Below are 56786 nucleotides of genomic sequence, written 5' to 3' on the forward strand. Positions count from 1 at the left end.
CGGTCTGCTGCTGGACGAGGGTTCGTTCGTGGAGCTGGACGAGTTCGCCCGGCACCGCTCCACCAGCTTCGGCCTGGAGAAGACCCGTCCGTACGGGGACGGCGTGGTCACCGGCTACGGCACGGTCGACGGCCGTCCGGTCGCGGTCTTCTCGCAGGACTTCACCGTTTTCGGCGGGGCGCTCGGCGAGGTCTTCGGCCAGAAGATCATCAAGGTGATGGACTTCGCGCTGAAGACCGGCTGTCCCGTCATCGGCATCAACGACTCCGGCGGCGCGCGCATCCAGGAGGGTGTCAGCGCGCTCGGGATGTACGGCGAGATCTTCCGCCGCAACACCCACGCCTCCGGTGTCATCCCGCAGATCTCGCTGGTCGTCGGCCCCTGCGCGGGCGGCGCGGTCTACTCCCCCGCGATCACCGACTTCACGGTGATGGTCGACCAGACCTCGCACATGTTCATCACCGGGCCCGACGTCATCAAGACGGTCACCGGCGAGGACGTCGGTTTCGAGGCGCTGGGCGGGGCCCGTACGCACAACACCACCTCGGGCGTCGCGCACCACATGGCGGGCGACGAGAAGGACGCCATCGAGTACGTCAAGTCCCTGCTCTCCTATCTTCCCTCGAACAATCTGTCGGAGCCGCCCGCCTTCCCCGAGGAGGCCGACCTCGCGACGGGCGACGAGGACCGCGAGCTCGACGTCCTCATCCCGGACAGCGCCAACCAGCCGTACGACATGCACACGGTCATCGAGCATGTGCTGGACGACGGCGAGTTCCTGGAGACGCAGGCGCTGTTCGCGCCGAACATCCTCACCGGCTTCGGGCGGGTCGAGGGCTTCCCGGTCGGTGTCGTCGCCAACCAGCCGATGCAGTTCGCGGGCTGTCTCGACATCAACGCCTCCGAGAAGGCGGCGCGGTTCGTCCGTACCTGCGACGCCTTCAACGTCCCGGTGCTCACCTTCGTCGACGTGCCGGGCTTCCTGCCGGGTGTCGACCAGGAGTACGGCGGCATCATCCGCCGGGGCGCGAAGCTGATCTACGCGTACGCCGAGGCGACGGTCCCGCTGATCACGGTCATCACCCGCAAGGCGTTCGGCGGCGCGTACGACGTCATGGGCTCCAAGCACCTGGGCGCGGACCTCAATCTCGCCTGGCCGACCGCGCAGATCGCGGTCATGGGCGCGCAGGGCGCGGTGAACATCCTGCACCGGCGCACGATCGCGGCGGCCGGTGACGCGGCGGCCGAGGAGGCGACGCGCGCCCGGCTCATCGAGGAGTACGAGGACGCGCTGCTCAACCCGTACACGGCGGCCGAACGCGGTTACATCGACGCCGTGATCATGCCGTCGGACACCCGGGCCCAGGTCGTGCGCGGGCTGCGCCAGCTGCGGACCAAGCGGGAGAGCCTGCCGCCGAAGAAGCACGGCAACATCCCCCTGTAGACCTCCAGGAAGGGCGTCACGATGATCAGGATCGTACGGGGCAACCCCACCCCGGAGGAGCTGGCCGCCGCTCTGGCGGTGGTCCGGGCGCGGGCCGCGGCGACGGCCTCGGCGATGGAGGGCGCGGCACCGCCTCCCGAGCAGTGGGCGGACCCGGCGCGGATCGCGCGCAGCACCAGGCCCCTGCCGGGACCGCGGGCGTGGGCGCGCACCTACTGGCCGGTGTAGCCGGGGCGCCGCCCGTCCCTGGCGGGGCCCACGGCGGCCCGCCGGGCGACTGAGGCACATGTCACCGGCTCCGGAACCGTGCTTGAGTACCCGTACTCAGGCGCGGATCCGTCCCCCGGAGCAGGATCGGGGCATGCTGTGGTCGGACCCCGAGAACGAGCCCCCGAAGGAACTGCGCGAGACGCAGGCGATGATGCGCCGTGCCGGTCTGGTGCTGGCGATGGCGATGGTGCTCGGGATGATTGTGGTGAGCCTGCGCTGACCGGCGCCTACGATGGCGCCATGACCGTCCCAGCCCCTCGCCTCGTTCTCGCCTCCGCTTCCCCTGCCCGTCTGCGCCTGCTGCGCGAGGCCGGGTTCGAGCCCGAGGTGATCGTCAGCGGCGTCGACGAGGACGCCCTGAGCGCCCCGACCCCCGCCGAACTCGCCCTGGTGCTCGCCGAGGCCAAGGCGGCGGTCGTCGCCGCGCGCCCCGAGGTGACGGGCGCGCTGGTGATCGGCTGCGACTCGGTGCTGGACATGGACGGGGACGCGCTGGGCAAACCCGCCGACGCGGAGGAGGCCACGGCCCGCTGGAAGGCGATGCGGGGCCGGGAGGGCGTGCTGCGGACCGGCCACTGCGTCACCGACACCGCCACGGGCCGGATCGCCTCCGCGACCGCGTCCACGACGGTCCGCTTCGGCGAGCCGACGGACGACGAGATCGCGGCGTACGTCGCGACGGGCGAACCCCTTCAGGTCGCGGGCGCGTTCACGCTGAGCGGGCTCTCGGGTCCCTTCATCGAGGGCATCGAGGGCGACCACGGCAATGTCATCGGCATCTCGCTCCCGCTGCTGCGGGCCCTGCTGGCGGAGCTGGGGTACTCGATCACCGACCTCTGGGCCTGACCCGGCCACCACGGTGGGCTCGCGCCCTCGATCGCTCCGGCGGCGCCGGGCCGGACGGGAACGCCCGGCCCCGGCGGGTGCCCCGGTCTAGGCGGGGGCCACCCTGGTGGTTGTTCCCGGCGGTTCGGTCGGGGGCGGCTTCGGGGGAAACGCCGGAGGGGCCGGTTCCACCGGACGGGTGCCGGACGTACGGGTGCCCGGCGCGGGGCCGTTGGGCCGACGGCCGTTCGGGGTAGACACCTCGGGGCGGTGGTCGCCATAGGAGACCAGCACCAGCACGATCAGCCCCAGCACCACCATCATGAACGTGAACGCGGCCCATCCCAGGAGCCCCACGGTCACCGCCCCCAGCACCCCGTGCAGCACCGCCGCCGAGATCAGCAGGATCCGGGCGGCCCGGCCGGGTGCCCGGTCCCGTACGGCCGCCAGCAGACACACCGTCCCGCACCCGGCGAGGAAGAGTCCGGTGACCACGCCCAGGACCCAGGTCCCGACGACCATCGCGTCCGGGTCGAGACCGTCGAGGGACATCGACTGGCCGTCCACGAAGGCGGCGAGGATGCCGTTGACCACGACGAAGCCGACCGCTTCCACCAGCAGAACTGCCGCGGCCACCACGGCCGCCGGTCTGCGCACCACGGCGCCCCCAACCCTGTGTTACCGGAAGTACGTACCTCGGACAGCGCGAACGCTACTAACGGGTAATCGCCACCACAAGGGTCGTGCCGCACTCCCGGCGCGCTCGGAGCGGGGGCAAAGAATCATTCGCCCATTCGTAGGGACTCCACAAAGAAACCGGTTCGGCGGCAGGGCTCTCGGACAGAGACCTGTGCCACATATCAGGACTACTGTGCGGGAGGGAAACCCGTCGTACCGTGGTGCGACAAGGGATTTCGCGTCTCGAGCGAGCCTCGAATCACGCTCCGTGTGGGCAAGCTCACCATAGGGGACGGGTCGAACGGCCGTGTCGGCAGTCCCTAAACTCAGCTTGTTTCAAGGAGGGAGCCATCGTGCGCAAGGTGCTCATCGCCAACCGAGGCGAAATCGCTGTCCGCGTTGCCCGAGCCTGCCGGGACGCCGGGATCGCGAGCGTAGCCGTCTACGCCGATCCGGACCGGGACGCTCTGCACGTCCGCGCGGCCGATGAAGCGTTCGCCCTGGGCGGTGACACTCCGGCGGCCAGCTATCTGGACATGGGCAAGGTGCTCCAGGCGGCGAAGGACGCCGGTGCGGACGCCATCCACCCCGGCTACGGCTTTCTCTCCGAGAACGCGGAGTTCGCCCAGGCCGTCATCGACGCCGGGCTGACCTGGATCGGCCCCCCGCCCTCCGCGATCCGGGACCTCGGTGACAAGGTCGCCGCCCGGCACATCGCCCAGCGCGCGGGCGCCCCCCTGGTCGCGGGCACCCCGGACCCGGTCTCCGGCGCCGACGAGGTCGTCGCCTTCGCCGAGGAGCACGGGCTGCCGATCGCGATCAAGGCGGCCTTCGGCGGCGGCGGACGCGGTCTGAAGGTGGCGCGCACCCTGGAGGAGGTCCCGGAGCTCTACGACTCGGCCGTCCGCGAGGCGGTCGCCGCGTTCGGGCGCGGAGAGTGCTTCGTCGAGCGCTATCTCGACAAGCCCCGGCACGTCGAGACCCAGTGCCTGGCCGACCTGTACGGCAATGTCGTGGTCGTCTCCACCCGCGACTGCTCGCTCCAGCGCCGGCACCAGAAGCTGGTGGAGGAGGCCCCGGCCCCCTTCCTGACGGACGAGCAGAACGCCGAGCTGTACGCCGCGTCCAAGGCCATCCTCAAGGAGGCCGGCTACGTCGGCGCGGGCACGGTCGAGTTCCTCGTCGGCGTCGACGGCACGATCTCCTTCCTGGAGGTCAACACCCGGCTCCAGGTCGAGCACCCGGTCACCGAGGAGGTCACCGGCATCGACCTCGTGCGCGAGATGTTCCGCATCGCGGACGGCGAGGAGCTGGGGTACGGCGACCCGGCGGTGCGCGGCCACTCGTTCGAGTTCCGTATCAACGGCGAGGACCCGGGCCGGGGCTTCCTGCCCGCGCCCGGCACGGTCACCGTCTTCAGCCCGCCGACCGGGCCCGGGGTCCGGCTGGACGCGGGGGTCGAGTCCGGCAGCGTCATCGGCCCGGCGTGGGACTCGCTCCTCGCGAAGCTGATCGTCACGGGAGCGACGCGCGAGCAGGCGCTCCAGCGGGCGGCGCGCGCGCTGGAGGAGTTCACGGTCGAGGGCATGGCGACCGCCATCCCGTTCCACCGCGCGGCCGTCGCGGACCCGGCGTTCACCAGCGACCCGTTCCGGGTGCACACGCGCTGGATCGAGACGGAGTTCGTCAACGAGATCCCGGCGTTCGCCGCTCCCGCCGAGGCGGAGACGGAGGAGGAGCCGGGCCGCGAGACGGTCGTCGTCGAGGTCGGCGGCAAGCGGCTGGAGGTTTCCCTGCCGTCGTCGCTGGGCATGTCCCTGGCCCGTACCGGCCTCGCCGCGGGCGCCAGGCCCAAGCGCCGCGCCGCCAAGAAGTCCGCGTCCGCCGCCTCCGGTGACGCCCTCGCGTCCCCGATGCAGGGCACCATCGTGAAGGTCGCGGTCGAGGAGGGCCAGGAGGTCGCGGAGGGCGACCTGGTCGTCGTTCTGGAGGCCATGAAGATGGAGCAGCCCCTGAACGCGCACCGCTCGGGCACCGTGAAGGGCCTGAGCGCCGAGGTCGGAGCGTCGATCTCGTCGGGCGCGACGATCTGCGAGATCAAGGACTGACGCACCGGCACGCGATCCGCGAGGCTCGTCCACCGCGGCTCGCGTACCGGTTCCTTCCACGGGGACTGACATACTGTCGGGCCGGCGGCCTGTCCGGGCGAGTGGTGAAGCTCGTCCGGGCGGGCCGTTTCCCGTGACCGGTCTCCGCGCACGGGGATGTGCCCCGCCGTCACGATGGCATCCTGGAGTCCGGGCGGACGACGGAGGACGGAGGACGGCGCGATGGCGACGAGCACGGGGGCGGACACGGCACGGCCCAAGCGGGCGGACGCACGCCGCAATTACGAGCGGCTGCTGGCCGAGGCGCGCACGGTCTTCGCGGAGCGCGGCACCGACGCGTCCCTGGAGGAGATCGCCCGCCGCTCGGGCGTCGGCATCGGCACGCTGTACCGCCACTTCCCCAACCGGCACACCATGATGAACGCGGTCTTCCAGGAGGCCCTGACCTCACTGCTCGACCGCGCGCGGGAACTGGCCGGCGCGGAGAGTCCCCGCGAGGCCCTCGCGGAGTGGCTGCGGGCCTTCATCACCTGCGCCGGGGAGTACCGCGGACTGGCCCGCGCGCTCATGTCGGCGTCCCACGACCGCAGTTCGGCACTCTCCCCGTGCTGCGTACCGCTGTACGAGGCGGGTGAGAGCCTGCTCGCGAGGGCGAAGGAGACCGGGGCGGCGCGCGCCGACGCCTCCATCGGCGATCTGCTCCAGCTGACCAACGGCATCGCCCTGGCCGCGGAACAGACCCCGGACGACCCGGAGCTGCCGGACCGCCTGCTCGCCCTGACCCTGCGGGGGCTGCGCCCCGACCCCGGCTGACCGCACCCCGGGCGCCACCGGCTCCCCGGGAGTACGGGGGACGGTGACCGTCAGCGGCGGCGCAGGTCCGCCACCCGGGCGCTGCGTTCCATCGCCCCTCCACCGCCCAGACCGTCCCGGCCGGGCTCCAGCCCGTGGGGGGTCAGGCGCTGGGGGCCGGCGCCACCGCGGGTACGGCGCTGGCCGGGGAGGGGGACCTCACGGCGGGCAGGGCGGCCCGGCGGGGAGTCGGGTTCCGACGAGGCCGGTCCCGTGCCGGCCACCGCGATCTGGACGCCCTGGTCCGCGAGCGCCTGAAGCTCGGTCGCGGCGCGGTCGTCGTGCGGCGGGGGCTCGTCCGTCACCAGGCGGGTGATGACGTCCGTGGGCACGGTCTGGAACATGGTGTCGGCGCCGAGCTTGGTGTGGTCGGCGAGGACCACCACCTCCGCCGCCGCCTGCACCAGCGCCCGGTCCACGCTCGCGGAGAGCATGTTGGAGGTGGACAGCCCGCGCTCGGCGGTGAGCCCGCTCCCGGAGAGGAACGCCCGGGACACCCGCAGCCCCTGGAGGGACTGCTCGGCCCCGCTGCCCACCAGCGCGTAGTTGGAGCCCCGCAGCGTGCCGCCCGTCATGACGACTTCGACGCGGTTGGCATGGGCCAGGGCCTGCGCGACCAGCAGGGAGTTGGTGACGACGGTCAGCCCGGGCACCCGGGCGAGCCTGCGGGCCAGCTCCTGCGTGGTCGTCCCCGCGCCGACGACGATCGCCTCGCCCTCTTCAACGAGGCTCGCGGCGAGATCGGCGATGGCCGTCTTCTCCGCGGTGGCGGACAGGGACTTCTGCGGGAAGCCGGATTCCCGGGTGAAACCACCCGGCAGTACCGCACCGCCGTGACGGCGGTCGAGGAGTCCTTCGGCCTCCAGCGCGCGCACGTCCCGGCGTACGGTCACTTCGGAGGTCTGGACGACGCGGGCGAGCTCCCGGAGCGACACGGCTCCATTGGCGCGCACCATTTCAAGGATCAGTTGGCGACGTTCTGCAGCGAACACGAAACTGACAGTAACCTGACTGGCCGACGGTTTTCAGCTCTATGCACCGATTAACAAGTATTGCGCTCACGAAGGGCCATCAAGTGGTATGGACGCGATCACTGTTGGCTCACCTTTGACCAGTGGTTGACCCAAACCTGATCACTTGCAGGGCGAACTGCCCTGTCCTGCCCGGGTTTTCCCCCTCCCCGGCAGCCGGTGAGCGCCGCTCAGCTCTCGCCCGTCGCCTTACGGGTGTGCAACTGCCGTGCCACCTCCGCGATCGACCCCGACAGAGAGGGGTACACGGTGAAAGCGTTTGCGATCTGTTCGACGGTCAGATTGTTGTCGACCGCGATCGAGATCGGGTGGATCAGCTCGCTCGCGCGGGGGGCGACCACACAGCCGCCGACCACGATCCCGGTGCCCGGACGGCAGAACAGCTTCACGAAGCCGTCCCGGATGCCCTGCATCTTGGCGCGCGGATTGCGCAGCAGCGGCAGCTTGACCACCCGGGCGTCGATCCGGCCCGCGTCCACGTCCGCCTGGGTGTAGCCGACGGTCGCGATCTCGGGGTCGGTGAAGACGTTCGACGAGACGGTCTTGAGGTTCAGCGGCTGCACCGCGTCGCCGAGGAAGTGGTACATCGCGATCCGGCCCTGCATGGCGGCCACGGAGGCCAGCGCGAAGACACCGGTGACGTCGCCCGCCGCGTACACCCCGGGGGCGCTGGTACGGGAGACCTTGTCGGTCCGGATGTGGCCCGAATCATGGAGCCGTACGCCCGCCTCCTCCAGACCCATGCCCGCCGAGTTCGGGATCGCGCCGACCGCCACCAGACAGTGCGTACCGGAGATCACCCGGCCGTCGGTGAGGCTGACCTCCACCCGGTCGCCGACCCGCTTGGCGGACTCGGCGCGGGAGCGGGCCAGGACGTTCATGCCGCGTCGGCGGAAGACGTCCTCCAGCACCGCGGCCGCGTCCGGGTCCTCACCGGGCAGCACCCGGTCCCGGGAGGAGACGAGGGTGACGCGGGAGCCGAGCGCCTGGTAGGCGCCCGCGAACTCGGCGCCGGTGACACCGGAGCCGACCACGATCAGTTCCTCGGGCAGCTCGTCGAGGTCGTAGACCTGCGTCCAGTTCAGGATGCGCTCCCCGTCGGGCAGCGCGTCGGGGACCTCGCGGGGGTGGCCGCCGGTCGCGATCAGGACGGCGTCGGCGGTCAGCCGCTCCTCGCTGCCGTCGGCCGCGCGCACGACCACCGTGCGGGAGCCGTCCATGGCCTGCTGGCCCTCCAGCCGGCCCCGGCCGCGCATCACCCGGGCACCCGCCCGGGTGACCGACGCGGTGATGTCGTGGGACTGGGCGAGGGCGAGCCGCTTCACCCGGCGGTTGACCTTGCCGAGGTCGACGCCGACCACCCGGGCCGCCTGCTCCAGCGGCGGGGTGTCGTCGGCGACGATGATGCCGAGTTCCTCGTACGACGAGTCGAAGGTGGTCATCACCTCGGCCGTCGCGATCAGGGTTTTCGAGGGTACGCAGTCCGTCAGTACGGACGCGCCGCCGAGGCCGTCGCAGTCGACGACGGTCACCTCCGCGCCGAGTTGGGCGCCCACCAGGGCGGCCTCGTATCCGCCGGGTCCGCCGCCGATGATCACGATCCGGGTCACTGGGGTCTACGCCTCGCGCTCTCGTTGCTGCCGGGTGGGCCGGGGTGGGGGTGTCCCGCTGGGCTTGGAGTACGTCCTCCATTGTCCCGCACGCTTCAACCTGTCGGGCCCCGGGTCCGCGGATTGACTCCCCGCGGCTTCCCGGTGGACAGAACCCCTGGCAGCACGTCGGGAAAGGCGACCACCCGCGCCCCTCCCGTACCCTCGATCCCATGTCGCTCTACGCCGCGTACGCCGGCAACCTCGACGCGCGGCTGATGACGCGCCGCGCTCCGCACTCCCCGTTGCGCGGCACCGGCTGGCTGAACGGCTGGCGGCTCACGTTCGGCGGCGAGCAGATGGGCTGGGAGGGCGCGCTGGCCACGATCGTGGAGGCGCCGCGTTCACAGGTCTTCGTCGCCCTGTACGACATCGCGCCCATGGACGAGGACTCGATGGACCGCTGGGAGGGTGTCGGCATGGACATCTACCGGCGGATGCGCCTTCGGGTCCACACCCTGGACGGCGAGGAGCCCGCCTGGGTGTACGTGCTGAACGGTTACGAGGGCGGGCTGCCCTCGGCGCGCTATCTGGGTGAGATCGCCGACGCGGCCGACTCGGCCGGCGCACCCCACGACTATGTGATGGAACTGCGCAAGCGCCCCTGCTAGGGCCGTGGCGGCCGGTCACCCAGGGTGACCGCCGGAAACGACAAGACAACGATCGCGGGCCCGCGGCCTGTTCATCTACGCGCGTAGGGAATCACCGGCTACCCTCATTCGCGTGAACGCACATGTGAATCCGGACCCCGACGGCGCTGCCGCCGCCCCCCAGGAACTGGCGGACGCCGCCGCCGCGCGGCTGCGGGAGCTGACCGGCGCCGAGACCCATGACGTGGCCCTGGTGATGGGCTCCGGCTGGGCTCCGGCCGTGGACGCCCTCGGCGCGCCCGAGGCCGAGTTCCCCGTCACCGAACTGCCCGGCTTCCCGCCACCCGCGGTGGAGGGCCACGGCGGCCGGATCCGCTCGTACCGCGTCGGGGACAAGCGGGCCCTCGTCTTCCTGGGGCGTACGCACTACTACGAGGGCCGGGGCGTCGCCGCCGTCGCCCACGGGGTGCGCACGGCGGTGGCCGCGGGCTGCAAGACCGTGGTCCTGACCAACGGCTGCGGCGGTCTGCGCGAGGGCATGCGGCCGGGTCAGCCGGTGCTGATCAGCGACCACATCAACCTCACCGCGACCTCCCCGATCGTCGGCGCGAACTTCGTGGACCTGACCGATCTGTACTCCCCCCGGCTGCGCGCGCTGTGCAAGGAGATCGACTCCACACTGGAGGAGGGCGTCTACGTGCAGTTCACCGGACCGCACTACGAGACACCCGCGGAGATCAACATGGTCCGTGTGATGGGCGGGGACCTCGTGGGCATGTCCACCGTGCTGGAGGCGATCGCCGCACGTGAGGCGGGCGCCGAGGTACTGGGCATCTCACTGGTCACCAATCTCGCCGCGGGCCTGTCGGGCGAGCCGCTGAACCACGAGGAGGTCCTCCGGGCCGGACGGGACTCGGCCGCCCGGATGGGCGACCTGCTGACGAGGGTCCTGGCCCGTATCTGACCCCCCGCACGGACGTACGGACACGAGAGGCGGAAACACCGTGCAGCAGGACCTCATCGCCCGGGCGCGGGCGTGGCTCGCCGAGGACCCGGACCCCGACACCCGCGCCGAGCTGGCCGGACTGATCGAGGTGGCACAAGCCGGGGACACCGCCGCACTGGCCGCCCGCTTCGGCGGCACGCTCCAGTTCGGCACGGCCGGACTGCGCGGGGAGCTGGGGGCCGGACCCCTGCGGATGAACCGCGCGGTCGTGATCCGCGCGGCGGCCGGGCTCGCCGCGTTCCTGACGGCCCGGGGCAAGCGGGACGGCCTGGTCGTCATCGGCTACGACGCCCGCCACAAGTCCGCCGACTTCGCCCGCGACACCGCGGCCGTGATGGTCGCCGCGGGTCTGCGCGCCGCCGTGCTGCCGCGCCCGCTGCCCACACCGGTGCTCGCGTTCGCGATCAGGCATCTGGGCGCGGTCGCCGGGGTCGAGGTCACCGCCAGCCACAACCCGCCGCGCGACAACGGCTACAAGGTCTACCTCGGCTGGGGGTACCCCGACACCGCGTCCCCGGCGGGCTCCCAGATCGTGCCGCCCGCCGACGCGGAGATCGCCGCCGAGATCGCCGCGATCGGGGGCCTGGACGGCGTCCCGCGTGCCGACTCGGGCTGGGAGACGCTCGGTGACGAGGTCCTGGACGCCTATCTGGCCCGTACGGACGCGGTCCTGACCGACGGCTCACCGCGCACGGCCCGTGTCGTCTACACGGCGATGCACGGTGTGGGCAAGGACGTGGTGACCGCCGCGTTCGCCCGCGCCGGCTTCCCCGCGCCCGTCCTCGTGCCCGAGCAGGCCGAACCCGATCCGGCGTTCCCGACCGTCGCGTTCCCCAATCCGGAGGAACCGGGAGCGATGGATCTCGCGTTCGCGACCGCGCGCGCCGCCCGCCCGGACATCGTCATCGCCAACGACCCCGACGCCGACCGCTGCGCGGTGGCCGTGCCGGGACCGGACGGCGACTGGCGCATGCTCCGCGGCGACGAGGTGGGCGCGCTGCTCGCCGTCCATCTGGTCCGCTCGGGGGCGCGGGGCGCCTTCGCCGAGTCGATCGTGTCCTCGTCCCTGCTCGCCCGTATCGCCGAGGCCGCGGGGCTGCCGTACGCGCAGACGCTGACCGGTTTCAAGTGGATCGCGCGCGTCGAGGGCCTGCGGTACGGATACGAGGAGGCGCTCGGCTACTGCGTCGACCCCGACGGCGTACGCGACAAGGACGGCATCACCGCCGCGCTGCTCGTCGCCGAGCTGGCGTCCGTGCTCAAGGAGCAGGGACGCACCCTCACCGATCTGCTGGACGAGCTCGCGGTGGAGCACGGACTGCACGCCACGGGCCAGCTCTCGGTGCGCGTGGACGACCTGGGGATCATCACGGCCGCCATGGACCGGCTGCGCTCCGCGCCCCCGGCCGCGCTGGCCGGGCTGACGGTGACCCGGGCCGAGGACCTGGCCCGGGGCAGCGGCTCCCTGCCTCCCACGGACGGCCTGCGGTACTTCCTGGACGGCGGGTACCGGGCCCGGGTGATCGTGCGCCCGAGCGGCACCGAACCGAAGCTGAAGTGCTATCTGGAGGTCGTCGTACCGGTGGCCGGCGCGAGCGGGCTGGAGCGGGCGCGGAAACGCGCGGCGGAGGTCCTGACGGCGATCAAGCGCGATCTGTCGGCGGCGGCGGGCCTGCAATAGCCCCGGTGCCCCGAACAGTTGCCCCGCGGCCGGGCGGCCGGACAGCACCCGGAATGGGCCGTCCGGGTGATTCTTGTACGGCATGGCGGCAGCCCGGCCCCCGGCCGGGACGGTCCGGGCAATGGTGGCCCGGTAGCGCCCGCCGAGCCACCAGGAGCAGCCGCCGTTGTCCCCCGCCGCGACCGTTCACGCCTTCGTCCCCGCCTCCCGCCGCCCTCCGGCCCCCGGCCACGGGCGCGCGCCCCGCGCGGGGGACCGGCTGCTGCGCTCCCTGCGGTACGCGGCACCCGCGCTGACCGCGTATCTCGCGGTACGGCTCTGCGGGCTGCTGTTCCTGGCCCGTCTGGCGCACATCAAGGGCCAGGGCGTGTGGACGACCCTGGCGACGTCCTGGGACTCCGACTGGTACCTGGGCATCGCCGACCACGGTTACGCCGACTCCCTCGGCACCGAGGTCAACGCCAACAACCTCGCCTTCTTCCCGCTCTACCCGATGCTGGTGAAGGCGGTCGCGGCGGTCACCCCCGGCTCACGGGCCTCCGTCGGGCTGCTCCTGGCGGTCCTGTGCTCCTTCGTCGCCGCGTGGGGCGTCTTCGCGGTGGGCGACCGCCTCCACGGCCGGCGGGTCGGCACCCTGCTGACCGTGCTGTGGGGGGTGCTGCCGGTCGCGATCGTGCAGTGGATGGGGTACACCGAGTCCCTGTTCACCGCGCTCACCGCGTGGGCGCTGTACGCGGTCCTCACCGGGCACTGGCTGTGGGCGGGCGCGCTGGCCTCGCTCGCGGGCCTCACCCGCCCCACCGGTGTCGCGGTCGCGGCGGCGGTCACGGTCGCCGCCGCCCTGGCCGCCCGGCGCGAACGTCCCGGCCGCCGTGCCCCGGTCCTCACGGCCGGGCTGATCGCCCCGCTGGGCTGGCTGGCGTTCGTGGCCTGGGTGGGCCTGCGGGTGGGCCGGGTGGACGGCTACTTCGCGGTGCAGCGGCTGTGGAAGAACGAGTGGGACGGCGGCAGGGCGACCCTGCTGGAACTGCGCCAGCAGCTCGTCTACGCCACCGAACCACAGCTCTTCCCGCTGACCGTCTCGGCGGTGCTCGTGATCTCGGCGGTGCTGTACGTGCTGGGCTGGACGGACCGCCAGCCGCTGCCGCTGCTGGTCTTCACCGGGGTGCTGCTCCTCGTGGTCCTGGGCAGCGCGGGCGTCTACTTCCCCCGCGCCCGCTTCCTCCTCCCCGGCTTCCCCCTGCTGCTCCCCCTGGCCCTGGCCCTGGCGCGCGCCCGCCGCCCCGCCACGGTGCTCGTGACCCTGGCGTCGGCCACCCTGCTCTCCTCGTGGTCGGGCGCCTACATGCTCCTGGTCTGGCAGGGGCCGCCGTAAGCCTCGGGCCGCGGTGCCGGCCTGCCCGGGGCGCGGGGTTCCCGGCGCGCGGAGGCGCGCCCCGCCGCGCCGAGTCGTCCGCGCCATGCGGAAGCGTCCCCACCCCGGCTATCGAAGATCCTCCGGAGTCCGGCGATCCGACGTGGTCAGGAGTCCGCTTCGGCATGGCCCCGCCGGGTCGCCGGGGCATCGTCCGGCGTGCCCCCGCGGTGGGTGGTGACAGGCCGGTGCCCGGGGCCGTCGTGCGGTGTCGTGCCGTGCCATGTCAGGGCCAGCCACAGCTGGGCGCGGGTGTCCGGGTCGCTCAGGTCGGTGCCGAGCAGGTGCTCCATGCGGGCGACGCGGTGGCGGACGCTGTTGCGGTGGATGCCCACCGTCTTCGCTGTGCGGTCCCAGTTGCCGTGGCAGGCCAGCCAGGTACGCAGCAGGCCGATCAGATCGGTCCCGTCCGCCGAGCGCTCGGCGATCGGGCGCAGGGTCTGTCGTGCCCAGTCCTCGGCCAGCGCCCGGTCGACCAGTTCGCCCACGCCGGGTCCGGCAGCCCGTGCCACGAGCGGTGTGCCGACCGTAACCGCTCGTTCCAGCAGGAGGCGGGCCTCCTGCGCGGCCGTGGTGAGCCGCCCGGGTTCCACGGGACGGCTGAGCGCCCCCAGCCAGCCCGACTCGGCGTGCAGGGCGGTCAGTTGCTCCACGGACGTCCCGGCCGGGGCGATCGCGCACACGTGCCCGTCGCTGATGTCGACGAGCGGGCTGCCGATCGCCCGGACCACCGCCGCCACGTCGTCGGGCGCGGTCCGCGGCCCGGTCGCCGCGCCCCCCGGTTTCCAGACACCGCGCAGCACCCGTACGGGTTCCGGTTCGCCGGTGCCGAACAGCGCGTGCAGCAGACGCCCCGCCCGTGACGGGGCGCCGGAGGCCGTCGGGCCGGGGTCCTCGCCGAGCAGCAGCCGGGTCATCAGGCCGTCCTGCACTCCCGCCGTTCTCTCTGTTTCCGCGAGCAGTCCGAGCAGGCCCACGCACACCGCCGTCACCGCACGGTCGGGCGGGGTGAAGGGCCTCGTCCGTCCGAGGACCAGGACCTGCGTCCGGGCCTGGGCCGAGTCGACGGGGTGCAGGTCCACGTAGACGCCGCCGCTCGCGTCGGCCGCGCTGCGCGGGCCCGAGCCCCGTCCGAGCTGAAGTGCCAGGCGTACGACGTCCGGGCTGGGCTCCGGCGCGCCTCCGGCCGTCCGGACCGGTCGCCCCTCGTGGTCGAGGAGCACCGCCCAGCCGTCCACGGCTTCCGCCACGGCCGCGAGGACCGCGGGCACGCGTGGCCTGCCGTGCAGGGCGGCCCGTGTGACCTGGCCCTGCGCCTCCGCCAGCCCGCGCTGCCTGGCCGCCCTGCGGTCTTCGAGCGCGTGGCCGACGGCCCGGCTCACCGCCAGGAAGGGGGTGCCCCGGGGGACGGCGAGCAGTGGCAGGCGGTATTTCTCACATGCCTCGACGAGGGCCGCCGGCACCTCGGTGTGCACGGGGGCGAGGCCGAAGCCGAGCGCGGTGACGCCGGTGGCGGCGAGAGAGCGGGCGTAGTCGTGGAGCCGGCGCGGTCCGGCCGGGAGATTCAGGCCCGCGGTCAGCAGCAGTTCGCCGCCGTCCAGGTACGGCGCCGGATCGGCCAGTTCGCTGACGTGGGCCCACCGCACCTCGCGGTGGAGCAGCGCGTGTCCCGTCAGCACCCGCAGTCCGAGGTCCGGCAGACCGGTGATCTCGTCCAGCGGGACGGTGTCCTCCGCCTCGGGCGCGGGCATCGCGACCGGCCGGAGCCCTCCGGTGGAATCCGTCGGCGGGCGGGGCCCCGCGGCCGGGCGAAACGCTGCGGCGTCCGCCGTGGCCTCGGTGCTCTTGCTGTCGGTGTCCACGGCGAGACCTCCAGGGCGGTCATCGGTCCACGATGGTGGGGGTTTGGACCTTTCGACCCAAGAATGCCGGAGGATGGGATGGAATATCCAGTGATGTTACCGGCAGACAACTTTAAGGTGAAGGCGTCATCGGCCGACCGGCCCGTCCTCCCGCAGGGTGTGAGCCTGCGATCCGGCGCCCCGGTACCGGCAGCACCACAGTCCGGAAGAGAGCACCCGTATGCCCACCGTCCCTCCGGCCGGTCCCGTCGGCCCCGTGGACAGCGCCCGTGTCCCCCGTTTCGCGGGCCTGGCGACCTTCGCGCGACTGCCGCGCATCGAGGATGTCCCCGCCGCCGATGTCGCGGTCGTCGGGATCCCCTTCGACTCCGGTGTCTCCTACCGGCCCGGCGCCCGCTTCGCCCCCGCGGCCGTCCGCGAGGCCAGCCGCCTGCTGCGCCCGTACAACCCGGCCCTCGACGTCTCCCCGTTCGCGTCCGTGCAGGTCGCCGACGCCGGTGACATCCCGGTCAACCCGTTCAACATCGGCGAAGCCGTGGCCACCGTCGAGGAGCAGGTCGGCGAGCTGATGAACACCGGCGCCTCGGTCGTCACCGTCGGAGGGGATCACACCCTTTCGCTGCCGCTGCTGCGCGCCGCCGCCCGCCGCCACGGCCCTGTGGCCCTGTTGCACTTCGACGCCCACCTCGACACCTGGGACACCTACTTCGGTGAGCCGTACACGCACGGGACACCGTTCCGGCGCGCCGTCGAGGAGGGCATCCTCGACACCGAGGCCCTCTCCCACGTCGGCACCCGCGGCCCCCTGTACGGCAAGGCCGACCTCGACGAGGACCAGCGCCTCGGCTTCGGCATCGTCACCTCCTCCGATGTGATGCGGCGCGGCGTCGACGAGGTCGTCGACCAGCTCCGCGCGCGCATCGGCGACCGGCCGCTGTACGTGTCGATCGACATCGACGTGCTCGACCCGGCCCACGCCCCCGGCACGGGAACTCCGGAGGCCGGCGGCCTCACCTCCCGTGAACTGCTGGAGATCCTGCGCGGGCTGAAGGGCACCCGCCTCATCGGCGGCGACATCGTCGAGGTGGCGCCCGCCTACGACCACGCCGACATCACCGCCACCGCCGCATCGCACGTCGCGTACGACCTGGTCAGCCTGCTGGCCCTGCGCAAAGGAGCCGCCGCATGAGCACCCTCCCCGCCCTGATCGCCGGCGCCCGCGTCCTGCCCGCCGACGGCCGCACCCTGGAGCTGACCGACCCGTCCAGCGAAGAAGTCTCCGGGACGTCCGCGCTGTGCGGCCCCGACGAGGTCGATGCCGCCCTGCGCGCGGCCCGGGACGCCTTCGCCGGCTGGTCCAAGACCACCCCCGGCGAGCGGATGACCGCACTGCTGCGGATCGCGGACGACCTGGAGGCCCGCGCCGAGGAGTTCGCGGACGCCGAGTGCCGTGAGACCGGCAAGCCGCGCCGGATCGTCCTCACCGAGGAAATCCCGCAGAGCGCCGACGCGCTGCGCTTCTTCGCGGGCGCCGCGCGCATGCTGGAGGGCCGTGCGACCGGTGAATACCTGAACGGGCACACCTCCTCCATCCGCCGCGAGCCCGTCGGTGTCTGCGCGCAGATCACCCCCTGGAACTACCCGCTCATGATGGCCGTGTGGAAAATCGGCCCGGCCGTCGCCGCGGGCAACACGACGGTCGTCAAACCCGCCGAGACCACACCGACGACCACCGTCATGCTCGGCGAGATATGCGCCGAGCATCTGCCCGCCGGTGTCGTCAACGTGGTCCCCGGGGACCGTGACACAGGCCGCGCCCTGGTCGGTCACGAGATACCCGCCCTGGTGTCCATCACCGGATCCACCCGGGCCGGTGCCGAGGTCGCACGCGTGGCGGCCGGCGCGCTCAAGCTCACCCATCTGGAACTGGGCGGCAACGCGCCCGTCCTGGTCTTCCCCGACGCCGACCCCGTCGCCGCGGCCGAGGGCATCGCGGGCGCCGCGTACTACAACGCGGGCCAGGACTGCACAGCCGCCACCCGCGTCCTGGTTCACGCCGATGTCCACGACGCGTTCGTCGAGGCCATGGCCGCGCGGGCCGACGCCGCGCGCACCGGCCGGCCGCCGCACGAGGAGGCCGACTTCGGCCCGCTCAACAGTGCCGCGCAGCTGTCCCGGATTCTCGGCCTGCTGGAGCGGCTGCCCGCGCACGCCACCGTACGGGCCGGCGGCGAGCAGTACGGACACCAGGGCTACTACCTGGCCGCGACGGTCGTCGACGGGCTCCGCCAGGACGACGAGATCGTCCAGGAGGAGATCTTCGGCCCCGTGGTGACCGTGCAGACCTTCACCACCGAAGAGGAGGCGATCGCGCTCGCCAACGGTGTACCGCAGGGCCTGGCCTCGTCCGTGTGGACCCAGGACCACGGACGTGCCGTACGCCTGTCCGCCGCTCTCGACTTCGGCTGCGTGTGGATCAACACGCACGGCCTGCTCGCCTCCGAGATGCCGCACGGCGGGTTCAAGCAGTCGGGCCACGGCAAGGACCTCTCCGGCTACGGTCTGGAGGACTACACGCGTGTCAAGCACGTCATGACAGCGCACGGAACCGCCTGACGCCACCGGGTGACTCCTCCCTCCGCCGCACCACGGCCCGGGGAACGAGCACTCCCCGACCCGGGGCCGGGACCACCGCGGAGCCCCCGCTCCCGCCTCCCCCGGCCCCGGCCCCGGGCACACCTCCAGGGCCCCCGCCCCCGGACACAACCCCCCGCCCCGGACATCCCGGTCCCCTGAACACACCGGCCTCGGGCACACCCCGGCCCATCGGGCACATCCTCCCTCCGGGCACGCTTCCCGCGCCCCGCACCGGAAGCACCCCGACCCCGCACCGCCTCCAGAAAGATCAGGACGCCATGACGCAACACGCAGGTCCAGCGGGCCCGCAGCGCTCGACGGGCCCGGGGTCCGCCGCCCACGAGCCCACCGGAACCGACACCGGCTACTCCCAGGAGCTGCACCGCGGACTGAGCCTGTGGTCCACGTTCTCCATCGGCTTCGCCACCGTCTCACCGGTCGTCGGCATCTACGCGGCCGTCTCCCTCGGCTACATCACCGCGGGCCCCTCCTGGGTCTGGCTGATCCCGCTGGTCCTGGTCCTCCAGCTGACCGTCGCCTCCGTCTACGCCGAACTCGCCTCGCAGTGGCCCATCGCGGGCGGCTGCTACCAGTGGGTACGCCGCCTCGCCGGTGACCGGGCCGGCTGGTTCACCGGCTTCCTGTACCTCTCCTCCGCCATCGCGTCCCTGTCCACGGTCGCCTACCTCGGCGGTCCCTGGCTCTTCTCGCTCTTCACCGGATACGCGCCCTCCCCCGGGCAGCAGGTGCTGTGCGGCGTCGTCTTCCTCGTCCTCGCCCTGCTGATCAACCAGCTCGGTGTGAACCCCCTCAAGTGGTTCCTGAACGCCGGCATCATCGCGGAGGCCGTCGCCTCCATCGGCATCTCCCTGGCACTGCTGCTGTTCTTCCGCAACCACGACTTCTCGATCCTCTTCGAGGGACCCGCGAGCGGCAGCGGGACCGCCGGATTCCTCGCCGCGCTCGCCGTCGGCGGCTGGGCCTTCCTCGGCTTCGACGCCTGCTCCCAGGTGTCCGAGGAGACCCTCAACCCGCGCCGCGACGTCCCCCGCGCCATCCTCCGCTCACTGACGGCCGTCGGCCTGGTCGTCCTGCTGACCGCCCTGTCCGTGACCCTCTCCTACAAGGACGTGGCCGCCGCCGAGTCCGGCGCGGTCGCCGACCCGGTCCACGCCTCCGTCGTCGAGGCGTTCGGCCCCTGGGCCAACCGCCCCTTCATCGCCGTCGTCCTGATCGCCTTCATCGCCTGCGCCGTCTCCATCCAGACGTACCTGGGCCGGGCCATCTTCGGCATGGCACGCGACGGCATGCTCCCCGGCTCCCGCCTCCTGAAGAAGGTCAGCCGCCGCCGGGTCCCGCACACCGCCCTGTGGACCGTGACCGTCCTCGCCAGCGCCGGCCTGCTGCTCGGCCTCAACGGCAACGCCGCCGGCACCCTGATGGCCTTCGGCTCCGGCGGCTTCTACATCGTCTTCCTGATCGTCACGAGCACCGCCCTGCGAGCCAGGCTCACCGGCCGCTGGAACCCCGACAAGGGCGCCCTGCGCCTGGGCCGCAAGGGACTGATCCTCAACATCGTCGCCGTCGTCTGGCTGACCTTCGAGGCGATCAACGTGGCCTGGCCGCGTGCCGCCCTCGCCGCACCCGGGGCGCCCTGGATCGTGGTCTGGGCCGTGATCACGGTCTTCTCCGCCCTGTGCGTGATCGGTGCGATCTATCTGTTCACCGCCAAACCCCATCTCCGCATCGCCACTGCCGAGTCCTTCGCGCAGCCCGGCGAGACCCCGCCGGAATCCGACCCCACCGCGACCTCCATCCGGGAGTACCACCGATGAGCACCACGTCCGCCGCTGCCGACGGCCCCCGCACCACCCGGGCCGTCGTCTACGACCCGTCGACCGGCGAAACCCGTCTGCGCACCCTGACCATCGCCGCACCGCGCGCGGATCAGGTTCTCGTCCGGGTGGTCTCCAGCGGTGTCTGCCACTCCGACCTGCACATCGTCGACGGCGACTGGCCCACCGACGCTCCCCTGGTCCTCGGCCACGAGGGCGCGGGCATCGTCGAAGCGGTCGGCCCCGACGTCCGCGATGTGCGGGTCGGCGACCATGTCGTCCTCTCCTGGTTCGCCCCCTGCCGCCGCTGCGAAGCGTGCGCCGCGGGCCGCGCATGGCTGTGCACCAACACCAAGGCCGTCTCCAACACCCTCCCCGACGGCTCCACCCCGCTCAGCGACGAGAACGGCGACCCCGTCCTCCCCTTCCTCGGAGTCGGTGCCTTCTCCGAGTACGCGGTCGTCCCCGAGACCGCCGCGATCCCGGTCGACGCCAACGTGCCCTTCAACGTCGGCGCACTCGTGGGCTGCGCCGTCACCACCGGAGTGGGCGCGGCCGTCCACACCGCCAAGGTCCAGCCCGGCGAGTCGGCCGTGGTCATCGGCTGCGGCGGCGTCGGCCAAGCCGTCGTACTCGGCCTGCGGCTCGTGGGCGCGCACCCGATCATCGCGGTCGACCTCTCCCCCGAACGCCTGGAATCGGCGCGCGAACTCGGTGCGACGCACACGCTGCGCGGTGACGACCCCGAGCTCACGGCGAAGATCCACGAGATCACGGCCGGCGCCCACCACGCCTTCGAGGCCATCGGCCGCCCCGCCACCATCGAGTCCCTGCCGGGCCTGCTGCGCGCCGGCGGCCAGGCCGTCCTCGTCGGGATGACCGCGATCGGCACGAAGGTGTCCATCGACCCCTTCGACCTCGCCGACCAGGGCAAGTCGATCCTCGGCTGCAACTACGGCTCCAGCGTCCCGGCCGTCGACTTCCCGCGCCTGGCGGCGCTGCACCAGTCCGGCCGGCTCCCCCTGGACCGTCTGGTCGGCACCGAGGGCACACTCGCCGACATCCACCGGGCCTTCACCGACCTGCGGACAGGGGTCGGCCTCCGCACGATCCTGCACCCCTAGGGCGCCTCCCCATCCGTCGGCCGGTCTCGGCCGGCCGACGCGCAAGGGCCGCACCCGAGCGCCGCTCTCAGGCGACACGCCCGGAACCACTCCCCCCTCGTCGGCGCTCCGGTGCGGCGGACCGGCCTCCGCGGGCACGGCGGGCCGAGCCCGGGCACCCTCCCGGCCCGAAGGCGGGCGGGCGTACCTACGCGGCACCAGGCCACGCGAGCCGGGCCTGATCCGGACGAGCGGGCCTCGTGTGGTGACCGGAAGCGTTCACCGGCCTGCGACGCCCGGCACGGGCGTCGCGGGGTTGTCGGACCGCGCGAGTACGGCGCGTACGAGCTGCGGACCTCCGCCTCGCGCCGCACCACACCGGACGCCGCAGGCTCACCGGCACACCCTTCCGGTCACCGCCCTACCTGATCGCGAGCAGCACCGCGAGGAGGACGGCGCCCGCCGCCGCGGGGGCGGCGAGTTCATAGGCCCAGCGGACGGCGGGCTCGCCCTGGGCGGCGGGGCGGGCCGCGTTGTGCGCGGCCAGTTCGCGGAGTTCGGCGATCGTGCGGTCGGTCTGCGCCTGCGGGGCGCGGTCGGGGTGGCCGCCCGCGGGGGTCCGGCCGCGCTCCTGGTCCCGGGCGAGCCTCATCTGCTGCCGGTTGGCCCGCTTGCGCGCCCGCAGGGAGACCGGCACGGCCCAGAGCTGGTACTTCGTACCGTCCTTGGTGAAGATCTCGCTGGAGTACCCGGCGCGTACGTCCTCAACGACGGCCCAGGGCAGGGTGATCGTCCGGAACGGGTTCCTGATCCGTACGCGGTCGTCGTTCACGAACACGGCGGGCCGCAGGGTGAACGCCACCACCACCGGCGCCGCGATCAGCACGATCGCGGCGGCGAACCAGGGCGTCAGTCCCTCCCCCCGGATGAGCGCGTCCCCGCCCAGCCAGGCGGCCAGGGCCAGCAGCAGGACCCCGCCGGCCATCCCGGCGGGTGACCGGAACACACGATCGGCGTAGGTGGGTTCCGCGGGCGGGGGCGAGGTGCTCATGCCGTCGATTCTGCCGTACGCGCCGCCGGCCCCGCGTGATCGGCCTCACGGCCCCCTCCGGGCCCGGCCGGGGACTGTTCCGGCTCTGTTCCGGATCCTGTTCCGGGGCCTGCGCCTGCCTTGTTCCGGATGCTGTTCCCGGGCCTGCGCCGACCCTGTTCCCGGGACGGTTCCGGATCCTGCTCCGGGGGCGGATTCCCGGGGCGGTTTCCCGTCCGGTCCGCGGCCCCGCGGGAAGCGCCGGAGGCCCCGCCCGGGAACCCCCCACCCCCTGTACAGGTCGCTACGCGCGTAGATATGCTCTCGTGGTGACCATGTCCAGCATCGCCCCCGCTCTCGCCGACGTAACCGCGTCCGACCAGGCCCTTCGCCGGTTCCTCCACGGGCTGCCCGGTGTCGACCCGGTCGGCCTGGAAGCGCGTGCCGCCTCTCTCGGGACCCGGTCGATCAAGACCACCGCCAAGGCGTACGCCATCGATCTCGCCATCTCGATGATCGACCTGACGACCCTGGAAGGCGCGGACACGCCGGGCAAGGTCCGGGCGCTCGCCGCGAAGGCGCTCCGGCCGGATCCGACCGACCGCACGACCCCCGCGACCGCCGCCGTCTGCGTGTACCCGGACATGGTGGCCACGGCCAGGGAGGCGCTGAACGGCGCGGACGTCAAGGTCGCTTCCGTCGCCACCGCCTTCCCCGCGGGCCGGGCCGCCCTCGGCGTCAAGCTCGCCGACACCCGTGACGCCGTCGCCGCCGGAGCCGACGAGATCGACATGGTCATCGATCGCGGCGCGTTCCTGGCGGGCCGGTATCTGAAGGTGTACGAGGAGATCCTCGCGGTCAAGGAGGCGTCCGGCGCCGCCCGGCTGAAGGTCATCTTCGAGACCGGCGAGCTGTCCACGTACGACAACATCCGCCGCGCCTCCTGGCTCGGGATGCTGGCGGGCGCGGACTTCATCAAGACCTCCACGGGCAAGGTCGCCGTGAACGCGACCCCGGCGAACACCCTGCTCATGCTGGAGGCGGTCCGCGACTTCCGCGAGCAGACCGGTGTCCAGGTGGGGGTGAAGCCCGCGGGCGGCATCCGCACCAGCAAGGACGCCGTCAGGTTCCTGGTCCTGGTCAAGGAGACCGCGGGCGGGGACTGGCTGGACAACCACTGGTTCCGCTTCGGCGCGTCGAGCCTGCTCAACGATCTGCTGATGCAGCGCCAGAAGCTGGCCACCGGCCGCTACTCCGGCCCCGACTACGTAACGGTGGACTGAGCATCATGACCACGACCGACCCCTTCGCCTACGCACCCGCGCCCGAGTCCCGCGCGATCGTCGACATCGCGCCCTCGTACGGCCTGTTCATCGACGGCGAGTTCACCGAGGGCTCCGGCGAGGACCGCAGAAAGACGGTGTCGCCCGCCACCGAGGAGGTCCTCGCCGAGTACGTCCAGGCGAACGCCGAGGACGTCGACCGGGCGGTGAGGGCCGCGCGCAAGGCGTTCGACAAGTGGTCCGCGCTGCCGGGTGCCGAGCGCGGGAAGTACCTCTTCCGGATCGCCCGGATCATCCAGGAGCGCAGCCGTGAGCTGGCCGTCCTGGAGACCCTCGACAACGGCAAGCCGATCCGGGAGACCCGGGACGCGGATCTGCCCCTGGTCGCCGCGCACTTCTTCTACTACGCGGGCTGGGCGGACAAGCTCGCTCACGCGGGCTTCGGGCCGGATCCCCGGCCGCTGGGTGTGGCCGGGCAGGTCATCCCCTGGAACTTCCCGCTCCTGATGCTCGCGTGGAAGATCGCCCCCGCCCTCGCGACCGGCAACACCGTCGTCCTGAAGCCCGCCGAGACGACCCCGCTGTCCGCCCTGTTCTTCGCGGACATCTGCCGCCAGGCGGGGCTGCCGAAGGGCGTCGTCAACATCGTGACGGGCGACGGCCGCACCGGCGAGGCCCTGATCGCGCACCCGGACGTCAACAAGGTCGCCTTCACCGGCTCGACCGCCGTCGGCAAGGCGATCGCCCGCCAGATCGCGGGCACGGACAAGAAGGTCACCCTGGAGCTGGGCGGCAAGGGCGCGAACATCGTCTTCGACGACGCCCCGATCGACCAGGCCGTCGAGGGCATCGTCACCGGCATCTTCTTCAATCAGGGCCAGGTCTGCTGCGCGGGCTCCCGACTGCTGGTCCAGGAGTCGATCCAGGAGGAGCTGCTCGACTCCCTCAAGCGCAGGCTCTCCACGCTGCGGCTCGGCGACCCGCTGGACAAGAACACCGACATCGGCGCGATCAACTCGGCCGAGCAGCTGGCCCGAATCACCGCGCTCGCCGAGACCGGCGAGACCGAGGGCGCCGAGCGCTGGACCGCGCCGTGCGAGCTGCCCTCCTCCGGCTACTGGTTCGCGCCCACCCTGTTCACGAAGGTGACGCAGGCGCACACCATCGCCCGTGACGAGATCTTCGGCCCGGTGCTCTCGGTCCTCACCTTCCGTACACCGGACGAGGCGGTCGCCAAGGCCAACAACAGCCAGTACGGCCTGTCGGCGGGCATCTGGACGGAGAAGGGCTCACGCATCCTCGCGGTCGCGAGCAGACTCCGGGCGGGTGTCGTCTGGGCCAACACGTTCAACAAGTTCGACCCGACCTCGCCCTTCGGCGGCTACAAGGAGTCGGGCTTCGGCCGCGAGGGCGGCCGCCACGGCCTGGAGGCATACCTCGATGTCTGACACGTCCCGACTGAGCGTCTTCAAGACCTACAAGCTGTACGTGGGCGGCAGGTTCCCGCGTTCCGAGAGCGGCCGGGTGTACGAGGTGACCGACTCCAAAGGCAAGTGGCTGGCCAACGCCCCCCTCGCGTCCCGCAAGGACGCCCGGGACGCGGTCGTCGCGGCCCGCAAGGCGTTCGGCGGCTGGTCCGGCGCGACCGCGTACAACCGCGGCCAGATCCTCTACCGCGTCGCCGAGATGCTGGAGGGCCGCCGCGACCAGTTCGTCCGCGAGGTCGCCGACGCCGAGGGGCTGTCCAAGTCCCGGGCCGGGGCCCAGGTGGACGCGGCGGTCGACCGCTGGGTCTGGTACGCGGGCTGGACGGACAAGATCGCGCAGGTCGCCGGCGGGGCGAATCCGGTCGCGGGCCCGTTCCTCAATCTGTCCACCCCCGAACCGACGGGCGTCGTCGCGGTCCTCGCGCCCCAGGACTCCTCCTTCCTGGGGCTGGTCTCGGTGATCGCCCCCGTCATCGCCACCGGCAACACGGCGGTCGTGGTGGCCGGGGAGCGGCACCCGCTGCCCGCGCTCTCCCTCGCCGAGGTCCTCGCCACCTCCGATCTGCCGGGCGGTGTGGTCAACATCCTCTCGGGGCGTACGGCGGAGATCGCGGCCCCGCTCGCCGCGCACCAGGACGTCAACGCCGTCGATCTCACCGGAGCGGACGGCGATCTGGCGAAGGAGCTGGAGATCGCCGCCGCGGACAACATGAAGCGCGTCCTGCGTCCACAGCCTGTGGATTGGGCGGCGGATCCGGGAACGGCCCGCCTCACCGCGTTCCTGGAGACCAAGACGGTCTGGCATCCGACGGGTGCGCTGGGCGTGTCCGGCTCGTCGTACTGACGACGCCGGCCCGCCGTACTCACACCGGGTCGCCGTACCGGCCCCCGCTCCCCGCCCCCGGAACAGGAGCCCCCTGGCGTCCCGCCCGACACCAGGGGGCTCCGCCGCGCCCGCCGCCCGTACAGGCGGCGGCGCGCCGTCCTCACAGAGGCAGCGCCTTGGCGGCCCCTCCCACGACCGGCAGATCCTGGAGCGCGGCGCCTTCGGCCAGCGGCCCGGTGAGCAGCTCGGTGGAGACGGGCTTGAAGTCGGCGATCTGGGTGCCGATGCCGTTCGACAGCGGGTCGACACCGGTCTTGGCGAGCGGGTTGAGCTGGTGGCTCTTCAGATACCCGATGCCGGTGACCGAGTTGGTGACCGCTCCGGTCACGCCCGCCGCCGGTCCCGTCAGTGCCGGGTCGAGCCCGCCCACGGGAGGGGCGAGGGCTGCGGGAGCCGCGTGCGCGGCCTCGCCGGCGGCGAGGGCGGCGCCCATCGCCGCGGCGGTGAGCCCCGCGCCGAGCGCGAGCCGCCGCCGGGCCGGGGAAGGTGTGTGACGTGCCATGGAATTCCCACCTGTGCGAGTAATCAAGGAAACACACAGAGTAGTTGAGCGGTGATCCGGGATCCATCGCCGTCCCCGAGGGGTCCCCTCCACGGGTCAATGCCTCACACTGGTGTCCCGTGACTGCCATCCCGGGCCATCCCTGCCTGCCCACCCGCGTCGTCCTGCTCGCGGGGCCCTCGGGCTCCGGAAAGTCGTCCCTCGCGGCGCGTACGGGACTGCCGGTGCTCCGCCTCGACGACTTCTACAAGGAGGGCGACGACCCGACGCTTCCGCTCGTCGCCGGGAGCAGGGACATCGACTGGGACTCGCCGCTCTCCTGGGACGCGGACGCGGCGGTGGCGGCGATCGAGGACCTGTGCCGTACCGGCCGGACGACCGTGCCGGTGTACGACATCGCCGGCAGCACCCGGGTGGGGCGGGACTCCTTCGGCATCGACCGGACCCCGCTCTTCGTCGCGGAGGGCATCTTCGCGGCGGACATCGTGTCCCGGTGCCAGGAGCTGGGGGTCCTCGCCGACGCGCTCTGTCTGCGGGGCCGCCCCTCGACGACCTTCCGCCGCCGGCTGCTGCGGGATCTGCGCGAGGGCCGCAAGTCGGTGCCCTTCCTCCTGCGGAGGGGCTGGCGTCTGATGCGCGCGGAACGCGGCATCGTGGCGCGGCAGACGACGCTGGGGGCGTATCCGTGCGGCAGGGCGGAGGCGCTGGGGCGGGTGGCCGCCGCGGCGGCGGGCCGCCATCGCCGCGCCTCCTCCTGCTCCTGACCGTGACGGGTCCCTCGCCCCGAACACCCGGAAGGGCCCGCCGGCCCTCGCCCCGACCGTGGCCGCCCCTGGGCACCTCCGGCGCCCTCGGCCGCCGGACTCGGCCGGTTGCGGCCGTCCCCCGGGGCGAGAGCCGTCCGCCTCACGACCCCTCACGCGCCCAGGGCGCCGAACGCCCTTGCCGGGTCCCGGCCTTGCGGGGCTCCGCCCCGGCCCCGCTCCACGGGCGCCGAACGGCTGCCCATGCCCGGCCCGCCCCGGAGAAGCCCCCTGTGCACAGGACGCGCACAAAGACGTGCGCGGGGCCGGACAAGACCCCCCGGCCTGTCCGGTCCCGCGCTGTCCCCCGTTGCCCCGAAGGGCCCCCGTACCCCCCGTGTTCCCCCACTTCACCCGCCGTCTCCCCCGAGGCGGCGGCCCCCCACATTCCCCCCGTCGCCCTCAGGCCACCAACTCGCCGAAGGACTCTTCCTCGTCACGGCCGAAGCTGAGGACCTCGTCCTCGCGCAGCCGGCGGAGAGACCGCCAGATGCTCGACTTCACCGTGCCGACGCTGATGTCCAGGATGTCCGCGATCTCCGGGTCGGTGCGGCCCTCGTAGTAACGGAGGACCAGCATCGTGCGCTGGAGTTCCGGCAGCCTGGCCAGCGCCTGCCACAGGACCGCCCGCAGCTCCGTACCCCGCATCGCGTCGGTGTCGCCCGCCGTCTCCGGCAGCTCCTCCGTCGGGTACTCGTTGAGCTTGCGCCGGCGCCAGGCGCTGATGTGCAGATTGGTCATGGTGCGGCGGAGGTACCCCCCGACCGCCGCTTTGTCACTGATCCGGTCCCACGCCCGGTACGTGGAGAAGAGCGCGCTCTGCAGCAGGTCCTCCGCCTCGAACCGGTCCCCGGTCAGGTGGTACGCGGTCGCGTACAGCGAGGAGCGGCGCTCCCTGACGTACGCGGTGAACTCGGCCTCCGAGAGGCTCGTCCTGGTACCGGCCCCGGCCGCCCCAGTGTCGGCCGCGGCCCCCTTGCCCGCCACCGCCCCCGCGATGACGTCGACCACCGTCATGTACGACGGCTTGTGCTGGCGCCCGGCGCCGCGAACGCACCCCCGTCCGTTCACGGCGCCGGACTTCTCGGTGCTCCACGTGACGTCGTGGAGACGCGTGACAACTGCGCTTGAGGTGGTGCTGTGCAGTGCGTTCATCTCGCGCCCCCCGCCGAGTGGAGTCTGTTTCCGTCCGTGTGCCGAAAAGCTTGCCCAGGCGATTTCATGGCGGTGTCCGCCGACTGTCACAGCACTGTCACAGGGCCCGCCGGGCCCCTGTTCCCCCTTGCCGTACGGCCCGGTACCGGCAGGGCTCCACAAACACCCCGAAACGCCTCCCGCAGGTCGGCGCCCCGGCCGCCTGACGCGCACGGGAGCGGTCCACCAGTCGAACTCGGGCACCCCCATGGGCCAGAATGGCCCCTGTGCCTTTCCTGTTGCTGATCGAGGACGACGACGCCATCCGCACGGCCCTCGAACTCTCCCTGTCCCGCCAGGGCCACCGTGTGGCCACCGCGGCGACGGGCGAGGACGGCCTCAAACTGCTGCGTGAGCAGCGGCCCGATCTGATCGTGCTGGATGTGATGCTGCCCGGGATCGACGGTTTCGAGGTGTGCCGCCGCATCAGACGCACGGACCAACTGCCGATCATTCTGCTGACCGCCCGCAGCGACGACATCGACGTGGTGGTCGGCCTGGAGTCCGGAGCGGACGACTACGTGGTCAAGCCCGTGCAGGGCCGGGTCCTGGACGCCCGTATCCGTGCCGTACTGCGCCGGGGCGAGCGGGAGTCCACCGACTCCGCGACCTTCGGCTCCCTCGTGATCGACCGCTCGGCCATGACCGTGACCAAGAACGGCGAAGATCTGCAGCTCACGCCGACCGAGCTGCGCCTTCTGCTGGAACTGAGCCGCCGGCCGGGCCAGGCCCTGTCCCGCCAGCAGCTGCTGCGGCTGGTGTGGGAGCACGACTACCTCGGCGACTCGCGGCTGGTGGACGCCTGCGTCCAGCGGCTGCGCGCGAAGGTGGAGGACGTGCCGTCCTCGCCGACCCTGATCCGTACCGTACGGGGTGTGGGCTACCGGCTGGACGTCCCGCAGTGACGGTCGCGGCAGCCGGGACCGCCCACCGGAACGGGACGACCCGGTGAGCGGTGCCGCGAAGCGCGTGGTCCTCGCCGGACTCCGCTGGACGAGTCTGCGTCTGCGCCTGGTCGTCGTCTTCGCCGTGGTCGCGCTGACCGCGGCGGTGTCCGCGTCCGGGATCGCGTACTGGCTGAACCGCGAGGCCGTGCTGACCCGTACCCAGGACTCCGCGCTCGGCGACTTCCGCCAGCAGATGCAGAACCGGGCGGCGGCGCTGCCGCTCCACCCCACGCAGAGCGAACTCCAGGACGCCGCGGAGCAGATGACCCGCGGCAAGCCCGGCTACAACGTGCTGCTGATCGGCGAACGCGACGAGGGCAAGCCGGTGGTGGGCGCGTCCGACCTCGATGTGTTCACGCTCGGGGACGTACCGCGGCGGCTCCAGGTCGCGGTGAACGACCGCCAGGACACGAGCACCGGGAACCCGGTCCCGTACCACCTGTACTGGCAGCGGATCCAGCGCGGCGGGACGCCGTATCTCGTCGGCGGAACGAAGATCGTCAACGGTGGCCCGACCGGGTATGTGTTCAAGTCGCTGGACCAGGAGCGGCAGGACCTCAACACGCTCGCCTGGTCCCTGGGGATCGCGACCGCGCTCGCGCTCGTGGGCTCGGCGCTGCTGGCGCAGGCCGCGGCGACGACGGTGCTCAAGCCCGTGCGCAGGCTCGGCGACGCGGCCCGGCGGCTCGGTGAGGGCAAGCTCGACACCCGGCTGCGGGTCTCCGGCACGGACGAGCTGGCCGAGCTGGCGCGGACGTTCAACAAGACCGCGGAGTCGCTGGAGAAGAAGGTCGCGGACATGAGCGCGCGGGAGGAGTCCAGCCGCCGTTTCGTGGCCGACATGTCGCACGAGCTGCGCACCCCGCTGACCGCGCTCACCGCGGTCACGGAGGTGCTGGAGGACGAGGTCGACAACCTCGACCCGATGATCGCGCCCGCCGTGAACCTCGTGGTGAGCGAGACGCGCCGGCTGGGCGACCTGGTGGAGAACCTGATGGAGGTCACCCGCTTCGACGCGGGCACCGCGAAGGTGGTCCTGGACACGGTCGACGTCGCCGACCAGGTGACCGCCTGCATCGACGCGCGCGCCTGGCTGGACGCGGTGGAACTGGACGCCGAGCGCGGGATCATGGCGCGGCTGGATCCGCGGCGGCTGGACGTGATCCTCGCGAATCTGATCGGCAACGCGCTCAAGCACGGCGGTTCGCCGGTACGGGTGTCGGTGCGGACGGTCGACACGGGCGACCGGGCCGAGCTGGTGATCGAGGTACGCGACCACGGTCCCGGTATCCCCGCCGAGGTGCTGCCCCACGTCTTCGACCGGTTCTACAAGGCGAGCGCGTCCCGGCCCCGCTCCGAGGGCAGCGGTCTGGGGCTGTCGATCGCCGTGGAGAACGCGCACATCCACGGCGGCACGATCACCGCGGCGAACTCGCCGGACGGCGACGGCGCGGTGTTCGCGCTGCGGCTGCCGTGCGACGAGACGGCGCTGAAGGACGGCGCGGCCGGGGCGGAGGACGACAGCGACGACGACGGCGACGGCCGCCGGGACCCCGACGACGGCGGGCACGGCGAGGACGGCGGCGGTGGCAGCGGCGGCGCCCGGGGCTCCGGCCGGGGAGAGGACGGCACCCAGTGACCCGACCAGTCCGGCACCGGCGCACGACGGGCGCGTTCACGGGCCTCGCCGCGCTGCTGGGCGCGCTGGCGCTCGGCGGCTGCGGCATCCGGCCCACCCAGGTCCCGGTGGACGCCGGTCCCGCACCGTCCCGGGTGCCGTGCGAGGTGTCGGGCGACAACCTGTCGGCGCAGCCGCAGGGGGTGCCGGTCCGGATCTATCTGGTGTGCGCGTCCCAGCTCTCGCTGGTCGACCGCACGGCCGACATACCCGCGGCGAAGTCCCCGGCCGACGGTCTGCGGGTGGCGCAGGCGCTGCTGGCCGAACTGCAGAAGGAGCCGTCCTCCGCCGAGCGGGAAGCGGGCTTCGCGACCTACGTCCGGGGCGGGATGTCGGTGAGCGGCGGGCGCGCCTCCGATCCCCCGGGCACGCTCCGGCTCAGCCGCCAGCCGGAGGACCTGCCCGCGGCGGCGCTGTCGCAGATCGTCTGCACCTTCGCGGAGAGCCGGGCGGCCTCCGCGGGCGTGGTGGTGCTCGGCGGGCCCGGTGCCTACGCCCCCCGCGCGTACGAGTGCACCGGGACCACCCGCGAGCGCCCCGCCGAGCCGGTCCCCACCCTCGCCCTCTCCGCGTCGCCGTCGCCGTCCGCGTGACGACCGGCCTCCCCGGCCGTCCGGGCAGGGCCTCCACGGAGCTGTGAGACAGGTCATCCGGCGGCCGGTTTCCGGGCGGGCGGACTCGGGAAGGGCCTGCGGAACCGATTCGCGGGCGGGGTGCGTCTTGTGTGACGTGCAGCGTCAAGGCAAGGGCGGCAGTGCCGTCATCAGCTTCCGTGCGGCGGGGGTCCTCCTCGTCCTCGCGCATCTGCTGCTCGTGGGTTGGCTGACCCTGCGCCCGCTGGACGTGCCGTGGGTGACGGCCGCCAATCTCGAGCTGTTCGCCGGTATCAAGGCGGATCTGGCACTCGGCCCGGTGGAGGCCGCGCGCCGGATCGCCGAGGGGCTGCTGCTGCTCGCCCCCCTGGGTGTACTGCTGCCGATGGCCGGCGGCCGGGTCCAGGTGTCCCCGCTGGCCTCCCTGGCCCGTACGGTCGCGACCGGGGCGCTGATCTCCCTCGGTATCGAGCTGTTGCAGACCGGTGTGCCGGGCCGGGTGCTGGACGTCGACTCCCTGCTGCTGAACACCGCCGGTGTGGCGCTCGCCCATCTGCTGGTGGTGCCCCTCTGCCGGGCCAGGCTGCGCCGCAGGGGCCCCCGGGCGCGGGCGGGCCGGCCCCTCGCCCTCGGCCGCGGGGCGGAGGCCGTACACGCCGACCCGGTACTGGCGGAGGAGCCTCCTCAGGGCTCGACCCCGACGATTACCAGGGTCGGGATCGCACCGTAGAGCGACGCTTTGCCCACCTTCGCGGAGCCACCATGGAGACATCGGGAGCACCGGACGACGGCTCCCGGAATCCACAACCGGTTCTCGCGAAGGAGCCCACCATGGCCGCACTTGTCCGCCCGCGTGAGGGTCGCATGATCGGTGGGGTGTGCGCGGCGCTGGCACGGCGCTTCGGCACCTCCGCCACCACCATGCGCGTGATCTTCCTGGTCTCGTGTCTGCTGCCGGGGCCGCAGTTCCTGATCTATCTGGGGCTGTGGGCGTTCCTGCCGGCGGAGAAGACCGCCACCACCGCCTGGTAGGACCGCCGCCGGTCCCGCGCGCCCGGAAGGGACCGCCGAACCTGGCGGACCCGTACGGCATGCGACCCGGCAGGACCCCCGTACAGCGTGAAAAAGGGGCGCACACCGCATGCCGCGGTGGTGCGCCCCTCAGCTGTGCCGTCCACGGGGGGGGGGAAGCGACGGCGGGGTGACGGATCAGGCGAGGCCGTCGGTCGGCAGACCCTGCGTCAGATCGCCGGCGGGGAGCCCGCCGAGCAGTGCTTCGGCGGGCTCGGCGGCCTCGGCGGTCAGCACCCGGTGCGCGGCGCCCTGGAGGGTGCCCGGCACGGTGCTCGCGCTCTGGGCCAGGGCCGCCTGGCCACCGGCCAGCGACTCGGCGCCCGCCGGGAGCTGGGTGAGGGTCTCCTGCACCGGAAGCACGCTGGTGACGGTGTCGAGCGAGGTCGCCGTGTCGGGGAGTGCGGCGGTGTGGGCGGAGGCGGCGCCCGCGGCGGAGGCGGCGAAGGCGGCACCGAGCACGGCGACACCGAGAGTCTTGGCAGCAGACGGCTTCATCAGGTGTGTGTCCTTGGGACGGGGAACAGGAGCGGCTCCGCAAGCTAGCCACCCCCGCGCCGCGGCCGCAAACACCCCGGAGCGTCCGGGTGTTGACCTTCCCGGCCGCCCCCGGACACGTGCGATCACCCTTCCCGCGAGGAAGAGTCGCTGGTCGTGGCGGTCTGCCGGAACAGCCATTCGGATTTCAGCTCGGCATATCCGGGCTTGATGACGTCATTGATCATCGCGAGCCGTTCATCGAAAGGGATGAACGCGCTTTTCATCGCGTTGACGGTGAACCACTGCATGTCGTCGAGCGTGTATCCGAAGGTCTCGGTGAGCAGTTCGAACTCACGGCTCATGGTGGTGCCGCTCATCAGCCTGTTGTCCGTGTTGACGGTCGCCCTGAAGTGCAGTTTCCGCAGCAGCCCGATGGGGTGTTCCGCGTACGAGGCCGCCGCCCCGGTCTGGAGGTTGGAGGTCGGGCACAGCTCCAGCGGGATGCGCTTGTCGCGTACGTACGCGGCGAGCCTCCCGAGCTGGACGCTCCCGTCGTCGGAGACCTCGATGTCGTCGATGATCCGGACGCCGTGGCCGAGCCGGTCGGCGCCGCACCACTGGAGGGCCTGCCAGATCGACGGCAGTCCGAACGCCTCGCCGGCGTGGATGGTGAAGTGGTTGTTCTCGCGCTTGAGGTACTCGAAGGCGTCGAGATGCCGGGTGGGCGGGTAGCCGGCCTCCGCGCCGGCGATGTCGAAGCCGACGACGCCGACATCGCGGTACCGGTTCGCCAGTTCGGCGATCTCCAGGGAGCGGGCCGCGTGGCGCATGGCGGTGAGCAGGGCGCCGACGCGGATGCGGTGGCCGTTCTCCCGGGCGATCCGCTCGCCCTCGCGGAAGCCCGCGTTGACGGCCTCCACGACCTCTTCGAGGGTCAGCCCGGCCTCCAGGTGCTGCTCGGGGGCGTAGCGGACCTCCGCGTACACCACCCCGTCCTGGGCGAGGTCCTCGGCGCACTCCGCGGCCACGCGGAAGAGGGCGTCCCGGGTCTGCATCACGGCGCAGGTGTGCGCGAAGGTCTCCAGATAGCGTTCCAGGGAGCCGGAGTCGGCGGCCTCGCGGAACCAGATGCCGAGCTTGTCGGGCTCGTCCTCGGGGAGCGCCCCGTAGCCGTTCTCGCGGGCGAGGTCGATGATCGTGCCCGGACGCAGCCCGCCGTCGAGGTGATCGTGGAGCAGCACCTTCGGAGCGCGGCGGACCTGGTCCGCGGTGGGCGTGGTGATGGTCTGGGTCGTCATTGGCGCACTCTAGCCCCTACGCGCGTAGATGTCTTCGGCTCGATATGTAACAGTGATCGCGCGTACGGGTGGAGTAGACCCTCACTTCTGACACTGTTCTGCCGTGACACACCACGCGCTGCCCCTGCGGAGGGGGCGTACGGACGGTCGTGCGACGACCGAGGTGAAGCGAGGGGCCCGGCTGGGGCGTGCGTACGGGAGGCGGGCCGTGGAGCCCGTTGTCGGCGGGGTGGTCCTGGTTCTGCCGGACGGTGTGCCGGAGTCGGCGCGGGGGCGGTCCCGGTGGGCGCACGCGGCCGCGCTGCCCCTGGGGCGGGCGCTGGCGCGGGCGGGCCGCGCGGACGGGCTGGTGGTGCATCCGGTGCACTACCGCTGCCGCGGCTGGAACGGGCCCGAGGCGCGGCTCGCCGCGGACGCGGAGTGGGCGGCGGACGAGGTGACACGGCGGTACGGGGATGTGCCGGTGTGCCTCGCGGGCCACGGCTTCGGCGGGCGGGCGGCGCTCAGGGCGGGAGGGCATCCGGCCGTCGACTCGGTCCTGGCGATGGCTCCCTGGCTCCCTGCGGACGACATGACGGCGCCGCCGGAGCCGGTGAAGCAGCTGGTGGGCCGTCAGGTGATGATCGTGCACGGCACGAACGACACGCGGACGCCGCCGGATCTGTCGTACCGGCTGGCGGAGCGGGTGAAGAAGGCGAACCGGAACATATGCCGGTTCGAGGTCCACACGGACGGCAACGCGCTGCGGCAGCACCATGAGGAGGTGCTGGCGCTGGCCGTGGACTTCGTGCTGGGGTCGCTGTTTCCGCATCCGTACGCGCGGCCGGTGGCGGACGCGTTGGCCGCGCCGCCGCCGCTGGGGTTGAGGATGCCGCTCGCGGCGGGCTTCGGGAGGTCGCTCAGGCCCTGAGGGGGTCCGGCGCGGGCGGGGGTCACGGGCCGGGATGCGGGGGTCCACCGCGCCGGTCACACCCCGCCAGCCCCGCACCGGGGCCAGGTCCGTCCTCAAACGCCGGACGGGCTGAAGGGGTTGGTCCGCCAAGGCCGGAAGAGTCGCCCGCCCGAGCCGGAAAGGTTGGTCCGGTGGGGGTCAGTCGGGGAGGAGTTGGCCGCGGCGGGAGAGGAGGAAGCGTTTGAAGGCGGCGACCGGCGGGGTGTCGGGGTGGCCGTCGAGCCAGGCGACGCCGATCTCGCGGACGGCCCGGGGCGCGGTCACGGTCAGTTCGACCACGCCGGGGCGGGCCACCGCGGGCGGGGGCAGGAGGGCCACGCCCAGGCCCGCCGCGACCAGGCCGCGCAGGGTCTCCGCCTCCTCGCCCTCGAAGGCGACCCTCGGGGTGAAGCCCGCCTGCGCGCAGAGGTCGTCGGTGATACGGCGGAGCCCGTAACCGGGTTCGAGGGTGACGAAGTACTCGTCGGCGGCCTCGGCGAGACGGACGCGCTTGCGGGAGGCGAGCCGGTGGTCGTCCGGCACGACCAGGCGCAGCCGCTGTTCGTCGAGGCGGCGGGCCACGAGGTCGGGGGCGTCGGGGACCGGTGAGGTCAGACAGAGGTCGAGTTCCCCCGTACGCAGGCCGCCGAGCATGGCCTCGCCGTAGTTCTGGACGAGGGTGAAGCGGACCCTCGGATGGTCGGCGCGGAAGGCCCGCAGCAGCCCCGGAACGGTCTCGGAGCCCATCGTGTGCAGAAAGCCGAAGGCCACTTTGCCCGCGTGCGGGTCCGCGTCCGCGCGGACGGACTCGGCGGCCCGCTCGACCTCGCCGAGCGCGCGCTCCACGGAGGCGAGGAAGGTCCGGCCGGCGGGGGTGAGGGAGACGGTACGGCCCTTGCGGGCGAACAGCGCGACTCCCAGGTCCTGTTCGAGCCGGACGACCGCGCGCGAGAGCGTCGACTGCGGGACGCCCAGCTCCTGAGCGGCGCGCGTCACATGCTCGTGCCGGGCGACCGCGGCGAAGTACGCGAGCCGGGGTACGAGCAGCGGGGCTGTGTCGGCTGTGTCACTGCCGTGTGACAGCCACTTCTCTGAACTGCGGTCATGCGCCATGGGAACGATTATGGCGGTTTCATGCATTGGACGCATGAATTCTGCGGCCGTACGTTCGTGGCATGCCTGCTGCCAGTACCAAGGCGTCCACCGCGGTGGCCGCCGTCTCCGTCGCCACCACCCCCGAGCCCCTGTCCCCCGGCCGTCCCGGCTACCGCCGTATGAGCTTCGCGCTCTTCGCCGCGGGCATCGCCGCCTTCGCCCTTCTCTACTCCACGCAGGCACTGCTGCCCGCCGTCTCCGCCGGTTTCGGTGTGAGCGCGTCGGCGGCGAGCTGGACGGTCTCCGCCGCGACGGGCGCGATGGCCCTGTTCGTACTCCCCCTGAGCGCGCTGTCCGAGCGGTTCGGGCGGCGCACCCTGATGACCGTGTCCCTGACGGTCGCCGCCGGTGTCGGGCTGCTGGTGCCGTTCGCGCCGAGCCTGGAGTGGCTGGTGGCGCTGCGGGCCGTGCAGGGCGCGGCGCTGGCCGGGGTACCGGCCTCGGCGATGGCGTATCTGGCCGAGGAGGTGCGGCCGAAGGCGCTGGTCGGCGCGATCGGCCTGTTCGTCGCGGGCAACAGCATCGGCGGGATGAGCGGCCGGATCGTCACCGGCTGGGCGGCCCAGCTGTGGGGCTGGCGGGCGGGGCTCGCCGCCGTGGGTCTGCTGGCGCTGGGGGCCGTGGTCGTCTTCCGGGTGCTGCTGCCGAAGCCGCGGCACTTCACGCCCGGCACGCTGAGCCCGAGGGCGCTGGCCGGTGCGGTGCGCGGGCATCTGTCGGATCCGCTGCTGCTGCGGCTGTACGCGATCGGCGCGCTGTTCATGACGGTGTTCGGCGCCGTCTACACCGTGATCGGCTACCGGCTGGTCGAGGCGCCCTTCAGCCTCCCGCAGGGTGTCGTCGGCTCCATCTTCCTGGTCTATCTCGTCGGCACGGTCTCCTCGGCCGCCGCCGGAGTGCTCGTCGGACGCCTCGGCCGCCGCGGGGCGCTGTATCTGGCGGTCGTCACCACCGCGGCCGGGCTGCTGCTGTCGCTCGCGGACTCGCTGGCCGCCGTGGTCCTCGGCCTGGTGCTGATCACCGCGGGCTTCTTCGCGGGCCACGCGGTCGCCTCGTCGGCCGTGAGCCGTACGGCGAGGACGGGCCGCGCGCAGGCGTCGGCGCTGTACCAGTCCGCGTACTACCTCGGCAGCAGCGTCGGCGGCACGCTCGGCGCGATCGCCTTCCACTCGGCGGGCTGGGCGGGCACGGTGGCGCTGGGCGTGCTGGCGGTCCTGGGCGTGGTGTCGATCACGCTGTACGGGAGCTGGGCGGCCCGCACCGCCGGGACCCCCGCCGCGGCGGCCCGCGCCGCCGGGGGCCGTGCCGCCGAGGCGCGGAGGGCGCTCGCGGCGGCCCGCCGCTGACCGGCTTCCCGGGTCCGCGTCCTGCCCGCCGGTGGCGGTCTCGGCCCTGGAGCCTCGCCCGGACACCAGCCGCACAGCAGCGGGGTGACCGCCGTGGTAGCCCGCTCGTCGTGTTCGCGGAGCATCCGCACGACGGTGGCGGGTGAGGGGTGCTGCTTCTTCTGCGCGCCCGTGGTCATCACGGGCCGCCCGGCGATGTCGCGCAGGCTCATCTCCCGCTCTCGCAGGTGGAGGGCCACGGACAGCACGTCCCGTCGCCCGCAGGAATCGAGCCCTTGGACCGCTACGGCTCCTTCCGGGCGAAGGGCCCTGCCGGTCGCCGAGAGCTACGGGCCGCCGGGCCCTTCCTCGTAGCCGTGCGACTTCGGAAGCTCGACCCGCAGGGTGAGTCCGCCGGTGGGATGCGCGGTCGCGGTGACCGTACCGCGGTGGGAGGTGGCGATCGAGCGGACGATCGCCAGGCCCAGACCGTGGCCCGAGCGGTCGCTGCCGACCCGGGAACGTGCCCGGTAGAAGGGCTCGAAGAGACGGTCCACCACGGCGTCGTCGACGTGCGGGCCGGTGTTGTCCACCTCCACCACCGCCATCGCCCCGTCCTGGACGACGGCGAGGTGGACCAGGCCCGCTTCGGGGACGTTGTGGGTGATGGCGTTGTCGAGGAGGTTGAGGATCAGCTGCCGCAGGAGGGCGGCGTTGCCCATGACCTCGCAGTCGGGTTCGGTGTCCACGGTGAGGTGGACTCCGTTCGCCGCCGCTCGCTCGGCGCGAGCGGCGGCGGCCCCTTCCGCGAGGTCGGCGAGGTCCACCGGGTCGGAGTCGAAGGGGGCGTGATCCGCGGCGGCGAGGTCGAGCAGGGCCCGTACGACGCTGATGTTGCGCTCGTTGGTCTCCTGGAGCAGCGGGGTGAGTTCGGCGAGCTCCTCGCCGGTCGGGGCGTCGGCGGCGACCTGGAGGGCGGCCCGGGTGGTGGCCAGGGGGGTGAGCAGTTCGTGGGAGGCGTTGGCGGCGAACCGCTGGTGTGCGGTGAAGGACCGCTCCAGGCGGGCCAGCATGCTGTCGAAGGTGTCGGCCAGCTGCTTGAGCTCGTCCTCGGGGCCTTGGGCGCGGATACGTTCCGTCAGGTTGCCGTCCGCCGCCTTGGCCGCGGCCTCGCTGATGGTGTGCAGGGGGGCGAGCAGCCGTTTGGAGAGCAGCCAGCCGGTGCCGAGGCCGAGTGCCATCACCAGGAGCACCCCGCCGGCGGACACCAGCAGGACCGTGTTCCAGACGTCTTCCTTGCTGGAGATGCTGCCCAGGTGATCGACCTTCTGGCCCTGGAACGGGATCAGGCCGCCCGGTCGGCGGGGCTCCGCGGTCGGGATGGGAGACGCGGGCCGGAAGGGGGCGTCCGGGATGATGACGGTCGTGCTGAAGTCGTACGTGGGCAGGAAGCGCATTCCGACGTAGATGATCGCGACCATCAGGGCGGCGCACACCCCGAGGGCGGCGGCGAAGCCGAGGAAGAGCCGGCCGTGGATGCTCAGTGTCCGCGGCCTCGGCGCGCGCCCGCGCGGTCTGTTCCCGGGCCGTCTCATGCGGTGCCCAGGTAGTAGCCCGCGCCGATCGTGGTGTGGACCAGCCGGGGTTCGCCGAGTTTCTTGCGCAGGGTGTGCACCACGAGGCGGACCGCGTTGGTGAAGGGGTCGGTGTGCACGTCCCAGGCTTTTTCGAGGAGGTACTCGGCGCTCAGGACTCCGCCGTCGGCGCGCATCAGCAGCTCCAGGACGGCGAGTTCCTTCGGGGTGAGACGGATCTCGGTGCCCGCGCGGGTGACCCGGCGGCGGTGGGTGTCCAGCCGTACATCGGCGAAGGTGAGGACTGGGGAGTGGGCCATGGGGCTGCGGCGGTACAGCGCCCGCAGCCGGGCGACCAGTTCCGGGAAATCGAAGGGTTTCGCCAGGTAGTCGTCGGCGCCGAGGCCGAGGCCCTCGACCTTGTCGCCGAGACGTGAGGCGGCGGTCAGCATGAGGATGCGGCAGTCCAGGCTCATGGCGACGATCCGGCGGCACACGTCGTCGCCGTGGACCTCGGGCAGGTCCCGGTCGAGGATCACCGCGTCGTAGTCGTGGACGGTGAGCCGCTCCAGGGCGGTCGCTCCGTCGTGCACCACATCGACCGCGATCGCTTCCCGGCGCAGCCCGATCTCCAGGACCCGCGCCATGTACTGCTCGTCCTCGACCACCAGCACCCGCACGCGCGACAACCTTTGCTTTTCATGAATTCGTGACGATCCATTCCCGGTGGGCAGCCGCTCCTATCGGATGCCCACCGAGTCCGTCATACCAAACGGCGCCTTTGATCCGTGTATGAGACGGCTGATGCGGCAGCCCGCGCGCAAACATCCCTCAAAACTCCGTCCTCCTAGCGTGAGGGCCATGAATCTGTTCAAACGAGCCTGGTGGCGGCTTCGGGGCCATCTGGGCAAGACGGTGATGCTCGTCGGTCTGTTCTTCGTCATCTGCACCCTGGTCCTGTCCGGGTTTCTGATCCAGTCCGCCGCGGCCCGCGCCGCGGAGTCGGCCAAGAACAGCGTGGGCGTGGTGGCCACCATGCAGCTGGATCTGAACGCCTATCTGGCCGCGGGCAAGGGCTCGCCGGCCGGCGACGAAGGCCAACCCGGGTTGATCGGGGCCGATGCCGATCTGCGCCGCGGTCTCGTGGACAAGATCTGCACGTCGTCGGTCGTGGCCGAGTGCAACTACACGAAGGACGGCGGGGCGGCCCCCACGGACCAGGTCAAGCTCCATCAGCCGGTTCCGCCACCGCCCGGCCAGGACACCACGGTCGTGGACTTCTTCAAGGCGGACGGTGTCCGTGATCTGAACTCGGTCAAGGACTTCCGCAACGGCGACTCGAAGATCGTCTCCGGTTCCGGGATCACACCGGACAGCAAGAGCGACATGGTCGTCATCGAGGAGCGGGTGGCCAGGGGCAACCGTCTCAAGGTCGGCGACAAGATCAAGCTCAACGCCAACATCATGAAACCCGACGGCATGCTGAGCACCAAGGAAACCGACTTCGTCGTCGGCGGTATCTACAGGAACAGCACGGCCGACCCCGGCACGTACGTACCGCCGATGCAGGCCCCCGCGAACCAGATCTACGTCACTCCGGACGGCGCGACCCGCCTGGACGGCAGGGAACCGGGCGCTGACGGCGGGGCCGTCACGTCGGCCACCTTCACCTTGCGCGACCCCGAAGACCTGGACCGGCTCAAGAAGGACGCGGAGGCGGCCGGTGCCGACCTCAAGATCTTCCCGCTGAGCGTCAACGACAAGCAGTACAAGACCCTGGTCGGCCCGATCAACAAGACGGCGGACTTCGCCTCCCTCACCGTATGGCTGGTCGCGGTCGCGGGCACCGTCATCCTCGCCCTGATCATCGCCTCGAACATGCGCGAACGCCGCAAGGAGATGGGCATTCTGCTCTCCCTCGGCGAGAAGAAGCCCAAGCTGCTCGGCCAGCACCTGGTGGAGGTGGTCGCCTGCGCGGTCCTGGCGATCGGCTTCGCCGCCGCCGGCAGCCGGTTCATCGCCCAGGGCGTCGGCGACCAGCTGCTCTCCGGCCAGGTCTCCTCCGCCAAGGACTCCGCCGCCGACCAGGGCCCACAGCCGGACCTCACCGACCCCACCGGCGGTGCCAACAAGGAGGACACCCCGGAGGTCGAGCCCATCGACACCATCGACATCAGGCTCGGCGCGGGCGACATCGGCGCTGTCGGCGCCACCGGCCTCGGTATCGCGGCCCTGGCCACGATCGTCCCCGGCATCCGGGTCCTGCGCCTCAACCCGCGCGACATCCTCACGAAGGGCGACTGACATGACCACCCCGATCCTGCAGCTCACCGGCCTGAGCCGCACCTACCAGTCCGGCAACAGCCGCCGCACCGTCCTCAAAGACGTCAACTACTCCTTCGAGCAGGGCCGGATGTACTCCGTCATCGGTCCCTCCGGCAGCGGCAAGACCACGCTGCTCTCACTCGCCAGTGGACTCGACTCGCCCACCAGGGGCAACGTCCGGTTCAAGGGCGAGGACGTCGCCGAGATCGGGCTGGGCCGATACCGCAACCGCCATGTGGCCACGGTCTTCCAGTCACTGAACCTGCTCACCTACATGACCGCCGTCCAGAACATCACCTCCGCCATGGAGATCACCGGCGTGAAGGGCGTCAACAAGAAGAAACGTGCCGCCGAACTCCTGGGCCTGCTCGGCGTGGAGGAGTCCGACCGGCACCGCCGCACGCTGGAGCTCTCCGGCGGCCAGCAGCAGCGCGTCGCCATCGCCCGCGCCCTCGCCTGCGAAGTGGACATCCTCTTCGCCGACGAACCCACCGGCAGCCTCGACCAGGACACCGCCGACGGGATCATCGAGGTGTTCCGGAAACTGGCGCACGACGACGGCAAGAGCGTGATCCTGGTGACCCATTCGCGGCAGGTGGCCGACGCCTCCGACGAGGTGATCCGCCTCAAACGCGGCAAACTCATGACCGAATGAGCCGGCCGGGGTGAAACGGCACGACTCCCGCCGGTGCCTCGCCCGGCCGGCCCCCCTCTCCGGCCGCGTCACCCGTGATCGACTCCGCCGGTGCCGGTCATCTCGCCCCGACCGTAGCGGGATTGAGACATGTTCCGTACAACCGGTTGGCCCCCGGCAGGCGTCAAACGAGCAGACCGGGGCGATCGCCCGGGACCCGGAGCGAAGTGGGGGGCACATGAACAAGACGGGGAGCATACGGACAGCACGGCGCATCAGAGGAACCGGCAGGCGGGCGGGGATCGTGCTCGGACTGACGGGCATGGTCGTCCCGCTGACGCTGGCCGTCGGCACGGGGACCGCACAGGCCGCGTCGTCCTGTACGGCGTCGAAGGGGCCGTATCAGAAGCAGGTGGAGAAGTTCCTGGGGCGGCCCGTGGACGGCAAGCAGTCGGTGGCCGACTGCAAGGCGATCCGCGCGTTCCAGAGGCAGCACGGCATCACCCCCGCGATCGGGTACGCGGGTCCGCTGACCTGGCAGACGATGAATACGATCCTTCAGCAGCGGGCAGCCGGAAAGAACCCCAACAAGGCGGGCAAGTGCCCGACGAACAAGGGCCGGATCGCCTGTGTCGACCTGACCCGGCAGCTGAGCTGGATCCAGGACGGCAAGAAGCTGAAGTACGGACCGGTTCCGGTCCGCACGGGGAAGAACGGCACGGAGACCCGTACCGGCGCGAAGAAGATCTACTGGCGGAATATCAACCACTGGTCGACGCTGTACAAAGTGCGGATGCCGTACGCGCAGTTCTTCGACGGCGGACAGGCGTTCCACTCGGTGACCAAATCGATGTACAACCCGCCGGGTTCCGGGGGCTGCGTGAATATGCGTCCGGCGGACGCAAAGGCGTACTGGAATCTGCTCAAGAACGGCGATGACGTGTACGTCTACGGGCGCAAGCCGGGAACCTGAGCGGCATTGTCAGTCCCCTCCTGTAGGTTCCCAAGAGCTGATGCGAAGGGGCGACAGGGGTGGACCCGATGAGTGATCTGGCGACAAAAGAAGACCTGGAATCCGAGCTGGAGCGGTATCGCCGGGAGCTGACCGGCTACTGCTATCGGATGCTCGGGTCCTCATTCGAGGCGGAGGACGCCGTACAGGACACGATGGTCCGTGCCTGGCGGAGCATCGAGAAGTTCGAAGGGCGTTCCTCGCTGCGGTCGTGGCTCTACCGGATCGCGACCAATGTCTGCCTCGACATGCTGAACGCGGGCAATCGCCGGGCCCGCCCGATGGATATGTCGGGCCCGACACCCGTCGCCCAGGCGCAGCTCAACGCCCGCCCGGAGGTCACCTGGCTGGAGCCGGTGCCCGACGGGCGGGTGCTGCCGTCGGTGGCGGACCCCGCGGAGACGGCGGTGGAGCGCGAGACGATCCGGCTGGCGTTCGTCGCCGCGCTCCAGCATCTGCCGCCGAAGCAGCGCGCGGTCCTGATCCTGCGCGAGGTGCTGGCCTGGAAGGCGAGCGAGGTGGCGGAGCTGCTGGGCACCTCGGTCGCCTCGGTGAACAGCGCGCTCCAGCGCGCGCGGGCGACCCTGGCGGAGTCCCCGCCGACGGTGAGCGACACGGCGGACCCCCTCGACGAGGAGCAGCGCAAGCTGCTGGAGCGCTATGTCGCGGCCTTCGAGGGCTATGACATGGAGGCGCTGACGGCGGTCCTCCACGACGACGCCACTCTCTCCATGCCCCCGTACGACCTGTGGCTCCGGGGCCACGAGAACATCGTCGGCTGGATGCTGGGCGTCGGTTCGGTGTGCCGCGGCTCGCGTCTGGTCCCGACGATCGCCAATGGCCTGCCCGCGTTCGCCCACTACCACGCGGCGAAGGACGGCAACGGGCACACGCCCTGGGCGCTGATGGTCATGGAGATCCGTGACGGCAGGATCGCGGCGATCAATTCGTTCCTGGACACCGCCCGCTGGTTCCCGATGTTCGGCCTTCCGGACCGGCTGGAGAAGGAGGAGCCCGCGGAGGGGGCGTGACGGGGGGGTGCTCCCGTGGCCGAGGCGGCGGGCGGGCGCCTGCCCGGCCGCTATCCGGGGCCGGCGAGGCCGGAGAGCCCCACCAGATGCAGCAGCGCCCTCAGCTCGGGGCCCGCGCCCCGGAGGCGGAAGCCGCAGCCCAGCCGCTGCGCGGTGAGCCGCAGCCGGGCGATGGCGTCGACCGCGGTCAGATCGGCCGCGATCATGTCCCCGACATCGCAGACGGCCTCCCCGGCCCCCGCGGCGCCGCCGAGCAGAGCGCTCAACTCCGCGCACAGGCGCGGCACATCGTCCGGGCCCGGGCTCCCGGAGATTCGCATGACGACCGTCTCTGTGGCATCCACACCGGGCAGACCGCCGCCGGGCCGGGAACTCATCGCCGCCACGGCAAAGGGACCGCCGGGCGGGCTCCGGTCCCTCGCAGCGCCGGGGATCGGCCGCCCCCGGTCCCTCGGTGCGGCGCGCCGCGAGCCGGGTTACGGGGTGGGGAAGGACGCGGTGTCGAGATCGAGGCCGAAGGGGGCGGGGAGGCGAAGGGGGTCGCCGAACTTGCCGGTCTGGAGCACCATGTAGAGCCCGTTCTTCGGCTCGCCGAAGAGCGTGACCGCCGGTCCTCCCCTGGCCCAGGCGTCGACCAGCAGATACAGGGGAACGCCTGCGTGGGCGTAGCCCGCCGCCTTCTGGACACGATCGTGGCGGGCGTTGGATTTGGAGGTGATCTCGACGATCAGTTCGGCCCCCACCGCAGGAATGTAGTGGCCTGGCTCCGCGCGGAGGACGGCTTTGGGCGCCACAGCGAGGTCGGGGATGTACAGACCGTCCCGTGAGGGCACTGCGGTGCCGAGGGTCTGGTAGATGCCCCACTCCTCCGGAATCACGCCGTACAGCCGGCGCTGGACCGTGTCCGCGATGTCGTTGTGGGCATTGGACGGCGGTGGTGACACGGTGACGATCCCCTCGATGATCTCCACCTTGCAGCCCTCGGGTGCGTCCGTCTCCTCCCAGATCCGGACCAGGTCGTCCCACTCGTGGTCATGGACCGTGTGGTCGACGGTGAGTGCGCTCATGGCGGTCTCCTTGCGTCGGTGCGTCACCGAGTCCAGCATGCCGAACGGGACCGGCGCCGGTCCACCGGTCCCGTTCACCCGTACGAGTTGTCACTCTCCCGGGATGGACCGGATGTCCCCGGTCAGGCGATGCGGTCGAGCACGATCGGGGGTGCCGAGAACTCCGTGCCGGCGGGGGCGATGTCATAGGCGGAGGCCAGGGACTCCAGCGCGTACGCGAACTTCTCGGGGGTGTCCGTGTGCAGGGTGAGCAGGGGCTCGCCCTCGGTGACGGTGTCGCCCGGCTTGGCGTGGAGTTCGACGCCCGCGCCCGCCTGGACCGGGTCCTCCTTGCGGGCGCGGCCCGCGCCGAGACGCCAGGCGGCGAGGCCGACGCCGTAGGCGTCGAGGCGGGTGAGGACACCGGAGGCGGGGGCGGTGACGACATGGTGTTCCCGGGCGACGGGGAGGGCCGCGTCGGGGTCGCCGCCCTGAGCGGCGATCATGCGGCGCCAGACGTCCATCGCCGAGCCGTCGGCGAGCGCCGTCGCGGGGTCGGCGTCCTTCAGCCCCGCCGCGTCCAGCATCTCGCGGGCGAGCGCGAGGGTCAGCTCGACGACGTCCGGGGGGCCGCCTCCCGCGAGGACCTCCACGGACTCGCGGACTTCGAGGGCGTTGCCCGCGGTGAGGCCCAGGGGCGTGGACATGTCGGTGAGCAGGGCGACCGTCCGTACCCCGCTGTCCGTGCCGAGCGCGACCATGGTGGCGGCCAGCTCGCGCGCGTCGTCGAGGTTCTTCATGAACGCGCCGCTGCCGACCTTCACGTCCAGGACCAGCGAACCCGTGCCCTCCGCGATCTTCTTCGACATGATCGAGGAGGCGATCAGCGGGATCGCCTCGACCGTGCCGGTGACATCGCGGAGCGCGTACAGCTTCCTGTCGGCGGGGGCGAGCCCGTCGCCCGCCGCGCAGATCACCGCTCCCGTGGAGCCGAGGACGGCCAGCATCTCCTCGTTGGACAGCAGCGCCCGCCAGCCGGGGATGGACTCCAGCTTGTCCAGGGTGCCCCCGGTGTGGCCGAGGCCCCGGCCGGAGAGCTGGGGCACGGCCGCCCCGCACGCGGCGACCAGCGGCGCGAGCGGCAGGGTGATCTTGTCCCCGACCCCGCCCGTGGAGTGCTTGTCCGCGGTGGGACGGGAGAGCGCGTCGAAGGTCATCCGCTCGCCGGAGGCGATCATCGCGTCGGTCCAGCGGGCGATCTCCGTACGGTTCATCCCGTTGAGCAGGATCGCCATCGCCAGCGCCGACATCTGCTCGTCGGCGACCTCACCGCGGGTGTAGGCGTCGATGACCCAGCCGATCTGCTCCGGGCTCAGCTCGCCCCGGTCCCGCTTGGTGCGGATGACGGAGATGACGTCCATGGATTTCCTCCTGTGTTGCCGGTGCCGGGCCGCCCCCGACCCCTGACGGGGGCGGCCCGGCGGGTCTACGCGAGATGCCCCGGGCCGAACGCCTGCGGCAGCATCTCGGCCATCGTCCGGATGCCCTCGGGGGTGTCGAGGAGCAGCTCCGGCCCCCCGGCCTCGTACAGCAGCTGCCGGCACCGGCCGCACGGCACCAGGCTCCGGCCCTCGCCGTCCACACAGGTGAAGTGGGTCAGCCGCCCGCCGCCGGTGGCGTGGAGCTGGGAGACCAGCCCGCACTCCGCGCACAGCGACAGCCCGTACGAGGCGTTCTCCACGTTGCAGCCGGTGACCGTGCGTCCGTCGTCGACGAGCGCCGCGACTCCGACGGGATAGCCCGAGTAGGGGGCGTACGCGCGGGTCATGGCCTCGCGGGCCCGACGGCGCAGCGCCTCCCAGTCGAAGCCGGCCGCGGCCCCGGGGGCGGTCACTTGCCCTGGCCCTTGCGGTAGCGCATACCGTCGGCTTTCGGCATCCGCAGTCTCTGGGCGGAGAGCGAGAGCACGAGCAGCGTCACCACGTACGGGGTGGCGGCCACGAACTCGACCGGCACGGTGTCGGTGCTGAGGAACCAGAGCAGCACGCCGACGGCGATGACCGCGCTGGCTCCGGCCTGGATCCAGCTCTTGCGGTAGGCCTTCCATCCGGCGATCGCCAGCAGCACGAGGACCAGCAGCAGGAGCATCACATGGACGGTGCTGCCGCCGTTGCGGAGCTGGAGCGCGTCCGCGTAGCCGAACAGGCCCGCGCCCATGGCGAGTCCGCCGGGCCGCCAGTTGCCGAAGATCATCGCGGCGAGGCCGATGTAGCCGCGGCCGCCGGTCTGGCCCTCGTTGTAGATGTGCGAGGTGACCAGCGAGAGGAACGCGCCACCCAGTCCGGCCATGCCGCCGGAGACGATCACGGCGATGTACTTGTACTTGTAGACGTTGACGCCCAGCGACTCGGCCGCGATCGGGTTCTCACCGCAGGAGCGCAGCCGCAGACCGAACGAGGTCTTCCACAGTACGACGAACGTCATCACGAAGAGCAGTACGGCCACGATCGTCAGCAGGGACAGATTCGTGACCAGTCCGCCGAGGAAGCCCGCGACGTCCGAGACGAAGAACCGGCGTTGGCCTTCCTTATCGATCTCGATCGAGTTGAGCCAGTCGGAGAGCCCGGGCACGGTGACCGTGGTGATCTCGTCGGCGGGCGGTGACTGCTTGGGGCTGCCGCCCTTGGCCGCCGCCTCACCGCTGTTGAACCACAGCTTGGCGAAGTAGGTGGTGACCCCGAGCGCCAGGATGTTGATCGCGATACCGGAGATGATGTGGTCGACGCCGAAGGTGACGGTGGCGAGCGCGTGCAGCAGACCGCCGAACATCCCGCCCAGCACACCGGCGAGCACCCCCAGCCAGGGGTCGGTCTGCCAGCCGGCCCAGGCGCCGAAGAAGGTGCCGAGGATCATCATGCCTTCGAGGCCGATGTTGACCACGCCCGCGCGCTCGGCCCACAGCCCGCCGAGACCGGCGAGTCCGATCGGTACGGCCATGGAGAGCGCGGCGGTGATCTGGCCGGACGCGGTGAGCGCCCACCAGTTGCCGGCCTCGGCGTCCGGGATGAGGTCGAGGGTGGTGCCGATCCAGCGGATCGTGGACAGCGCGAGCAGCGCGCCCGCCGCGAGCAGCAGGATGACCGGGAAGGAGAGGCGGGTGCGGCCGCCCTTGCCGCTGCCGCCGCTCAGCTGGGGAGCCGCGGGCGGCGGGGTGGAAGTCGCCGTGACGGTCACGCCGACACCTCCTGCTTGTCGGAGTTACGGGCCTGTGCGGCGAGTTTCGCGCCGACCTGCCGCTGCTGGCGCCTGAGACCGTAGCGGCGCACCACTTCGTACGCGATGACGACGCACAGGACGATCACGCCCTGGATGACGCCGACGATCTCCTTGTCGTAGCCCTGGAATTCGAGCTGCCCGCTGCCGCGCTCCAGGAAGGCCCACAGCAGCGCGCCGAGCGCGATGCCGACGGGGTTGTTGCGGCCGAGGAGGGCGATGGCGATACCGGTGAAGCCGATGCCGACGGGGAAGTCGCCGCTGTACTCGTACGAGTCGTTGAGCAGCGTCGGCATACCGATCAGACCGGCCATGGCGCCGGAGATCAGCATGGAGGTGACGACCATCCTCTTCACGTTCACACCGCTGGCCTCGGCCGCGCTGCCGGACTGGCCGACCGTACGGAGATCGAAGCCGAAGCGGGTGCGGGAGAGGGTGAACCAGAAGGCGATGCCCGCGACGATCGCGACGACGATGAAGCCCCAGACCGGGGCGGGCGTCGTCGGGAACTCGAAGAAGTGCGCGGACTCCGGGATCGGCTTGGTCGAGATCTTGGTGCCGGCCTGGTCGAGATTGCCGAGGCGGCCCACCTGGAGCAGATAGCCGATGATCGCCGTGGCGATGGCGTTCAGCATGATCGTGGAGACGACCTCGCTGACGCCCCGGGTGACCTTGAGGACACCGGCGATCCCGGCCCACATCGCGCCGACGATCATCGCGCAGAGGATGATCATCACGATCTGGAGGGGGCCGGGGAGGGTCAGCGCGCCGCCGAGGGCCGCGGCGAAGAAGGCCGCGAGGCGGTACTGGCCGTCGACACCGATGTTGAACAGGTTCATCCGGAAGCCGACGGCGACCGCGAGTCCCGCGAGGTAGTACGTGGTGCCCTTGTTGAGGATGTAGACCTGGCTGTCCGACTTGCTGCCGTAGTCGAACATGATGCCGAAGGCGCTGAAGGGCTGTTTGCCGGTGGCCGCCAGCACGAGGGCGGTCACCAGGAACGCGACGACGATCGCGAGCAGGGGAGCCGCGAGCCCCAGGAGCACCCGCTCCTTGTCGAACTTCTTCATCGGTCCTCTCCCCCGTTCTGAGGGCCGTCGCCTTCGGGGGTCTCATCGGCGGGGGTCGCGTCGGCGGCGGGTTCGGTGGCAGGGGGTTCGGTGGCAGGGGGTTCGGTAGCGGGGGGTTCGGTAGCGGGGGGTTCGGTGGCAGGGGGTTCGGTGGCAGGGGGTTCGGTAGCGGGGGGTTCGGTAGCAGGGGGTTCGGTAGCGGGGGGTTCCGTGGCGCCGGTACGGGCCGGGGGCTGGGCCTCCGGTCCGGCTGCGGCGCCGGCGTCCGCGCCGGTCCCGGTCCCGGTCTCGGGCCGGGGCCCGGGGACGGTGTCGTCGGTGGCTTCGAGGCGGCCGGTGGCCGAGCCCGTCATCGCCGAGCCCAGCTCCTCCGGCGTGATCGCGGCGGGGTCGGCGTCCGCCACCAGCCGGCCCCGGTACATCACCCGCAGGGTGTCGGAGAGTCCTATCAGCTCGTCCAGGTCCGCGGAGATCAGCAGGACGGCGAGTCCCTCACGGCGTGCCGCCCGGATCTGGTCCCAGATCTGCGCCTGCGCGCCGACGTCCACACCCCGGGTGGGGTGCGCCGCGATCAGCAGCCGGGGGGCGTGGCTCATCTCCCGGCCGACGATCAGCTTCTGCTGGTTGCCGCCCGAGAGGGAGGCGGCGGTGACGTCGATCCCGGGGGTGCGTACGTCGTACTCCCGCACGATCCGCTCGGTGTCGGCGCGGGCGGCCTTGAGGTCGAGGAACGCGCCCTTGCTGTTGGGCTTCTCCGTGACATGGCCGAGGATGCGGTTCTCCCACAGGGGGGCTTCCAGCAGCAGTCCGTGGCGGTGGCGGTCCTCGGGGATGACGGCCATGCCGTCCTCGCGCCGCTTGCGGGTGGGGGTGCCCGAGATGTCCTCGGTGCCCAGGGTGAGCCGGCCGCTGTCCAGTACGCGCATCCCCATGATCGCCTCGACCAGTTCGGACTGGCCGTTGCCCTCCACACCGGCGATGCCCAGCACTTCGCCCTGGTGGATGGTGAAGTCGATGCCGTCGAGCACCGCGCGGACGACACCGTCCGGATCGGTGGCGGTCAGCCGCAGGTCCTCGACCGTGAGCATCGGGACATCCGTGACCGTCGACTCGCGTGTCTCGGGCGAGGGCAGTTCGCTGCCGACCATCAGCTCGGCGAGCTGCTTGGCGGTGGTGGTCGCGGGGTCGGCGGTGCCGACCGTCGTGCCGCGCCGGATGACGGTGATCTCGTCGGCGACCGACAGCACCTCGCCCAGCTTGTGCGAGATGAAGATGACGGTCAGGCCCTCCGCCTTCAGCTCCCGCAGATTGTCGAAGAGCGCCTCGACCTCCTGCGGTACGAGTACGGCGGTGGGCTCGTCCAGGATCAGCGTACGGGCGCCCCGGTAGAGGACCTTGAGGATCTCCACCCGCTGCCGGTCGGCGACGCCGAGGTCCTCGACGTAGACGTCGGGGCGCACATTGAGGCCGTACGCGTCCGAGATCTCCCTGATCCTGGCGCGGGCCCGGTCGCCGATCCCGTGCAGCTTCTCCGAGCCGAGGACGACGTTCTCCAGCACGGTGAGGTAGTCGGCGAGCATGAAGTGCTGGTGCACCATGCCGATGCCGCGCGCGATGGCGTCGCCCGGGTTGTGGAACGAGACCTGTTCCCCGTCCACCGCGATCGTGCCCTCGTCCGGCTTCTGCATGCCGTAGAGGATCTTCATCAGAGTGGACTTGCCCGCGCCGTTCTCGCCGACGAGAGCGTGGACGGTGCCGCGGCGCACGGTGATGTCGATGTCGTGGTTGGCCACGACTCCGGGGAATCGCTTGGTGATGCCGCGGAGCTCTACGGCATGAGGACTGCTGGACGCTTTGATGGCGCACTCTCCCTGGGCAGGAGCGGAGGAGCAGAGGCGGGTGGCGGGGTGGTGCCGGTACGTGGTGGCGAAAGCTATCGCGTACCCGAAAAACTACGCGCGTAGCGCTGCCGAATCGTTGAAGAGCCCGGGGCCTGCGCGGACCGGGGCCCGGAGGAGCGGCACGGCCGCACACCCGGGCCCCGTTCAACGGGCGGTTCAGGTCGTGGTCTTGACCGTGATCGTGCCGTCGACGATCTTCTTCTTGGCCTCGTCCAGCTTGGGCTGGAGGTCCTTGAGGTGGTCGCCGGTGGTGGTGAGGCTGACACCGTTCTCGGCGAGCGAGTACGTGTGCGTACCGGTCAGCGGCTTGCCGTCCTTGACGGACTTGGCCAGCTCGAAGACGCCGGTGTCGACGTTCTTGACGACGGACGTCAGGATCGTGGACTTGTACTTGGCGAGGGCCGGGTCCAGGGCCTGGTCCGAGTCGACGCCGATCGACCAGGAACCGGGCTTGTTGGCGACGGCCTCGATCGAGCCGGCGCCGGAGCCGCCCGCCGCCGCGTAGATGACGTCGATGCCCTTGTCGAGCATGCCCTGGGCGGCCTGCTTGCCCTTGTCAGGGCTGCCGAAGCCGGAGAGGTCCGTGCCGGTGGTCAGGTACTGGATCTGCACCTTGGCCTTGGGGTTGGTCTCCAGCACGCCCTGCTGGAAGCCCGCGGCGAACTTCTTGATCAGCGGCAGGTCGACGCCGCCGATGAAGCCGATCTGGCCGTCCTTGGACTTCAGCGCGGCGGCGACACCGGCGAGGTAGGAGCCCTGCTCCTCGGTGAAGACGATGCTGTCGACGTTCTTCAGCTCGGAGACCGAGTCGATCAGGCCGAACGTCGTCCTCGGGAACTTGGCCGCCACCTTGTCGACCGAGTCCTTGTAGGCGAAGCCGACGGCGACGACGGGGTTGTAGCCGCCCTCGGCGAGGGAGGTGAGGCGGGCCTCGCGGTCGGCCGGGGTCTCACCGTTCTTCGCGGTGAGCTCCTTGGTCTCGGCGTCCAGCTCGGCCTTGGCCTTGTCCAGGCCGCGGGCCGCGGAGTCGTTGAAGGAGTTGTCGCCACGGCCGCCCACGTCGTAGGCCATGCCGATCTTGAGCTTGTCTCCGCTCGACGTGTCCGAGTCGGTCGACGACTCGCCACACGCGGTGGCGGTGAGGGCGAGGGCCGCGGTCGCGATACACGCGGCAGTGATCTTGGATACCCGGCGCAAGAGGAGGAGTCCCTTCGAGACTGACCGAAAGCGCCTCTTCCGGCGCTGGTTTTGCGGCGATCGTAACGCGCGTAGATGTCAGTTAAAGACCTGTTCATGAGTCGTTATCGGATCGTCGTGAACAGGGTAGCCCCGGGAGGGTGAGGGTGCCTGTCGAGCGATCTCGGGCGTCCGGCAGCGGGTGCCCTCAGTCGCCGGACGGGCTGTGGTCCGGCTGCGGAGGCCCCCGGTCCGTGACGGTGCCCCGAAGCACGATCCGTCCTCGCCGGACGGGCCGGGCAGCCACCTGCGGAGGCCCCCCGGTCCGCGACCGAACTCCGCGGCACCCTCCGTCCTCAAACGCCGGACGGGCTGGAGCAGTTCGACGCTGACGTGGAACGGCTCGCCCGGGGCTTCGTCAGCCAGCCGCTGCACCTCGCGGTCCCGGAGATCCGTACCGTACGGGCGGAGGCGTTCCGGTTACTCGAAGGCCGCCAGCATCCCGGCCAGACACGGCATCTGTATGTGATCGCGGGCTGGCTGTGCGGCCTTGCGGCGCATGTGTCGCTCGACCTCGGTGACCGTTCCTCGGCTGCCACGCACGCTCGGACCGTGGTCCAGTGCGCGGAGATCGCAGGGCACTCGGGACTGCGGTCTTGGGCCCGGTCGTTCCAGTCGCTGGCCGCCTACTGGGCGGGAGACTACGGAAGGGCGGCAGACCTTGCGCGGGCCGGGAGGGAGGAGGGTCGGGGCTCCGGTTCGGGGACGATCAAGGCCCGGCTGCTGAGTCTGGAGGCGCGGGCCCTGGCGGTCGGCGGAGACGGGCGCAACGCGTTGCGTTCTCTTACGCTGGCCCATGAGTCACGAAGCGGCGCGGAACCGGATGAGCTGTCCGGGGTCTTTTCGTTCCCAGAGGCGAAGCAGTGGGCCTACACCGGCACCACACTGCTGACGGTCGGGGGCCCCGAGCAGATCCAGCAGGCGATCACCGCGTCCAACCGCGCGGTGGACCTGTACCAGGCCGGTCCGGAAGGGGACCGCTCTCCCGGCGACGTGCACGCCGCCCACTTGGACGATGGCGATCGTCTCCACCAACAGCCGGACCGACAAGCGGGAACTGGAGACCCTCTGGAGCCGGTCCGCCGGTGACGTACTGGGCATTCCGGAAGGGCCGGCCCGAGTGCAGTTGTCCGCCCGCTTCACTCTGGAGGACGCGTCGGCGGTACTCGGCGCGGTCTTCACCGATATCCGCACGATCCCCCTCCCCGGGGTGATCGCGGTGACCGATGCCAACCCGGTTGTCGCCCACTTGTCCTCGTACGAAGCCTGGGCGGATCAGATGGGCGTCCCGTTCCGGGAATCCGTCGAGCGCGCCCGCGAGCGGGTCGAGGAGACCATCCGGGCGGAGGGAGCGTTCCGCATCACGTGTCTGGGCGGCATCCTCGTCTGCCGAGGGGTGTGACTGGTCGGGACGCAGGCTGCGTGAACCCTATGGACCAGACGTGGACCACGGCCCGCTCGCAGCACCCTCTTGAAAACCAAGCCCGTCCGGCGATTGAGGACGGAGGGTGCGCCGAGGCGCGGTCGCGAGGTGTGAAACCCGCACGACCAAGCCCGGCGCAGCCCAGGGACGGTCACGGAACCGGGGACGGTCACGGAACCGGGGACGGTCACGGAACCGGGGACGGTCACGGAACCGGGGACGGTCACACAAACCAAGCCCGTCCGGCGATTGAGGACAGACCATGCGCCGGAGCACCTTCGCGGGAAGGAGAACCCGCACGGCCAAGCCCCGCGCAGCCCACGCACCGTCGCGGGGTGTGAAACCCGCACGACCAAGCCCGGCGCAGCCCAGGGACGGTCAGGGGAGAGCAACCGGCCCCGGGGGCGGGGAACTACGGAGCCGTGGGAAGAAGCGCCGCCGCGGTGAAGAGCTCGACGCCCACGCGAATCGATTCCTCGTCCGCGTCGAAGTCGCCCCGGTGCAGATCCCTCTTCGCCGTGTCCCCGGGCGTCCGCACCCCCAGCCTCGCCATCGCGCCCGGCACATGCTCCAGGTACCAGGAGAAGTCCTCGCCGCCGAGGCTCTGTTCGGTGTCCTCGATCGCGTACGCACCCCGCCGTACCGTCTGCGCCTCGCGCAGCAGCTCGGTGACCACCGGGTCGTTGACGACCGGCGGCACCCCACGGATGTAGGTGATCTGCGACTTGGCCCGGTGCAGCGTCGCGATCTCGTCGATGGCCGCGTGCACCAGATCGGGGGCGGCGCGCCAGCCGGGCAGATCGAGGCAGCGCACGGTTCCGGACAGCTCCGCGTGCTGCGGGATCACATTGCAGGCGTGGCCGGACTCGATACGGCCCCAGGTGACGGCGAGCCCGGACCGCGCGTCCACCCGGCGTGCCAGCAGCGCCGGCACCTCCGTGACGATCTTCGCCGCCGCGGTGACCAGGTCGGTGGTCAGATGGGGGCGCGCGGTGTGCCCGCCGGGCCCGTCGAGGGTGATTTCGAGCCGGTCACACGCCGAGGTGATCGGTCCGGGCCGCAGCCCGATGACCCCCGCGTCCACCCTCGGGTCGCAGTGCACGCCGATGATGCGCCCGACACCCTCCAGGACGCCCGAATCGATCGCGTCGGGCGCTCCGCCCGGCAGGACCTCCTCGGCGGGCTGGAAGATGAGCCGTACCGGCCGGGGCAGCAGCCCCTGCCGGTGCAGCTCGGCGAGGACGAGCCCGGCGCCGAGGACCGTGGTGGTGTGGATGTCGTGCCCGCAGGCGTGCGCCCGGTCGGGGACGGTGGAACGGTACGGCACGCCCACCTTGGTGTCGGGGATGGGCAGCGCGTCGATGTCCGCGCGCAGGGCCAGCGCGGGGGTCACGCCGTCCCAGGAACCGATGTCACACATGAGTCCGGTGCCGATGCCGAGGACGCGCGGCTCCAGGCCCGCCTTCTCCAGACGGGCCTTGATCGCCGCGGTCGTACGGAACTCCTGGTTGCCCAGCTCGGGGTGCATGTGCAGATCGCGCCGGAAGGCGATCAGCTCGGCGCGCAGGGATTCGGACAGCGTGCCGGGGAGTTCGACGCTCCCGGGCAGATCGTTTTCGGACTCTCGGGACATCAGTTGGTTCACCTGTTGAAGAGTAGGGCCAGGCAGGGGTCAACTGACCACTGATCAACAAAAGTTCCATCCGATAGGGGAAGGAAAGGTGGCCCCGAGGTGCATGATTCTGCGCTTGTGTGGGTAAACTCACGCCTCCTTCCGACCGTACATGCTGTCGCCCGCCTTCGCCCGGCGGGAGGCCGCCCGGGGGTCCGGGCAGGCGGCCCGGCCGGGGCTCGGCGGGCGGCCGGGCGGCCGGGCCCGACCCGTTTCCCCGAGACGCCCCAAGGGATTCCTCACGGATTACCTCCCACCGTTCCGGACAGCCGCTCGGCCCCCGACGCGGTGTCCGTGACCCCTTCCAGGAAACCCCGGGCCCTCGGAGGGGCACCGTCTCTGAGCCATTCCGGCGCGATATCACAGACGGCCACCTTGACGCCGGAGCCCGCGAGCGCCAGCGGCAGCGTGTGGACGACGGTGGACGGGAAACTGAGGACCGTGGCGCCGATCGGCCCGCGCCGGGCCACCAGCTCCAGCGGCAGCTCCGGCCGGACGATCACGAGTCCGGTCTCCGCGGCGATCCGGCCGAGCTTGTCGCGGCTCTCGCGCCGGTGGGCGAAGTAGCGCGCGGCCCCGTGCGTACGGGCCAGAACGCGGACGGCCTCCACATAGCGGTCCGGGTCCACCACCCCCGTCTCCACGAGGGATGTGCCGATCAATTCCGCACCCGGGGTGAGCCGCGGCGGGCCGAAGCGGGCGCGTGTCCAGTCGAAGCCGTTGGGGGTGACGGTGATCCCCGGCGGCGGCTCCACGGGCATCGCGGTGAAGATCTCGACCCCATGGGCCGTGGACGGCGTCAGACAGCGGCGCGCCAGGAGGGAGACGGGTGCGAGCGCCATCTCGCGCGGGCCGCGCCTGCCGCCGCGCCGGTGCCAGCGCTCCAGCCGCTCGCCCCGGGCGAGCTGCGCCACGAACTCCATGGTGGCGGTGCCGTCGTC

General features: G+C 71.7%; 52 protein-coding genes and 1 pseudogene (2 of these 53 only partly in view). 31 read left to right on the top strand and 22 right to left on the bottom strand.

The genetic code is table 11. The annotated features are described in order from the left end of the window. The 4 genes from ACFYT4_RS10840 to ACFYT4_RS10855 form a co-directional block, all read left to right on the top strand. Nucleotides 1-1444, top strand: the 3' portion of a protein-coding gene (locus ACFYT4_RS10840) for an acyl-CoA carboxylase subunit beta (protein WP_389267212.1). 167 nt of this gene lie to the left of the window's left edge; only the last 1444 of its 1611 coding nucleotides appear in the window; its start codon lies off the left edge, out of view; it ends in the stop codon at nt 1442-1444. 21 nt (nt 1445-1465) lie between these two features. Beyond that, complete coding sequence (locus ACFYT4_RS10845) at nt 1466-1672, top strand: acyl-CoA carboxylase epsilon subunit (protein ID WP_389267213.1); 207 nt, start codon at nt 1466-1468, stop codon at nt 1670-1672. 133 nt (nt 1673-1805) lie between these two features. Continuing rightward, on the top strand, nt 1806-1934 hold the full coding sequence (gene mmpB / locus ACFYT4_RS10850) for a morphogenic membrane protein MmpB (RefSeq protein WP_389267214.1): 129 nt from the start codon (nt 1806-1808) through the stop codon (nt 1932-1934). A gap of 20 nt (nt 1935-1954) precedes the next feature. After that, nucleotides 1955-2560: a Maf family protein gene (locus ACFYT4_RS10855; RefSeq protein ID WP_389267215.1), complete on the top strand. Its 606-nt coding sequence runs from the start codon at nt 1955-1957 to the stop codon at nt 2558-2560. A gap of 87 nt (nt 2561-2647) precedes the next feature. Here ACFYT4_RS10855 and ACFYT4_RS10860 read toward each other — a convergent pair whose 3' ends face one another. Continuing rightward, the gene (locus ACFYT4_RS10860; RefSeq protein ID WP_389267217.1) at nt 2648-3199 is read right to left on the bottom strand and encodes a hypothetical protein; all 552 of its coding nucleotides are present in this window, start codon (nt 3197-3199) and stop codon (nt 2648-2650) included. A 371-nt stretch (nt 3200-3570) separates the two neighbouring features. On the opposite strand from ACFYT4_RS10860, the gene ACFYT4_RS10865 reads away from it, so the two are divergent. Together ACFYT4_RS10865 and ACFYT4_RS10870 are read left to right on the top strand one after the other, a co-directional pair. Further along, nucleotides 3571-5325: an acetyl/propionyl/methylcrotonyl-CoA carboxylase subunit alpha gene (locus tag ACFYT4_RS10865; protein WP_389267219.1), complete on the top strand. Its 1755-nt coding sequence runs from the start codon at nt 3571-3573 to the stop codon at nt 5323-5325. A gap of 222 nt (nt 5326-5547) precedes the next feature. Next, complete coding sequence (locus tag ACFYT4_RS10870; RefSeq protein WP_389267220.1) at nt 5548-6138, top strand: TetR/AcrR family transcriptional regulator; 591 nt, start codon at nt 5548-5550, stop codon at nt 6136-6138. 50 nt (nt 6139-6188) lie between these two features. Here the strand turns inward: ACFYT4_RS10870 and ACFYT4_RS10875 are convergent, their stop codons facing one another. Beyond that, nucleotides 6189-7133 (bottom strand): DeoR/GlpR family DNA-binding transcription regulator, encoded by a 945-nt coding sequence (locus ACFYT4_RS10875; protein ID WP_389267362.1) that lies wholly within the window; start codon nt 7131-7133, stop codon nt 6189-6191. 245 nt (nt 7134-7378) lie between these two features. Next, nucleotides 7379-8818, bottom strand: coding sequence for an NAD(P)H-quinone dehydrogenase (locus ACFYT4_RS10880; RefSeq protein ID WP_389267221.1), 1440 nt, complete (start codon nt 8816-8818; stop codon nt 7379-7381). A gap of 212 nt (nt 8819-9030) precedes the next feature. Between ACFYT4_RS10880 and ACFYT4_RS10885 the strand changes: the two genes are divergently transcribed. The 4 genes from ACFYT4_RS10885 to ACFYT4_RS10900 all read left to right on the top strand — a co-directional run bounded on the left by ACFYT4_RS10885 (nt 9031) and on the right by ACFYT4_RS10900 (nt 13509). Beyond that, nucleotides 9031-9468 (top strand): gamma-glutamylcyclotransferase, encoded by a 438-nt coding sequence (locus tag ACFYT4_RS10885; protein WP_329022672.1) that lies wholly within the window; start codon nt 9031-9033, stop codon nt 9466-9468. A 124-nt stretch (nt 9469-9592) separates the two neighbouring features. Then, nucleotides 9593-10411, top strand: a complete 819-nt coding sequence (locus ACFYT4_RS10890; RefSeq protein ID WP_389267363.1) for a purine-nucleoside phosphorylase — start codon at nt 9593-9595, stop codon at nt 10409-10411. Nucleotides 10412-10451: 40 nt separating this feature from the next. After that, nucleotides 10452-12134: a phospho-sugar mutase gene (locus ACFYT4_RS10895; protein WP_389267222.1), complete on the top strand. Its 1683-nt coding sequence runs from the start codon at nt 10452-10454 to the stop codon at nt 12132-12134. A gap of 166 nt (nt 12135-12300) precedes the next feature. After that, nucleotides 12301-13509, top strand: coding sequence for a hypothetical protein (locus ACFYT4_RS10900; protein ID WP_389267223.1), 1209 nt, complete (start codon nt 12301-12303; stop codon nt 13507-13509). 146 nt (nt 13510-13655) lie between these two features. Here ACFYT4_RS10900 and ACFYT4_RS10905 read toward each other — a convergent pair whose 3' ends face one another. Continuing rightward, nucleotides 13656-15410, bottom strand: coding sequence for a PucR family transcriptional regulator (locus ACFYT4_RS10905; RefSeq protein ID WP_389267224.1), 1755 nt, complete (start codon nt 15408-15410; stop codon nt 13656-13658). 220 nt (nt 15411-15630) lie between these two features. Here ACFYT4_RS10905 and speB point away from each other — a divergent pair, with 220 nt between their 5' ends. The 4 genes from speB (at nt 15631) to ACFYT4_RS10925 (ending at nt 21006) form a co-directional block, all read left to right on the top strand. After that, nucleotides 15631-16599 (top strand): agmatinase, encoded by a 969-nt coding sequence (gene speB / locus ACFYT4_RS10910; protein WP_389267226.1) that lies wholly within the window; start codon nt 15631-15633, stop codon nt 16597-16599. Then, nucleotides 16596-18026: an aminobutyraldehyde dehydrogenase gene (locus tag ACFYT4_RS10915; protein WP_389267227.1), complete on the top strand. Its 1431-nt coding sequence runs from the start codon at nt 16596-16598 to the stop codon at nt 18024-18026. The genes speB and ACFYT4_RS10915 overlap by 4 nt, the downstream gene beginning before the upstream one ends. Before the next feature lie 299 nt (nt 18027-18325). Further along, nucleotides 18326-19882, top strand: a complete 1557-nt coding sequence (locus tag ACFYT4_RS10920; protein ID WP_389267228.1) for an APC family permease — start codon at nt 18326-18328, stop codon at nt 19880-19882. Further along, nucleotides 19879-21006, top strand: coding sequence for an alcohol dehydrogenase catalytic domain-containing protein (locus ACFYT4_RS10925; RefSeq protein ID WP_389267229.1), 1128 nt, complete (start codon nt 19879-19881; stop codon nt 21004-21006). The genes ACFYT4_RS10920 and ACFYT4_RS10925 overlap by 4 nt, the downstream gene beginning before the upstream one ends. Before the next feature lie 400 nt (nt 21007-21406). Here the strand turns inward: ACFYT4_RS10925 and ACFYT4_RS10930 are convergent, their stop codons facing one another. Then, nucleotides 21407-22036, bottom strand: a complete 630-nt coding sequence (locus ACFYT4_RS10930) for a PH domain-containing protein (RefSeq protein WP_389267230.1) — start codon at nt 22034-22036, stop codon at nt 21407-21409. A 314-nt stretch (nt 22037-22350) separates the two neighbouring features. On the opposite strand from ACFYT4_RS10930, the gene deoC reads away from it, so the two are divergent. From deoC to ACFYT4_RS10945, 3 genes are read left to right on the top strand one after another with little or no spacing between them, the layout of a single operon-like run. Continuing rightward, entirely contained in the window at nt 22351-23298 is a 948-nt protein-coding gene (gene deoC, locus ACFYT4_RS10935; protein ID WP_389267365.1) for a deoxyribose-phosphate aldolase, read from the top strand. 5 nt (nt 23299-23303) lie between these two features. Beyond that, entirely contained in the window at nt 23304-24746 is a 1443-nt protein-coding gene (locus ACFYT4_RS10940) for an aldehyde dehydrogenase family protein (RefSeq protein WP_389267231.1), read from the top strand. Then, entirely contained in the window at nt 24739-25629 is an 891-nt protein-coding gene (locus ACFYT4_RS10945) for an aldehyde dehydrogenase family protein (protein WP_389267232.1), read from the top strand. The genes ACFYT4_RS10940 and ACFYT4_RS10945 overlap by 8 nt, the downstream gene beginning before the upstream one ends. A gap of 142 nt (nt 25630-25771) precedes the next feature. Here ACFYT4_RS10945 and ACFYT4_RS10950 read toward each other — a convergent pair whose 3' ends face one another. Then, nucleotides 25772-26173: a hypothetical protein gene (locus ACFYT4_RS10950; RefSeq protein WP_389267233.1), complete on the bottom strand. Its 402-nt coding sequence runs from the start codon at nt 26171-26173 to the stop codon at nt 25772-25774. Nucleotides 26174-26292: 119 nt separating this feature from the next. Between ACFYT4_RS10950 and ACFYT4_RS10955 the strand changes: the two genes are divergently transcribed. Continuing rightward, nucleotides 26293-26937 carry a uridine kinase gene (locus ACFYT4_RS10955; RefSeq protein WP_389267234.1) on the top strand — a complete coding sequence of 215 codons (645 nt, stop codon included), beginning with the start codon at nt 26293-26295 and terminating at the stop codon, nt 26935-26937. A 441-nt stretch (nt 26938-27378) separates the two neighbouring features. Here ACFYT4_RS10955 and ACFYT4_RS10960 read toward each other — a convergent pair whose 3' ends face one another. Further along, on the bottom strand, nt 27379-28131 hold the full coding sequence (locus tag ACFYT4_RS10960; RefSeq protein WP_389267235.1) for a SigE family RNA polymerase sigma factor: 753 nt from the start codon (nt 28129-28131) through the stop codon (nt 27379-27381). A gap of 266 nt (nt 28132-28397) precedes the next feature. Here ACFYT4_RS10960 and afsQ1 point away from each other — a divergent pair, with 266 nt between their 5' ends. The 5 genes from afsQ1 to ACFYT4_RS10985 all read left to right on the top strand — a co-directional run bounded on the left by afsQ1 (nt 28398) and on the right by ACFYT4_RS10985 (nt 32420). Beyond that, the gene (gene afsQ1, locus ACFYT4_RS10965) at nt 28398-29075 is read left to right on the top strand and encodes a two-component system response regulator AfsQ1 (RefSeq protein WP_175257369.1); all 678 of its coding nucleotides are present in this window, start codon (nt 28398-28400) and stop codon (nt 29073-29075) included. A gap of 43 nt (nt 29076-29118) precedes the next feature. After that, on the top strand, nt 29119-30756 hold the full coding sequence (locus ACFYT4_RS10970) for an ATP-binding protein (RefSeq protein WP_389267236.1): 1638 nt from the start codon (nt 29119-29121) through the stop codon (nt 30754-30756). Further along, nucleotides 30753-31388, top strand: coding sequence for a hypothetical protein (locus ACFYT4_RS10975; protein ID WP_389267237.1), 636 nt, complete (start codon nt 30753-30755; stop codon nt 31386-31388). Before ACFYT4_RS10970 ends, ACFYT4_RS10975 begins: the two co-directional genes overlap by 4 nt. Before the next feature lie 127 nt (nt 31389-31515). Further along, entirely contained in the window at nt 31516-32118 is a 603-nt protein-coding gene (locus ACFYT4_RS10980; RefSeq protein WP_389267238.1) for a VanZ family protein, read from the top strand. 101 nt (nt 32119-32219) lie between these two features. Beyond that, nucleotides 32220-32420, top strand: a complete 201-nt coding sequence (locus ACFYT4_RS10985) for a PspC domain-containing protein (protein WP_389267239.1) — start codon at nt 32220-32222, stop codon at nt 32418-32420. 177 nt (nt 32421-32597) lie between these two features. Here the strand turns inward: ACFYT4_RS10985 and ACFYT4_RS10990 are convergent, their stop codons facing one another. Together ACFYT4_RS10990 and ACFYT4_RS10995 are read right to left on the bottom strand one after the other, a co-directional pair. Further along, a complete protein-coding gene (locus ACFYT4_RS10990) occupies nt 32598-32957 on the bottom strand; it encodes an ATP-binding protein (protein WP_389267240.1) in 360 nt (119 codons plus the stop codon). A gap of 125 nt (nt 32958-33082) precedes the next feature. Continuing rightward, complete coding sequence (locus ACFYT4_RS10995; RefSeq protein WP_389267241.1) at nt 33083-34237, bottom strand: adenosine deaminase; 1155 nt, start codon at nt 34235-34237, stop codon at nt 33083-33085. 208 nt (nt 34238-34445) lie between these two features. Here ACFYT4_RS10995 and ACFYT4_RS11000 point away from each other — a divergent pair, with 208 nt between their 5' ends. After that, nucleotides 34446-35147, top strand: a complete 702-nt coding sequence (locus ACFYT4_RS11000; protein ID WP_389267242.1) for an alpha/beta hydrolase — start codon at nt 34446-34448, stop codon at nt 35145-35147. 180 nt (nt 35148-35327) lie between these two features. Here the strand turns inward: ACFYT4_RS11000 and ACFYT4_RS11005 are convergent, their stop codons facing one another. After that, the gene (locus ACFYT4_RS11005; protein WP_389267243.1) at nt 35328-36281 is read right to left on the bottom strand and encodes a LysR family transcriptional regulator; all 954 of its coding nucleotides are present in this window, start codon (nt 36279-36281) and stop codon (nt 35328-35330) included. 62 nt (nt 36282-36343) lie between these two features. Here ACFYT4_RS11005 and ACFYT4_RS11010 point away from each other — a divergent pair, with 62 nt between their 5' ends. Further along, the gene (locus tag ACFYT4_RS11010; RefSeq protein WP_389267244.1) at nt 36344-37669 is read left to right on the top strand and encodes an MFS transporter; all 1326 of its coding nucleotides are present in this window, start codon (nt 36344-36346) and stop codon (nt 37667-37669) included. Between the two features lie 326 nt (nt 37670-37995). Here ACFYT4_RS11010 and ACFYT4_RS11015 read toward each other — a convergent pair whose 3' ends face one another. Continuing rightward, a complete protein-coding gene (locus ACFYT4_RS11015; protein ID WP_389267245.1) occupies nt 37996-39243 on the bottom strand; it encodes a sensor histidine kinase in 1248 nt (415 codons plus the stop codon). Next, entirely contained in the window at nt 39240-39902 is a 663-nt protein-coding gene (locus tag ACFYT4_RS11020; RefSeq protein ID WP_389267246.1) for a response regulator transcription factor, read from the bottom strand. Before ACFYT4_RS11020 ends, ACFYT4_RS11015 begins: the two co-directional genes overlap by 4 nt. Before the next feature lie 181 nt (nt 39903-40083). On the opposite strand from ACFYT4_RS11020, the gene ACFYT4_RS11025 reads away from it, so the two are divergent. From ACFYT4_RS11025 to ACFYT4_RS11040, 4 genes are all read left to right on the top strand, one after another. Further along, nucleotides 40084-41526 (top strand): ABC transporter permease, encoded by a 1443-nt coding sequence (locus ACFYT4_RS11025; protein ID WP_389267247.1) that lies wholly within the window; start codon nt 40084-40086, stop codon nt 41524-41526. Between the two features lies 1 nt (nt 41527). Next, nucleotides 41528-42202 (top strand): ABC transporter ATP-binding protein, encoded by a 675-nt coding sequence (locus tag ACFYT4_RS11030; protein WP_389267248.1) that lies wholly within the window; start codon nt 41528-41530, stop codon nt 42200-42202. Nucleotides 42203-42503: 301 nt separating this feature from the next. Further along, nucleotides 42504-43154, top strand: a complete 651-nt coding sequence (locus ACFYT4_RS11035) for a L,D-transpeptidase family protein (protein WP_389267366.1) — start codon at nt 42504-42506, stop codon at nt 43152-43154. A gap of 68 nt (nt 43155-43222) precedes the next feature. Continuing rightward, the gene (locus ACFYT4_RS11040) at nt 43223-44224 is read left to right on the top strand and encodes a sigma-70 family RNA polymerase sigma factor (RefSeq protein ID WP_389267250.1); all 1002 of its coding nucleotides are present in this window, start codon (nt 43223-43225) and stop codon (nt 44222-44224) included. 50 nt (nt 44225-44274) lie between these two features. Here ACFYT4_RS11040 and ACFYT4_RS11045 read toward each other — a convergent pair whose 3' ends face one another. The 8 genes from ACFYT4_RS11045 to ACFYT4_RS11080 all read right to left on the bottom strand — a co-directional run bounded on the left by ACFYT4_RS11045 (nt 44275) and on the right by ACFYT4_RS11080 (nt 52711). After that, nucleotides 44275-44601 (bottom strand): STAS domain-containing protein, encoded by a 327-nt coding sequence (locus ACFYT4_RS11045; RefSeq protein ID WP_389267251.1) that lies wholly within the window; start codon nt 44599-44601, stop codon nt 44275-44277. 99 nt (nt 44602-44700) lie between these two features. Further along, nucleotides 44701-45291 carry a Uma2 family endonuclease gene (locus tag ACFYT4_RS11050; RefSeq protein ID WP_389267252.1) on the bottom strand — a complete coding sequence of 197 codons (591 nt, stop codon included), beginning with the start codon at nt 45289-45291 and terminating at the stop codon, nt 44701-44703. A gap of 122 nt (nt 45292-45413) precedes the next feature. Continuing rightward, nucleotides 45414-46691 carry a thymidine phosphorylase gene (locus tag ACFYT4_RS11055; RefSeq protein ID WP_389267253.1) on the bottom strand — a complete coding sequence of 426 codons (1278 nt, stop codon included), beginning with the start codon at nt 46689-46691 and terminating at the stop codon, nt 45414-45416. A 65-nt stretch (nt 46692-46756) separates the two neighbouring features. Further along, nucleotides 46757-47164, bottom strand: a complete 408-nt coding sequence (locus ACFYT4_RS11060) for a cytidine deaminase (protein WP_389267254.1) — start codon at nt 47162-47164, stop codon at nt 46757-46759. Next, complete coding sequence (locus ACFYT4_RS11065; protein WP_389267255.1) at nt 47161-48504, bottom strand: ABC transporter permease; 1344 nt, start codon at nt 48502-48504, stop codon at nt 47161-47163. The genes ACFYT4_RS11060 and ACFYT4_RS11065 overlap by 4 nt, the downstream gene beginning before the upstream one ends. Then, nucleotides 48501-49613, bottom strand: coding sequence for an ABC transporter permease (locus ACFYT4_RS11070; RefSeq protein WP_389267256.1), 1113 nt, complete (start codon nt 49611-49613; stop codon nt 48501-48503). Before ACFYT4_RS11070 ends, ACFYT4_RS11065 begins: the two co-directional genes overlap by 4 nt. Further along, complete coding sequence (locus ACFYT4_RS11075; protein WP_389267258.1) at nt 49610-51406, bottom strand: ATP-binding cassette domain-containing protein; 1797 nt, start codon at nt 51404-51406, stop codon at nt 49610-49612. The genes ACFYT4_RS11070 and ACFYT4_RS11075 overlap by 4 nt, the downstream gene beginning before the upstream one ends. Nucleotides 51407-51670: 264 nt before the next feature. Next, nucleotides 51671-52711, bottom strand: coding sequence for a BMP family protein (locus ACFYT4_RS11080; protein WP_389267260.1), 1041 nt, complete (start codon nt 52709-52711; stop codon nt 51671-51673). A gap of 372 nt (nt 52712-53083) precedes the next feature. Here ACFYT4_RS11080 and ACFYT4_RS11085 point away from each other — a divergent pair, with 372 nt between their 5' ends. Next, nucleotides 53084-53839: a hypothetical protein gene (locus ACFYT4_RS11085; protein WP_389267261.1), complete on the top strand. Its 756-nt coding sequence runs from the start codon at nt 53084-53086 to the stop codon at nt 53837-53839. Next, nucleotides 53766-54152, top strand: a pseudogene (locus ACFYT4_RS11090) (SAM-dependent methyltransferase); the annotation flags it as partial. The gene ACFYT4_RS11085 and the pseudogene ACFYT4_RS11090, both read left to right, overlap by 74 nt. A gap of 433 nt (nt 54153-54585) precedes the next feature. Here ACFYT4_RS11090 and ACFYT4_RS11095 read toward each other — a convergent pair. Both ACFYT4_RS11095 and ACFYT4_RS11100 read right to left on the bottom strand, forming a co-directional pair. Continuing rightward, nucleotides 54586-55806 carry an amidohydrolase gene (locus ACFYT4_RS11095; RefSeq protein ID WP_389267367.1) on the bottom strand — a complete coding sequence of 407 codons (1221 nt, stop codon included), beginning with the start codon at nt 55804-55806 and terminating at the stop codon, nt 54586-54588. Nucleotides 55807-56084: 278 nt separating this feature from the next. After that, nucleotides 56085-56786, bottom strand: partial view of a hypothetical protein gene (locus tag ACFYT4_RS11100; protein WP_389267262.1) — the 3' portion only. The gene runs 444 nt beyond the window's last position; 702 of the gene's 1146 nt are visible here — the last part of the coding sequence; its start codon lies off the right edge, out of view; the stop codon is at nt 56085-56087.

This window comes from Streptomyces sp. NPDC004609, from assembly GCF_042873655.1.
In the GTDB taxonomy this organism is placed as follows: Bacteria; Actinomycetota; Actinomycetes; order Streptomycetales; family Streptomycetaceae; genus Streptomyces.

Coding starts and splice junctions, on each gene's coding strand:
- ACFYT4_RS11050 (WP_389267252.1), bottom strand. CDS start 45,291: ATGAGCGCACTCACCGTCGACCACACGGTCCATGACCACGAGTGGGAC.
- deoC (WP_389267365.1), top strand. CDS start 22,351: ATGTCCAGCATCGCCCCCGCTCTCGCCGACGTAACCGCGTCCGACCAG.
- ACFYT4_RS11055 (WP_389267253.1), bottom strand. CDS start 46,691: ATGGACGTCATCTCCGTCATCCGCACCAAGCGGGACCGGGGCGAGCTG.
- ACFYT4_RS10875 (WP_389267362.1), bottom strand. CDS start 7,133: ATGGTGCGCGCCAATGGAGCCGTGTCGCTCCGGGAGCTCGCCCGCGTC.
- ACFYT4_RS10945 (WP_389267232.1), top strand. CDS start 24,739: ATGTCTGACACGTCCCGACTGAGCGTCTTCAAGACCTACAAGCTGTAC.
- ACFYT4_RS11030 (WP_389267248.1), top strand. CDS start 41,528: ATGACCACCCCGATCCTGCAGCTCACCGGCCTGAGCCGCACCTACCAG.
- ACFYT4_RS10940 (WP_389267231.1), top strand. CDS start 23,304: ATGACCACGACCGACCCCTTCGCCTACGCACCCGCGCCCGAGTCCCGC.
- ACFYT4_RS10855 (WP_389267215.1), top strand. CDS start 1,955: ATGACCGTCCCAGCCCCTCGCCTCGTTCTCGCCTCCGCTTCCCCTGCC.
- ACFYT4_RS11070 (WP_389267256.1), bottom strand. CDS start 49,613: ATGAAGAAGTTCGACAAGGAGCGGGTGCTCCTGGGGCTCGCGGCTCCC.
- ACFYT4_RS10925 (WP_389267229.1), top strand. CDS start 19,879: ATGAGCACCACGTCCGCCGCTGCCGACGGCCCCCGCACCACCCGGGCC.
- ACFYT4_RS10995 (WP_389267241.1), bottom strand. CDS start 34,237: ATGACGACCCAGACCATCACCACGCCCACCGCGGACCAGGTCCGCCGC.
- ACFYT4_RS10960 (WP_389267235.1), bottom strand. CDS start 28,131: ATGAACGCACTGCACAGCACCACCTCAAGCGCAGTTGTCACGCGTCTC.
- ACFYT4_RS10915 (WP_389267227.1), top strand. CDS start 16,596: ATGAGCACCCTCCCCGCCCTGATCGCCGGCGCCCGCGTCCTGCCCGCC.
- ACFYT4_RS11015 (WP_389267245.1), bottom strand. CDS start 39,243: ATGAGACGGCCCGGGAACAGACCGCGCGGGCGCGCGCCGAGGCCGCGG.
- ACFYT4_RS11095 (WP_389267367.1), bottom strand. CDS start 55,806: ATGTCCCGAGAGTCCGAAAACGATCTGCCCGGGAGCGTCGAACTCCCC.
- ACFYT4_RS11045 (WP_389267251.1), bottom strand. CDS start 44,601: ATGAGTTCCCGGCCCGGCGGCGGTCTGCCCGGTGTGGATGCCACAGAG.
- ACFYT4_RS10930 (WP_389267230.1), bottom strand. CDS start 22,036: ATGAGCACCTCGCCCCCGCCCGCGGAACCCACCTACGCCGATCGTGTG.
- ACFYT4_RS10885 (WP_329022672.1), top strand. CDS start 9,031: ATGTCGCTCTACGCCGCGTACGCCGGCAACCTCGACGCGCGGCTGATG.
- speB (WP_389267226.1), top strand. CDS start 15,631: ATGCCCACCGTCCCTCCGGCCGGTCCCGTCGGCCCCGTGGACAGCGCC.
- ACFYT4_RS10950 (WP_389267233.1), bottom strand. CDS start 26,173: ATGGCACGTCACACACCTTCCCCGGCCCGGCGGCGGCTCGCGCTCGGC.
- ACFYT4_RS10920 (WP_389267228.1), top strand. CDS start 18,326: ATGACGCAACACGCAGGTCCAGCGGGCCCGCAGCGCTCGACGGGCCCG.
- mmpB (WP_389267214.1), top strand. CDS start 1,806: ATGCTGTGGTCGGACCCCGAGAACGAGCCCCCGAAGGAACTGCGCGAG.
- ACFYT4_RS11035 (WP_389267366.1), top strand. CDS start 42,504: ATGGTCGTCCCGCTGACGCTGGCCGTCGGCACGGGGACCGCACAGGCC.
- ACFYT4_RS10870 (WP_389267220.1), top strand. CDS start 5,548: ATGGCGACGAGCACGGGGGCGGACACGGCACGGCCCAAGCGGGCGGAC.
- ACFYT4_RS10990 (WP_389267240.1), bottom strand. CDS start 32,957: ATGAAGCCGTCTGCTGCCAAGACTCTCGGTGTCGCCGTGCTCGGTGCC.
- ACFYT4_RS11040 (WP_389267250.1), top strand. CDS start 43,223: ATGAGTGATCTGGCGACAAAAGAAGACCTGGAATCCGAGCTGGAGCGG.
- ACFYT4_RS11025 (WP_389267247.1), top strand. CDS start 40,084: ATGAATCTGTTCAAACGAGCCTGGTGGCGGCTTCGGGGCCATCTGGGC.
- ACFYT4_RS11005 (WP_389267243.1), bottom strand. CDS start 36,281: ATGGCGCATGACCGCAGTTCAGAGAAGTGGCTGTCACACGGCAGTGAC.
- ACFYT4_RS10985 (WP_389267239.1), top strand. CDS start 32,220: ATGGCCGCACTTGTCCGCCCGCGTGAGGGTCGCATGATCGGTGGGGTG.
- ACFYT4_RS11010 (WP_389267244.1), top strand. CDS start 36,344: ATGCCTGCTGCCAGTACCAAGGCGTCCACCGCGGTGGCCGCCGTCTCC.
- ACFYT4_RS10845 (WP_389267213.1), top strand. CDS start 1,466: ATGATCAGGATCGTACGGGGCAACCCCACCCCGGAGGAGCTGGCCGCC.